Below are 44,370 nucleotides of genomic sequence, written 5' to 3'. Positions count from 1 at the left end.
CTGTCGGTCAAAGCTCATGCCCGGCGCTATCAGCCGTCCCTCGGCGTACAATGCGCCGGTGGCGGAGGCAAAGGCGGCAGCGCTTTTCCCACCGATACTACCCGCCAAGGCTTTGCCGGTTTGATAACGCTGACTGATTTGGCTTAGCCGGTGTTGTTGCTGGCTCAACCGGCCCAGAGCGTCCCGCTGTCGGTTGAGTGAACGGGTGACCGTCTCGGCATTGTCTCGCAGGCGTTTTTGCTCCGACGACAGCCGACTGGTAGTTATGCCCGCGCCGCTCAGTTCGGTACGCTGGGCTTTCACCGACTGGCGCAGGCTGCGATATTTTTCTTCCAAGGCCGCGACGTTGCGCCGGGCCTTGTCCATTTCCCGAATTTGTTTGCCGGTAGGGTTCTCCAGGGCATGGAACGCTTTTTCCAGCTGCGCGGTCTCTTGCCGGGCCTGCCGCAGCCCGGTCCCGGTGGCGGTGAGTTGCGCTTTGACCTTGCGGAACTTATCGATTTTCCCGGCCTGTTGGTCGAGAGTGCGCAAGGTTTTTTCAGTGATGCGAATATCGCCGGCCAACTGTCGGCTGGCGGTCTGTACGCCGCGAAAGGGCCGGGAGGCCCGGTCCACCGCTTTCAGTAAGACCTGCAGTTGGAGTTTATTATTCATCGGATTGTCCGCTGCGTTTGAGTGCCAGGGCGCGCCAGCCGATGAGCTCGGGCAGGCTCATGGGATAGAGTGCTGACGGCGGCCAGTGGAAAATCACCGCGATATCCGCCATCAGGTCATCCACCGTCAAACAAGCGGGGATGCCGTCTCGTCCGATATCGGCGACAAAAAACCAATGATTTTCCCCGCCAAGGCCACCATATCCGGCAGCTCCAGCAGCGTGCATTCATGGCGGGTCAACTGCGGGAAGGTGATGCGCGGTAGCACGGTGAGCAGGGCATCGACGTCGGAGTTGGCCAAATCCGCCAGACGCACGCCGCGCAAAGTACCCGCATTGGGTTTGATGATGGTGATATCGGTGATACACGTTTCGCCCCGTTGTACCGGCGAAGTCAGGGTGAGGGTGTTATCCATAATGATTTTTTCCTAGTTGAAGTGGAGTTTTATTTGTCTTGTAAGTATTCGGGGGGCCCAAAAATAACGGACTATAGGCCAATGGCGCGGCGATGTTCGGCCAGCCGATCCACGCCGTCGACAATTTCCACCAGATTGACCGTATCGATTTCAATCAGCACATTGCCCCCCACGGTGAGTTTGTAATAGGTGCATTGGGTGGAGACTTTGGTCTCGGTGTCCTCGCCCTGTTTGTACTCACCTGAGTCAATTTCCTTATGGCGACCGCGCAATGCCACCTCGACGGCGGTCACGTCGCCGGTATCGTCGCGCTGGAACGAGCCGACAAACCGTAGCGGCACCGCGTTCACTCCCGCCGAGCCCCATTGGCTTAGCACCCGCTCATCGATGCCGCCCATGGACCACTCCACCGACAGGGCGTCGTCATCCAGGCCCAAATCCACCGGCGCGACGCCGTTCATACCGCCGCCGCGATAATTCTCAAGCTTGCGGGTGAGCTTCGGCAAGGTCATGGAGGTAACCACACCCTGGTAGCTGGACCCATCGTTAAACAGGTTCAGCAGTTTTAATTTGCGAGGCAAAGCCATAAATTTCCCTTAAGTGTTCACGTTAGAGGTAAAGCTCATCAGGTAGCGGTCAGTGATACGCTGGCGGAAGGTCAAATCCTCCAGGGGCGGGACCGGGGTATAGTCGTAATCGATAAACAGCTTTCCGGCTTTCAGGGTGTTTTTGTCGTTGGCCGCATCGTCATACCAGCAGGTGCCGTCGATGATGTACCCGGCGGATTTCAACTCCCGGAACTTGGCGTTTACTCCTTCCATCAGGTCACGAACCAGCGTTGGCGTGACGGGTTTATCCATGGCCCACAGATGCGCCTCGGCCAGGGTATCCGCCAACACCTGGGCGGTGCGGGTGTAGTTTTCAAAGGCAAACAGCGGGTCGTTGCTACAGGTGCGGGAACCCCAGAACTTAAAGCCGTCCTTGCGAATCAGCGTTGTAACGCAGGCTTCATTGAGTAAATCGGCATCGGTGCCGGTAGTCTGTAGATCCCAATAGACATGACGTGAAACACCGATAACGCCGTTAACATCCACATTCGACAACGTCTTGTGCCAGCCGGTGTCGTTGTCGATTTTGGCGCGCATCCCCAGGGCATAGGCGGTGGCATAAGCGGTATCGCTGGTGGCGGTGACCGTATTCCACGCCAGGAAATCCGGCCATATCAGCATCAGCTCGCGCTGGCCGAAGTTGGCGCGGTATGTAATGGCTTCCGCCACCGTTTTGCAGTTCCAAGCGCTGATATAACCGAAGGCCCGCAGTTGCTGGCAAATGGACGCCAGGGCAGTGGCGACTTCCAGGTTATCCAGGCCAGGGACGCCGATGATGCGGGGTTTAACGCCGGTTTCAGACTGAGCGGCCAGCAAGGCGTTCAAACCGGTGTAACGCCCTTCGGCATCCACGCCGCCAATGATATTGGCTGTGGTTGTGGCCTCGTCTTTGCCTTCGGCCGTGCGAACCACGATAGTGACCGGTTTGGCCTGGGCGGCGATGGCGAGCAGTGAGGATTTGAGGGTGCCGGTGCTGCCCGCCTTGGCGGCAACGGTCAAGATATTGGTAATAAGCACCGGCGTGTTGAGCGGGAAGGTGGCGACATCAGCATCGTCTGCGGTACAGACCAGACCGACGACAGCGGTTGATGCGGTGGAAATGGTGCGTGCGCCGTCATTGATTTCAAGGACGCGAGCGCCGTGGTGGTAGTTAGCCATTACTGAATATCTTTGTTATAGAAAAGAAGGTCAATTATGTATGCCTGGACGACTTAACACATATGAGTTTTGATGTGTGAAAGAAGGTACAAGATAATATATCAAAAAAATTAAGGATAACTTTTTTATTATGCAGAAGAAAGGTGTATTTTAAAAATCCGTCTCTCAAAATAAGAAGAGTTTGGTGACAATATTTAAATTAAAAAATAATCATCATAGGCAGCATGAATTAACTCTTCTTATCAAGAAACTAACAAAACGTAACGTCTACATGCATATAATTTATGTGATGGTATTAGAGGTGCGTTTAGGTCTTTTGGAAATATTGTCTAGCCTGATGACTTGATGCCATCTTTATATACTCAAATTTTTTTAAGTGGCATTTTTCTGGAGATTAATTCCTGATCCATCTTTCTAAAAAATCGTCATTTTGAATGTTGTCTTTATTTTTATCATAGTCTTTAATTATTCCGCTTAAATTGGTTTCAGAAAAAATTGTGCTCAATGAGGCTAAGGCGCATGCAAATGTAAAAAAAATAAATAAAATTGTCAGTAGCAACACACCAGCTATCAATGGCGTATATTCAATGATGTTGTCTGTGATAATCAAATTTTTTATAAGCAGTATACTTTTTAGCGATTTTATTATCAGATATAACGATGCTATATAGAAAAACAAAGATGACATTATATTAGCAGTAGCCGTGAATGCTCTTTTTTTAACTGTCGAAAAGGATGGGGAATAAACACCTATCAGCTTTTTGTTAATAAGTTGCAAATGGAAAATGTCTATCCTTTTATTTGCTGAAACATATTTTCGTATCGCTTGCCGAGGCTTTGGATGACTTATTAATATCTTAATATCATCAATGGTTACGTGAGGACAACCATATCTTTTGATGAAAAGGTTTTCCGTAAGATAAGTTGATGGAGTCCTTTCTCTTAATTCTTTTATAAGGTCGATGTCGATTTGATCTTTGTCTTTTATAGTATTGTGTCGATAAATTAGAATAGCAATTATTTGTCCTATGCCGGTTATTACAGCTGTCCATAATTGTAGATTCATTAATTTTCATACTCCAAATATAGAATTTTTTAAGACTAAAATTTTCATATGATCATATTCATAGTCAACTATACCTTTGCCAATTCTGTTTCAAGCCGTTGACACGAAATATCAAAGTACTCCTGACTCATCTCGATCCCGATAAACCGATACCCCTGCCGCAGCGCAGCCACACCCGTTGACGCACTGCCCATAAACGGGTCGAGTATCAGACCGCCCGGCACCACCGGCTTTATCAGCTGCTCCATCAGCTCTACCGGCTTCCCGGTCATATGCAGCTTTTCCGACGGAATAACCCGCTTTGCAATCAGTCCCGGCCAGGGTCCGCCATGCCGGCATTTGGGTAGCATGCCGACGCTACCCCACACCACATACTCACATTGATGGCGAAAATAACCGGTATGCGGCGCGCGGCTGGAGGCGGTCTTGTCCCAGGGCACCAGACCGCGCCAGATATATCCTCCGGCCTGCAAAACATCCGTCAGGCTAGGCAACTGCCGCCAGTCAGAAAAGACCATGGCATAACCGCCGGGTTTCACCAGTCTGCGGGTTTGGCTCAACCACTGCGTCATCCAAAATGACCAGGAGCGTGCATCTCTGTTATCGCCAAAAAATTCATGATATTTAGCACTGTTGAGATATTTATCACCCGGTAATCGAGTCCGCGCGCTGTGATGCAGGCCGCCGCTGCTGTAAGGCGGGTCGGTGATAAGCGCATCCACCGGTTCATTTAACTCACGCAGGATATCAAGACTGTCGCCGCAGTAAAGCGTTGCCGGGCCGATGGTGTGTTGCTGAAAAGGCATGCTGACCTCAAAGAGTAGGGTATCAGCCAAGCATACGTAACGGGTGATAAGCCGTCTCGGGGGTTGCGCCGTGGCAGGTTCAGGACAACAGCGATGCAGCCCCAATAGACATTTTTATTTTCTCAATAAAACCAGACGGTTTCGCCGGTTCGGCTGTTTAAAGCTTAAGCAAGACTTCACAAACATCTGTTTATATCATAACCTGTAATTATATACAGTAATGTGAGATAACAACTATGGCCTTTCCCTCCCCCGCGCAGGATTATCTTGAAAAACGTACCAGCCTGGACGCTGCCTGTATCCGTCATCCGGCATCCACCTTCCTTATGCGCGTGTCACAAGGAGCACATCGGGTCGGCATTTTCCCGGATGCGCTGCTGGTCGTGGACAGGTCATTAGCACCCGTGGACGGCAGTATCATCGTGGCGGAAATAGGCTGCGAATTTGCATTACGCCGCGTGCGGTTATATCCGGTGCGCGGCCTGGAAAAGTTGGATGGCTCCAATCACATCACCCTCTATGCCGAGGGCGAAGAGGTTATGGGCGAAGAAACGATTTGCTGGGGCGTGGTGACCCATGCGGTGAATGATATGCGCACCGGGGAATTTGATGATAATCCGTGTTTGTTTTGACCGGAGAAATATGTCAGCCCGCCGACGTGAACGGGCTGTTTGAAATACAAGGCGGTTTAGGCCTTCAAAAAATTGGCCGAATGAAACCGCCGTGGCTATTTTAATGACGGTTTTAGTTTGCGACTGTTCCCGGCACCGCGGGCCAGATGACAGACGCCGCATTGGCGGTCTCTACCCGGCGCAGTAAAACGCTGTAGGTCTCCCATTGCGTCAGCAATGTTTTTTCCTCCGGGGTGGCAATGCCCAATTTCACCGCCCGCGCCAAGGTGGCAATATGCCGGTCCGCCTGTTCGGTGAGGTGCGTTTTTTCTTTTTCCGCGCTGGCTATCACGGCAGCCTTTTCTGCGTGGGTGTCGGTTTTCCAGCGCTTGCCGGTCCAGATATCATAATCGGTAGCGGGCGGCAATAAGGTAAACGACGGCGGCAGTTCACCCGGTTCGGTAATCAAATGAGCTTGGCGAGTTGCCGTAACATAGGCCGTCTTGCCGCGAAAATCCGGCTGGATTTCCCAGATATTGCCATTTTCAGCGCGCAAGATTGCGGCGTCATTTCCCGGTAATGTCGGCGCGTCTTGATATCCATGCTCCGGTAAGCCGATGCCGAGGGGCAAATACTCCATGGACGCCCGGCAATATTCGCGGGTTAAAGGATGTGCGCCATAGACGGTTATCCAGCCGGCCTGCTCGGCAAGCCCCTGGTCATTTAATACGGCTCGGGGGATGTTCAGTGAATAGTCGGCCATTATGCTGCCCTCGTGATGTAATTAAAGAAAGTAATGTCCGGGCCATCGGCACATAAAAACATGCTTTTATACTTAACGCCCGGGACCGCATCGGTAACCCAAACTGGGTCCTGTACTTCACTATCCGGAGCATTATTCGTTTCCTTGTCGTCGGAAATGCCGACGACCTCAACACTGTTATATTTTAAGGTGGCCATGACAGGTCCGGTAAAAACGCTACGTTGCGAACCCAATATTGCGTAGTCTTTGCCGGGGATACGATCACCGTACCACCCGCGAATAAACTGTCCCCGCAGGTCAGGTATTTTTCCCTCGGGGTAGGCTTTTGCCAGCGCCGGATAACGTCGTTTATCAAAAGAGGCGCCATTGCAATTTAACCAGCCGTCGGGAGGGACCGCCTGTGTCCAGGGCAGCGGTATTCCCGCCAGCTCATCAACAGCGATGGCGTTAACATCCTTGGCGCTCAAGGTGTCTTTTTGCGCCAACAAACCCAGGCCAAGATGGAGACGGGCCGCGACCGGGTCGCCCAGCATTTTCGCCAGGTTGTCGGCGATGCCAAGCGCCAGGTCGTTAACCTTTTTCAGCGCACAGGCCGTTGCCGCCACAGTGTCGCTGCCGGAATCTGTGTCATTGCTTAACTGAACCATGCCTTTTGTCGTCAGGCTGGCGTCGGGGTAATCAGGCGAATCGGCACGCTCTTGCAATTCCCTACGGAAAGCTTCGGACAGCCGCTTGAGCTCTTCCGAGACGAATTGACGCGAGGCCAGGACCACCGACGGGTCGATTTTCAGCATCACCGCCTGGGTATGGCTGACGATTAATATCATCCGCACTATCTGCGTGCGTCCGCTGCCTTCCTGAAGCCGGGGTTTATAGGTTTCAGGGCAGTTGGCGATGGCAATCAAATCGCCGTCGCTGTCATAGAGGCCGATTTCCCGTATCCAAAACCCGCCCTCATTTTCCGGGATGATTTGCTCGGTAATGATTTGGTTTGGGTTGTACGCATCCACTGAGAGTGAGTTCAGCGGCGCGCGGCGCTGCTCCTTTATCAGCATTGTCATAGCCGGGTCCGGGGTGGGAAGGCTCCCGCCACCGTCGCCCACCGCCAGATGGGTAAGTTCCAGCTTTGTCCCCAGGGCGGTGGCATTGGCGAGTTTTGCCGCCCCCTGGTGCGTTAATAGCGCGAAATATTTGATGGTCATAAAGATACTCGTAACGTGTCGATAAGATGCACCCCACCGCCGGTGACACACTGGCCGGCCACGGTAAGGGTGTCGGGGAAATAGGGATAGATGGTGAGCTCGTCGCCGTCATAACTCACCGCGCTTACCGAGATGATACCGGGCGTTTCCAAATGGACGGACAGGCCGGTCAGGTGGCGGCTTACCGGCTTGGCATCATTCACCAGACGTACCAGCTCGCCGTAAATCTCTCCGGTGATGCCGGTCTCCACCATGCCGACATCCAGGCGGAACGTGCCGGGGGCATCATTGGTCTGCCACCATTCCGTCACCTGAATAAGATAGCCGAGCGGCTCCACCACCCGCCGCAGTGCGCCGATGGTGCCTTTGTGTTTATGGATAAAAAAAGAGGCGCGCACCACGGCGCGTTTAGCTTCTTCGCTCCAGCTCTCGTCCCAGCGGTCCACGGAAAACGCCCAGGCCAGATAGGGCAGCAACGCCAGCGGGCAGGTGTCAGGATTCCACAATGTGCGAAGCGGCACGGCCAGTTCTCCAAGCCGCGCACACGCCTCGGCGGCCGCCACTTCAAGCTGACTGGAGCCCACCGGCAGCAGGCGGTTACGCATCGGCACCGCCCAGGGTTATCTGATAACCTTCGCAGTAAGCGGCCTGGGTTTTATCCAGCACCACATCTTCCTGAGGGAGCGATATTTCGACGCGCTCCACGCCTTCCACATGCAAGGCGGCATTGAGTGCCGACAGGCGGATATTGCGGCCCAAACGGCTCTTTTCGGTGATAAAGGCCGTTAAGCGTTTTTCCGCCGCGTCGCGTACCGGCCCCGCCTCCGGACCGGGGAAAAGATAAAGTTTGGCATCGATGCGATAAGGGATAATTTTCGCTGATTGCACCGTCACCCGGTCGGCCACCGGGCGGACGTCCTCATCATTGAGCGCCGTTTCAACAACCGCCAGTAGGTCGTTGGATGCTCTGCCATCGCCCTCCCGAGAAAGGATGGAAATCGTCACGCAGGCCGGTGACGGGCTGATAGCCGAGGCATCTGCCACCCGACCGTCAGCGCTGCGGGCGTGATATTCATACGCGCCGGTGGGCCCGGCCACGCTCAAACCCTCAAAGGCCTGCGGCGTACGCAGTCGCAAATCGGTATCGGACTCATAGAGCGCAGCCACCGGTGGCACCGCCAGCATATCGGCGGGCTGAACCAGCAGGCGGGAGACTTTAAAATTCGCCGCCATCTGGTCCAGGTCCGGTCCGTTGGCGTAAGCCACCATCACCGCCTGCGCAGCCTCGTTGATACGCTGGCGCAATATCAGCTCCCGATAGGCGTTCTCTTGCAGCAGCTTAACCATCGGCTCGGACTCCAGCGCCAGGGTGCGGGCGACGGCCTCTTGCTGCTCCGTCGGATAGAGGGAAATCAGCGTGGCCTTGCGCTCGGCTAACAGCACTTCGTAATCCAGAGCTTCGACTACCTGGGGTGCGGGTAACTGGCTGAGATCAATGGACGGCATGGTCAGTTCACCGGAATGGATAAAGAAATATCAGCCTGGGGACTGACCGTGTTACCGGACAGCTCTACCACCATGTTGCCGTTATAGGTTGTGGCAAAGGTAATGCCGGACAGGGCGATACGCGGCTCCCATCGCAAAATGGCGCTGTAACACACCGCCATGATTTGCAGGCGCAGGGCGTCGTTTTGCGGCTGGTCTATCAGCTCGGATAACAGCGAACCATAGGCCCGGCGCATGGGCCGAGAGCCGATGGGGGTAATCAGGATATCGGCCACGCTTTGGCGGATATGGTCGATATCCGTAAGCGCGCGCCCGTTGTCGCGGTTCATGCCGAGATAGGTGGCGTTGTTCATAGCGGACCGCCCGTCGGCCCGTGCACGCCCAGATGGGTATGGTTATGCACCACCACACCGTTGGAGGAGAGATTGCCGCCGCTGTGGGTCAAGTTGCCGGTGATGGTGCCGCCTTGCTGGATGTCGATGGTTTGGGCGGTGAGCTTTTGGGTGCAGATTACCTCGGGCGTGTCCAGGGTGATACGGGTCGAGGCGGTGCAGGTGATCTGCGGTGCGGTGACCGTTACACTTTCAGCGGCACTAATACTCGCGGTTTTGATGCCGATAACAGATAACGCACCGGTAAGCGGTTCGTATTCGATCACCGCGCCATCCGGGAAGGCTATATGGATTGCATCTGCGGAGGCGGAAGGCGCGGGGAATTCATCGGAAAAGACGCCGGGCAGCACAAAGGCAGTATCGAGTTCGCCGCCGAGGGATAGCACTAAAACTTGCTCACCGATGGAGGGTGCCCACCAAGTGCGGGTACGACCGGCGCGGGCGGTCAGCCAGGGGAGCCAGGTTGTTGTATTATCGCGAGTGCTTATCCGGCACAAGGAGTTGTCAAGATCAATAGAAGCGATGATGCCAAATTGAACGAGGTTATTTAATAGTCTCAAATTTATTATCTGATGTATGTCTATCCATAACTTTTATGATGGATTGATAACACGAAAGTTAACTAATTTTTTGATTTGTTGCGTGACTTACACATCAAAATCATGTTAATAATTACAAAACCATTTAAATTTTATGGTTTTAATGTTTTCTTCTATTGGATAGTAATAAATACCGTCGGAGAAGCATCAATGAAATTATTAGATTTAGAAAAAACAATACCTTACAAAAAAAGAACGATTAAAGATCTTGCTAATTATGTCAAGGCAAAATCTGGGAATAGTCCAAATTATAGCCTTTTTTTAGGTGCTGGAGCTTCCGTTACCTCGGGAATACAATCGGGAACTCAATTAGTAGATGAATGGCGTAAAGAGGTTTATGAATTACTTTCAGGTGATGCATCCTCTGACGAAAAAAAGGCAAAAGATTACCTTCGGGAAAACGAATCAACTTGGTACGATTCTTCAAATGAGTATTCATCGCTATTTGAAAAAGTTTTTGACCTCCCCTCACAAAGGCGCCGTTTTGTTGAACAGCAAGTTGATGGTAAATTGCCATCAATTGGATATTCATATTTAGTCAGCTTGTTTCAAAGCGGTTTTTTTGATACTGTATTTACAACAAACTTTGATGATTTAATCAATGAGGCTTTTTATCAGTTTTCTCGTGAGCGACCATCGCAATGGGCACATGATTCTTCTATAAGGGGACTGTCAGTAAATTCATCGAGACCAAAAATAATAAAATTACATGGTGATTATCTTTTTGATAGTATTAAAAGCACGTTAAATGAAACTGAATCCCTTGAAATAAATACAAAAGATAAATTAATCGAGTTTGCTAAAAAATACGGTTTAATTTTCATGGGGTACGCTGGGAATGATCGATCGATTATGACAGTTGTTGACCATTTACTTCGTCAAGAGGAATATTTAGTTAATGGGATCTATTGGTGCCTAAGGGATGAGGATGAAATAAATTCTGATTTAATAAAGATTTTGCAAAAAGAAAGAGTGTATTATATTGAAATTCAAGGATTTGATCAGGCTCTCGCTGAGTTGCATTTTTATATAAAGGGAGAAGGTCTATCTCTGGATGCAAATTTCAAAACATCTAAAAGAGATATTATATTAAACAATTTTACACAAGATAGCTTTTCGTTGTCCACAAATAAATTCATTTCAGAGGATATAAGTAAATTAAGGAGTCATACTAATAAACTTGATATTTCAAATTTAATTAATGAATTATCTCAAGATAAATATATTGATGGTGAGACATTTACAGAAATTGATTTTAGAAATCTGTTGTCAATTGATAATTTAATAAAACATAATAAATATGATGATGCGGAACAAGAGGCTGAAAAAAATATTATCATTTGTGATAATGAAAATTTAAGGCGAACTTATATATCCAGACTTGTTTCAATTTATAAAATCAAAGAGCAATATGAGAAAGCATTAATTCAGGTCGATAAGCTTATCGAAATGGATGAATTTAGTCCGAGGAACCATCTTTTAAAATCGACACTTTTTATAAATACATCTGATAGATATGAATATATTTCATCCATATTGGAGAAGTTTAAATATAATTCATCTATAAGAAATGAGTTCGCGTCAGCTGGTCTAAGCTATATTGAATCAAAACATCCACCGAAAGAACCGCCCATCAATAAAATTTTAACAGAATTGGATATAAGTCTTACAATAGATCCTAGTTTGGATAATCGAGCTTGGCATATTAAAGAACGAGCGTTGAGAAAAAGAAATTTACTTGTAATTAATGATAAAGAATATAAGGAATCTATGGAAGTGATGCTTGAAAAAATGGCATCAATAAATCCTCATGATGAAGATTACTTAGCATTGAGAATAAATTTCATAAAGTTTGAAAAGACTCTTCAAAAAACAATGGAGATCATTACTGAATTGAATAATATTTATTTGTTATCTTCTTCATACAAAAAAACAACTATACTTCATCTTTTGCTAGACATACACTCTAGTATGAGTAATTTAAAATTAAAAGATGAAAATATCAAAGCCAATATGGCATTATTTGAAAGATATTCTAAAGAGTTTTCTCTTGAAAATGATGCCACTTTGCTTATTTTTAGTGCAGAGCACTTTTTAAGTTTCGATCATGATCTCAAACAAGCAAAACAGTATGCCGTAAAATCCCTTGATGCGAAAAATTTTGAAGAATGCGCATCTAAGATTTTAGAAATATTAATGTTTGACACCATTGATGAAATTAATTGCGAAAAGCTTCTTGAAAAAACTAAAGATGCCATTTCTGAAAAAACTTGGCTAATGCTTAAATGGAAATATTTGGTAGAGCTAGGACGATACGAAGATAGCTATATTATTTTAGATAAGGCACTTTCCCTTGGTATTGAATATCAAGATTATCTTGTTAACTTAACTTATGCCTATCTCCGGGAGGGTGCCTATCAAAAAGTCATAAATTTACTAAATATTAACCGGAATGATTATGAAGATATTCACTCAAAAAATATTTTGATCATAAATAAGGAGTTGGCAAATAAATCATTAAACAATAAGATAAATAAAACAGCATTAATGAATGCAATAGGTATTGATAATAAGTCAGCTGTAAGTGTATGTGCTCATATCATTTTAAATGAAGAAATTCCAGCGCGAAGATTAATTGATGACATCATAAATAATGATTATTCTTTTTATTATACTTTTAAACAATGGCCTGCAATTCCAAACTCATACTTATCAAAATATGAGAATAATTATGTTGGCAAGTTGGCGGAGTCAGCTTAACTAAATTCAATGTAGTTTACTAAATTGTTTAAAATTTGTAGATAAATTTTATTTTTGGTAACAAGATTGAATCCTATTAAAGGCCGTTCTTCATTTTTTATATGAATGTCATGAAGTAATGGCCTTTCCCTCAACCCATAGTGATGCGCCCGCGCTATCCGCTGCACCCTATCGGTAAACTCCACTACCGCGCTATCACTATCACCCCTCGCCTTCATATACCGATGAGTCCGCAGCTTACAAAACATTTCCCTCTTAACACGCCCTTTCTTCTTCCTGAGCGGCTGCGCCTTGCGCGGAACATAGGGCGTACCGTCCGGGGCCTGCTGGCGTTTGATACGCTGCTGCTGACTGGCGCGCATCTTCTTAGCGATGGTCACCGCCAATTTCTTGCGGGCCTGAGGGCTAAGTGCTGCAATCAGCCCTTCCAGGCGTTGGTCAAAATGCTCTAATTCATTCATGCCAGCGGCTCACCAGTTCTTTATGGAGATAAAGCGCCCTTGGTCGGGTAACTTCTTCCGGCATCGCTGGCTCCGGAACATGCTCAATATGCAGCACTCCGTTCTCCTCTTTCACAATCACCCGCTCGGTAAGCTGTAAATCAATACTGATATCACTGAGCGTGTCGCTAAGCACATCCACCTTAAATGTAAACCCGGTGTTCCGTTTATGCTCGGTCGCCATCATGTCCGGCTGATTTTCCCGCAGCCATGCCAGCACCGGCATCATAATCAAATCCGCGTCCCCGGCATAATCGGTGATCACCACATTAAGCTGGTATTGGTATTCAAACGACAGCGACGGCGCTAGGGTGGAGACAATGCGGCCATGGTCGATAAACAGATGCAGATTATCGGGATTGTTTTGCAGCAGCGGCAGGCTGTTCGTTAAAGCCTGCCGTAGCTGTTTAGGTTTCAGCATCCTGTCGCTCCTGACACTGTTTGATGGCGTCCACCTGTAAACCGCAGGCGAGTAAGGTGGCTTCCAGACGGCGGATATCGGCACTTAAATCACCGTTACTGTTCGGCTGGCTCGCCGGTATCGGGCAGCTTGTCACTCTCGGACAGCCAGCGTAAGTAATCTGCGGCGCTGGCAAAGGTGGGGCGTTGGTGCAACCGGCTGACAGCATCAGGCAAAGCGCTGTTGGCCCATTGACGTAATGACTGATTCTCACTGAGTAATCCCTGGATCCGTTGTTCATGGCGTTGTACTGATTGACCGGCTTCGATGAGTGATCGTCGCAGGTCAAGTTCGGCGCGCTGGAGTTGCCGCCGTTCGTCTTGCAGTAGGGTGATGGCTTTGTCGCGGCAATCGATATCCGCTGCCAATGTCGTGACAGCACAGCGTTGTTGGGCCAGTTCGTTTCGTAATAGTCCGTGCTGCCAATATTGCGCAACGAATAAACCTGCCGCTGCCAGTAATAGGGTGAAAAGCACACGCATATCAACCGGCCCCGCTCAGGCATAAGGCCATTTCCGCCTGACGGCGGCGCTCAAGTCCTGGAGAATATACACCGCCAACGTATACCCATCGGGGCAGTTGATGGCAGGCTTCAGGCCATTGCTGTTGATTGATAAAAAACGCCAGGGTAGAGCAGCATGCGGCACGGATACCGACGTTAAAGGCAAAGGCCACCACGGCATCATAGACCGTCTGCGACATCCGGCTGACCGCCATGCAGCGGGCGATACCCTGCTCAATACGCCTCACATCTGTTATCAAGTTCACCGCCGCCTGTCGTTCGGTGATGGTGCAGTCCGGGGTTACCCCTTCGGTATGGCCGATACCGTCGGTCCACAGCCCGGCGGTGCAACGATAGGGAACGAGACGACACCCTTCAAACTCCGCGATTAACCGTAACCCAGCGGGGGACGTTTTTAACGGCTGGCTTTGTAATAGCAGTGCGGCCAGCGCCAAAACGGTAGCCGCGACGCAGTGCTTAACGGTGGTGTTCTTCATACACTCCCCGGCAAAGTCCATGGCGCGCCAGCAAAAGATAACTTTTGCGCCGGTAGTGCCAGTTCACCAAAAAGGTGCCCAGACCGAGAGCCGTGCCGACCAGCAACGCTTTGTCCTCCGGTGACAGGCCACCAAACCAGGCCAATAGCAAAGCAATGCTGTAGGCCATGGCCGTCGTGATTTTTTCCATGTATTAATCCCATAACTGATAGCTTTCACGTACTGCTGCAGCGGCGATGTCAGGCAACTCCACCGGGGTGCCGGTGGGTAAAATAACACCCAGGTCCGCCAGTCCGGGGTTGGCGGCTAATACCTGCTCCACCATGGACTGCGTGCGCCCGTAGTAGCGCCAGCACAGGGCATCCACCGTATCGCCTTGCAGTGCAGTGATTTTCATTACAGCAGCCCGATAATGCAGTGGGGTTTGCCGGCCACGTTGCTGATATTGACCCGTGCGTCGCGCCACAGCTCATCAATGCGGCTTTCCACGTCCTCGGCTTTTTTGCCGCCGCTGGCGCTGGCGTCATAGCCGCGATAACGTTCCGCCAGGGAGGCGGCAGTCAGGGCGGTAATGGCGCGCAAGTAGCAAGACACTTTGACGCTTTCACTGTCAATACGGTCGGCGGGGACATCGGCCAGGGTGCTGAACCTGGCGGCAATCTGCTCCCGCCGGTAGTCCCACAGTTCGCTGTTCACCTCGGCAATGGCATTCTTAATCGCATGCCGCAGGCGCAGCGGGGTAATGGTGCCTTCGTAGCGCAGGATGGTTCGCAGCATTAACGGATCCACTGCGGGCCAAAAAAACGTATTGTCGATAAGCGGCTCGGCCTCACTGTCCGGGCGCGGCGCGGGTATCACCAAAGACGACATCATGTCCTCCAAAAAGGGGGCGGTGAACGACAGGCTTTGCACAGTCCCCGAGGGCTAGGCATAGCTCAACCCTCGGGGAAAGTAGTCCGCCGCCTGTCGTGCCGCCCGGCGCGGGGCGCGTTCGTCAGGGCGACCGGTCAGCGGCTTTTTGGCGCAATTGCCGCTCCAGTCGCTCAATATCTTTAATCACGCCGCAGCGGCTATGCAGCTGCAACGCCCGTTTTAAATGCTCCAGCGCAGGCCCGTTTTCACCTTGTTCCCGCAATACATAACCGGTGATTTTATGCAGCTTGGCCCGGACCTGATCCGGCATGTCTTCCAGCGCGGTCAGCTCCAGGACGTCTAACAAATGATCCCCATTCACCGGCTGTCGAGCCGTATAAGCTCGCATGGCGGCTTCGGCCACATCCTCGGCCAGCAAGTAGGGCGTGGGCCGGGTAAAACTCTCCGGCGTGGCGAGCTTATGGCGCAGCGCATAGCGGGCGATATTCAGCGCGCCGAATAGGTCCCCCGCATCCAGTCGCCAAATCATGACGGTCATCAAAACCGCATCCTGCGCGCCACGCCCTTCGGCCAGGACACCGGCTACCCAGGGGGCATAGTCGGGCAAGAGCTGGCGTTTGAGTTCGGCTTTACGCTCCTGGGAGCGCACCTGCTTAAGCTTGCGTTTGTCTTCGTTGAGCTTGAGCAGCATCAGTTCGTAGCCGGTGGCATGGCGCAGCGGGTTGCCGCCGTGCTGGGAGGCATCCACCGCAGACTGGCGCAAGACATGTCGGCGGGCCGGGCTCAACATGATTTACTCCCGGTTCCGGTGTGTCGAGGCGCGTGCGGCCATAACTGCTTCCACTGCCGCCGAGGCCAGGGCTTTATAGTCCACCGGTTGCGGTTCAGCGGGTTGAGGTTCCGCGTCTTGTTTGACTTCGGGTTCGAGCATCCGGATATTTTCAATCAGCCCGCCACAGCCGTAATCCTCAATCACAAAATCCTCGTTAATGGACTCGTAATTTTCGATACGGTCGCGCTTGGCCACCTCATCAATCAAACGGCGATGGGTACCTTCCTGCCAATAAATGGAGAGATTATCCAGGCGGGTTATCATCAGCGCGTTAGGCGGGAAGTAGGGCACCCGCACGGCGGGCAGGTTGCCGATGCGCTTTTGGCTGATAATCAGGTCGGCGGCCAGGGTTTCAGAATTGGGCTGCGCCTGATTCACCAGGGGGAAGTATTTATCCGCCAGCAGTTGGCGACCGCAGATAACCACCAGTTCCGGATCTTCCTGGTGCCAGGGGGCGATGAGGTGAGTCGTGGCATCCATCACCAGGGCGTCGAGGTTGGCATAATGGCCGCCTTCGCCCACCGGGATATGGTCACAAATCACCGTGCCGTCTTCGGCGGTGACGTTGTCCATCACGCGGGCCGGGGCGTTCTCACGGTATTTTTGCAGCCAACCGACGGCGATATCCTGCAACAGCGGATTGGCAGTGCGGTTCGAGGTGCTTGCACGTTTCACGCCGTTAAAGCCCACCATGATGCGGTCCAAGGCTTGGCGCTTAATGATGCCGTCCCGCAGCCGGGCCTGAAAATCCTGGTAACGCGCCCACAGGTCCAGGGTATTGTAGCGGATATGAAAGTCGTAGTTCACCTGCTGGCAAAAATAGCCTTCGCTGTCCAGCACGGCAAAATCCGCCGTTTCACGCTCTTTTCCGCCGGCGGTGTCGGTGGTGCTGGCGATGGAGCCGGAGATGCCGATGCCGATTTTTTCACCCTTCATCTCGGCCACAGGTACGATATTAATCCGGCTCAAAAATTCCGAAGATTCCTGGGTGCGGTTCATCAGTGTTTGCGTTACCGAGGGCTCGACGCTGAATTTTTTATTCAGGTCGGCGCGGCCGATGCCGTTCAGCTCGGCAAGGCGGGTGAGGAACGCATTAAATTCAAAACGGGTCTGGGTACGCATGGGGTTCCCTAAATATCAATATGAAAGGCTTTAGCAGTCGGTCATAACTTTCTCAGGCGCGCCACTGCCGCCGGTTGCTAGGGGGCGTAGTCGCTGGTAGCAATTATCGGTTTCACTCAGTTGGGTGGAGAGGGCATCAAACGCCTGCCGGTCGGCGGCCACGCCCAGCTCAAGCCGGTACAGCCGGTCGGTCAGTGCTTCATCCAAGGATTGAATTTTTTGTGCCTGCGCAGTCGTGGTTTGGTGCAAATGCTCGGCGATGGCCTCCACCGCCTCGAAAATATCGCCAAGACGTGCGTCGTCAACGGCCTGTTTGCCGGTCAGCAGGGCTTTAACGCGGTTAAACAGTGATGCGCCCGGCTCGGGAATTTCTTCAAATTCCAGGGCCACCTCTACTGCCGCTGAAAACAGATTACCCGGCGCGGATTTGCGCGCGGCCAGCGGGTTATGTTGGGCGTGGGCGCTAAAGGTCAGCATTTCAGTGCCGAGACTGGCCGGGTCGTCGGTGATGGCCAGCCCAACCAGATAAGCCTTGCCGCTGTTGGCAAAATTGGGCTGCACTTCCATCGAGGTATAAATCTTCTGGCGAGTCTTATTCAACTGCACCAAGTCATCGGTGGGGGAGATTTTGGCGAACAGTGCCCATTTGCCGTTAAGCACTGAATCGTCGGCAATCTGCTCGGCCTTCAGTGCCAGCACGTCACCGTAACGACGAAATGCGCCGTCGGGCAAGATGCCTTTCAGGTGCTCCAGGTTGACGCGACAGCCATAGACGCGAGTATCAAAGGTGGCGGCCATATGCTGGATATCATCGGCGTTAATGCGCCGACCGTCGCAGGTGTCGCCCTCGACGCCGATACGAAAAAACTTAGAGACTCTTTTTGTCATGAAAAACGGCTCTTAGAGGTAAATAGTTCGGGGCTGAGTGTGCGCAGAATCGGTAAAAGTCTCAATAAATCAGCGTCGTAGCAAAGGCGGCACAACAGACGGCGCGAGCCATTATGCGACTCTGTCGCGTAGGCTTTGCGCCATGGAGCCTTTACTTCAACCTATCATCAGCGACCCGCGCCGACAGGCGGCACTGCTTTACTGGCAGGGCTTCTCCGTGCGCCAGATTGCTGAAACCTTGGGGCTGAAAGTGCCAACGGTGCAGAGCTGGAAACAGCGCGATAAATGGGAAGCTGTCGCGCCGATTTCCCGTATCGAGACCAGCCTTGAAGCGCGCCTTATCCAACTCATCATGAAAGGGCAAAAAGAGGGCTGCGATTACAAGGAAATTGATCTGCTAGGCCGACAGATTGAGCGGCTGGCGCGGGTGAATCGTTATGCACAGACCGGCAATGAAGCGGACCTCAACCCCAACGTGCGCAACCGGAACAAGGGTGAACGAAAACCGGTGGCGAAAAACGTGTTTAGCGATGAGGCGGTGGAAAAGCTGGAAAGCGAGTTTCACAACACGGCTTTTCGCTATCAAAAAGAGTGGTACCGAGCCGGGCTGCAACACCGCATCAGAAATATTCTCAAATCCCGCCAAATCGGGGCCACGTTTTATTTTGCCCATGAAGCGTTGCTCGATGCGCTGACCACCGGGCGCAATCAAATCTTTCTCTCGGCCAGTAAGGCCCAGGCTCATGTTTTTAAAAGTTACATCATCGATTTTGCCCGCTTGGTGGATGTTGATTTAAAAGGCGACCCGATGGTGCTCGGCAACGGCGCGCGGCTGTTTTTTCTCGGCACCAATGTGCGTACCGCACAAAGCTATACCGGCAATCTGTACCTGGATGAATACTTCTGGATCCCCAAATTCCAGGAGTTGCGTAAAGTCGCCTCGGGCATGTCGCTGCATAAGAAATGGCGCACCACCTATTTTTCCACTCCGTCGAGTCTGGCGCACAGCGCGTACCCGTTTTGGTCCGGCGACCTGTTCAACAAGGGGCGCGCCAGTAAGGCCGACCATATCCATCTGGACCTGAGCCATAGCCATTTAGCCCGCGGTGCATTGTGTGCCGACGGCCAGTGGCGGCAGATTGTGACGGTGGAGGACGCGTTAACCGGCGGCTGCAACCTGTTTGACCTGGACCAACTCCGGCTTGAGTACAGCCCGTCGGAATATGAAAATCTGCTGATGTGCGGGTTTGTGGACGACCAGGCGTCGGTGTTCCCGTTCGCCGAGCTGCAAGGCTGCATGGTTGACAGCCTGGAAGAGTGGCAAGACTTCAACCCTTATGCCATCCGGCCCTTTGCTTATCGTCCGGTGTGGATTGGTTACGACCCGTCCCATACCGGCGACAGCGCGGGATGCGCGGTGATAGCGCCACCCCTGGTTCCCGGCGGCAAGTTCCGGGTGCTGGAGCGGCATCAATGGAAAGGCATGGACTTTGCCGCCCAGGCAAAATCCATCAAAGGGCTGACCGAACGCTATCAGGTGGACTACATCGGTATCGATGCCACAGCCATCGGGCAGGGGGTATTCCAACTGATGCAGCAGTTCTTCCCGGCGGCGCGGGAAATCCGCTACACACCGGAAATCAAAACCGCCATGGTGCTCAAAGCCAAAGACACCATCACCAGCGGTCGGCTCGAATATGACGCCGGTCATACCGATATCACCCAATCCTTCATGGCTATCCGCAAGACCATGACCGCCAGCGGTCACCGCTCGACCTATGAAGCCAGCCGCAGCGAAGAGGCCAGCCATGCCGATGTGGCCTGGGCGATTATGCATGCCTTGCTCAATGAACCGCTCACTGCCGCCAACGGCGGCCACAGCCCCAATATTCTGGAGTTCTTCTAATGAAAAAACGTAAAGCAAAATATGGCGCCGCACATTTAGTAAGGCGTAACGCAGCGCCGCAAAAAGCATCTTTACCCATGGGGGAGGCCAGTCCGCCACAGATGCTCACCTTCGGTGAACCGGTGCCGGTACTCGACCGGCGGGAAATGCTTGATTACATCGAATGCACCGGTAATGGCAAATGGTATGAGCCGCCGATAAGCTTTGACGGGCTGGCAAGAAGCCTGCGCGCAGCAGTCCACCATAGCTCACCAATATATGTAAAACGCAATATCCTTGCCTCGACGTTTATTCCGCATCCGCTGCTAAGCTCGCAGGAATTCAGCCGCTTTGTGCTCGACTATCTGGTGTTCGGCAATGCCTTCCTAGAACTGCGAAAAAATCAGCTCGGTCAACCACTACGTCTACAATGCTCGCCGGCCAAATACACCCGCCGGGGTGTTGAGCCGGATACGTACTGGTTTGTGCAGCCCGGAAAGGAGCCGCACCGCTTTGAGCCGGGCAGCGTTTTTCATCTGCTTGAGCCGGATGTTAACCAGGAGTTATACGGCCTGCCGGAGTACTTAAGCGCGCTGAATTCCGCATGGCTTAACGAGTCCGCCACGCTGTTTCGGCGCAAGTACTACCAGAATGGCGCGCATGCAGGTTATATCCTGTATATGACCGACGCGGCACAAAACAGCAGTGATATAGAGCAGATGCGCAAGGCGATGCGTGATACCAAGGGGCTGGGGAATTTTCGCAACCTGTTTATGTATGCGCCGAATGGCAAGAAAGATGGGATTCAGATTTTACCGCTGAGCGAGGTGGCGACCCGGGATGACTTTTTTAACATCAAGCGGTCGAGTCGGGATGATTTATTAAGTGCGCACCGAGTGCCGCCGCAGATGATGGGGATTATACCGGATAATGTCGGTGGGTTTGGGGATGTGGAGAAGGCGGCGGGAGTATTTGTCAGAAACGAATTGTCGCCATTACAAGAAAAATTTTGTTATTATAACTTTATATTCAATGAGTTGATAATAAAATTTAAGAATTATACATTGACTTAATCTTTTGTGATTCTCTAAATTTAAGTAGTAAAACATAAAGAAAATTGAACGTGATATGAATACGAAAAAATTTAAATCAAATTTTTTATGTGAATTTTAATAAACCCAGTTCGATATAACAAATGCAGTTTTTATCAGACGAGTAAAATGCTTGGTAAAATTTAAAATCATTTCTATGATAGACCGAGCATTTCTCTTTGATTATTTTAATAATGCGTAACTTGTCTTCTGGTTTGGTTTTAATGCCGAAAATTATACCTTTTAAGGAATTAAAATCATAACTGAAAGTTCGATTATCAGAATTTGGGAAATCACCGAATTGGTCGGATAAAATTATTCTATATTCTTTTTCATATTCCCAATCTTTGGATTTTTTGGTAATATCACGATAGAACTCTTTCCGGTAAACGGTTCTCCAATCTTCTATAGATTGATCCTTATCATCTGCACAAATACTACGTTTACCTTCATAGTTGTACCACTGTGAGTCGACTTTTTCTCTTGGGAATATTTTTAACATCCGGAAAAAATCGATTGTGCTAAAACCTGGTATATATTTTATAGGGTGGAATTGATAATCCTTATAATCATGACCGTGATTTGAAGAAATTTCAGATAAATTTGCATTTAAATTCAGGAAGTTATCATCTTTTATTCTTTTAGTTTCGAAAATTAAGCAAGCTCCTTTATGGTTATCTCCATAATGCCCCCATGCAGATGAGTTTTTGCAATCAGTCATGAAGCAAGCTGTGTACCAAGCTGGGAAAATAAGACTTTCAATTTTATTGATATATTTATCAGGAAATTCAATTAACAGGAAATTCTTGTTGAAATGTGAAGCGTTGATATTGCCGTTGTATCTATTAATTAACTCCAATTGCATTTGAGAATTCTTTCTTGCAAAATGGAAGGCATTAAGAGTTTTTCCACCATCATCATTGTCTTTTATTAGTTGCTCAAGTGAATTTATGTAATTATTATCTAATAAACATTTAATATTTTTTTCAGAATCACTGAATATTTGTTGCCTTGGGGGTATGAAGCAATGCAGTTCATATACAGAGAAAATGCACTCTAGTGCAAAAAAATGTGAGCTATTTAAATATATAGACAACTCTTCTCTTCTTATAGGAGTTGTGCGATTAGCAATTTGAATTATCAATTCCATAAGCCATTTGCTATCAAAAAATTTTTTTGAAATTTCTAAGCTTATACTACGAGATAGATCCGTTGGAAGATCACTTTCATCTTCAAGAAATCGTATTTCATCAATAAGTATTTTTTTTGTCTCTCCAAGAATTGCTCGCTTGTAACAGAACGTTTGGAGGCAAAAAATATAACGTTGAAAGAAATTTTTCCAAACTACAAAATCACCATTCCAAAAAATATCTCTATAACCCTCCATCGGATCGTTTAATTCCTCAGGTGCAGAGAAGTGAATGCTTTGACGCCGTAGCTCATCGTACTTATCAAGTAGATTATCTATACTGCGCAATCTAAAAAAATTTGTACTCATAAAATTAATGTTAGCTCCTGAGGATAAAGTAATAAGGTAAAAAAGTATTATAAAAATATTAATATACTCATTTCATAGAGTTGTCAAATTCATAGTTTTGCATGAGCCTCGCAGGCAAATTTTTAATTCGCAGATTCTTTACTCGGCTTGGTGGTAGCAACAAAATTTACTGGTGCTGTTATGGCTGTTATGGCTGTTATGGCTGTTATGGCTGTTAGAGTGCAGCAAAGATCGCTTTTGCACGCAATGCTACCCCCTCCACGCCTGCTCGCTTCCTTAAACACTTTTCAGGCACAGTGCAGGAGAGATCATACCCGCATCCCGATTGGCTCAAAAGCGAGAAATGAACCTCAACGCGAGCATGCGGATTGATGCACTATGCATGCAAACTGAAAATGACGATCGAAGCAAACTTTATACATAGGTAAAATATTCACCCAAAACTTAATTCAAATAGTGATCATTCTTGTATTTGGTTATTTTCAAGAATAAGTGTTTAGCTTAATAATGGATGATATTATTCAAATTAAAATTCTAAAACGGTCATTGCAATAGATATTGGAAATAAGTAATATGCATTGCGCATCAGCTCATCTGATGTCAGGACTATCAACCTGGTGTTTTCCTCTGCGACATAATAATTATGTATGTTATTATGTCGCGGCCTTTTTTACCTTGAATAAAATCAATGGTGGCTTAGGCGGGGCAGCACTTCGGTGCTGGCCGGTGAGGATCCGGTGTTGATAGACCCGTCTAAGCTACCGCCATACACTGATGGCGGCTGTTTTCTTTATAAAGGCTGCATCAGCTTTCACCGTTATCACCCTTCAACGGCTGATCACCGCTGCTATGCGCCTTATTCTCGTAAGGATGCGGCAATGATTAGATTATTTAAACCAGGACCTGCCAATATTGATGACGTGAGATGTCAATGCCTCGCATTGAGCTATGCTGCATATCATATTGAGGTTAAAGACGTTCGGGAGATGTTGCTTTTTACCTTGATGGAAAAACAATACCTACTTGATGAATTGGAAACGAAGAGCGCAATTGCATGCATTATTCCCTCATCAAATAAATATCCTTAAAATCTAATTATAAAAAATGATGATACTATGCAAAGATAATGGCTGAAATTAAAAGGAGCAGCCCGATCGCTGCTCCTTCAATGTGATAGGTATACTTTCAGTACGAAAAAATTAAAGGCTATCAAGGATCCTTTGCTGCGCGCCAATTGTCTCTTGGCGCTCTTTTAGTACCCTTCGTAAGCTTTCAATGTCCCCAGCCCTGATGAGGACCATGCCGCTTTCTTGAGAGTCCCAACGCTTAGCGCGCTCTTCAGATATAATGACATTACCCTTTCTGACTTTGTCAGGAATTGGGGAACCATCACTTGACGCTCGTGCGTTTTTTTTATGTTTTGTCATAGAACTCTCCCACGAGGTCTGTATTTTTGGAATTGATATGGTTTAAATCTTTCATACAATAAATTGTTAGTTCAGCTATGTCTAATTGTTTCATTAACAAGGTTCTATCACAAATTTTCTTGATTTCAAAGAAATTATTCCTGTTTATCAAAACTTCCGCTTCACTTGGTATAGATGAATAAGGTGAAATATACCTTCCATCATTATGCAATATTAATAATTTATAATTTTTCTTTTTGTAAAATTCGAAATCAAGATTACATGATGTGCTTACAAATCCTGGGCAAAAAATTATATCTCCGACTTGAGGCGGTTGTGGCAAGTGATCGAAATTTTGCCATCTGATTAGCAGCTTTGATTCGTCAACTGGAAGCTTTGATAGGGCTCGCTCAAGCTGTTGGACAATCTTAAGATGCGATTCATCTTCCCACTGGTTTGTACGCAAAGCATTATTGATTGTCAGTGATCTATCAGTGCTGTAATAATAGATAGCAATCTTATCATCTTCTGTTAATAAATGGTCATATGGCCCTTTGATATGGTCTGCAATGTCTGATAAATCTTCGTAAAGAAATCTTCCTAACGCTTCTTTCAACGCGATCACTCCGATATATACTTGCTTGCTATTTAATATAAAATGATTAAATTATAAATGGTCTTATTTAATTGTATTATTCCTTATCACTCTGAAGAAAAAGTTCATATAAGATAGCATTTCTCTGTGATTGAGGTAATCGTTGGGATGCTAAATCGCTTATAAGAGACAGTACAATTTTCATTTCTGAGCTCTCGCATTGGGTAGTTAATGCTAACTCTGCTACTAATTTGACTCTGTTTAGCGTTAAGCTTAAATTTTCTAACTCTTTCATTAGTTATCTCCATTTTACTAATGTGCATATTCTATAAATTGAATCTGTTAAATGAAACAGTAATTTTCGCAGGTGTATAAAAAACTTTAAAGTAATTGTATTATGTAATGTTAATAGCCCCATGTGTTTAGAGAATTATATTGAATTTGATTATTGTTAATTTTTACTTTTGCACCGCGTGCCAAAGCTTCTATTTCATAAAGAGCTAACGAGATACCCTTAATATTCAATTCGGTTTTAATCTTAACCATTCTCCGTTTGTCGTCATGGGTAAGCCTCGCCGATGGGGCCCGTAAAAAAATTGGTGGCGAGTGGGATGTTTTATTTTCTAGATGTTGTTTCTGTGCTTTCCTGACGTACCGGGCTAAACAAGCCACGATCTCGTCATCTTTCCAGTCGATAAAGATAGGTGGGCGCTCGTCTTCCAGGATATGAACAGTTCCTAAAAGAGTACCGGCGTCGTTAATCTTGAGCGTCTTTAGGGGCAACCCACAGTTATTGACAGGACTCCAAGGCGCGGCAGAGCCGCTTTCTAACGTCAACGGCGCCGGACCGGTGGATTTTTCAACAATGCGCCATTCTGTGGTCCGTGTTTTATAAACCCTTTCTGACCCGAGGTGTGGCGCATAAATGCCGACGACTTTCTGTGTCTCCTCGTCATATTCGTTTGGGTTCTCCCTGACGATAGTGGCCACCCGTACCGTCTGCAAATCCCTGGCGATGTTGGCACCCCCTTGCAGTTCTATGTACGCTGCAAAGTTTCCGGAATCGGCCGCGGCCCGGACAGCTTCCACCGCATCATCAAAATTATCGTTAAGTTGAGTTTTGCGTATGCGCCGGCACTCACGGTATGCGCCCATAGTCGGTAATCCGATAGGGCGGAACTGGGGTATTCGCCATGTGGATGCCCAGGCGCTAACAGCAGCGGCGGCGTCTTTCAGGGGCTTGCCGGTTTCATGGTCGATTTCTCTATCCAGGGCGTAACCGTCGATGTTTTTAGCTATGTATTTGGCAATATAACCGGTAGCACCGCCTCTATTAAGGTGCTTGCAGTCAAAGCGGTTCTTCGCCGCGCCACGCTCGGTACCGTCCTCACGCAGGGCATAGGCACGCATAATATCAATAACCTGCTGCCGATGCTGCTTTTGGGTGAAGAGCATCATGTGCCAGTGAGGGGTACCGTCATGATGAGGTTCAACCACCCGCATGCCGTACACTTTCAGCCCTTGGTCTTTAAAGGCAGTACGGATGTTGCCCCATAATTTCACCAGGTAACGCTGCCCGTCTTTCGGCGTGAAGGCGTGGTCATCCCATGCTCTGTTAAATAGGACCTTCTGGTTTTTGCCTTTACCAGTGATTCGATGCGGATGGTACTTTGAAGGTGTTGTAATAGTGATGAACATCCCAATGTCTTTTTTCTGACAGGCATATTTTTCGATACCGGCGATAGTATTCATCAACTCCATGCGCCGGATCTCGGGATTGGAGACACTGGACAGGAATTTTTCAATCAGGTCGAATCGTTCCCCTGTTTCTACGTTTTCAATCTCGCAGCGCTTGAGGTATTCCATATTGGCCTGACGCCGGGCGCGTACCTCCCTGATAGCCGATTTGCTGGCATAGGGGGAGGCATTACGATGCACTTGCCCCACAGCAATCAGCAGTGCCTCGCGCCAGCGGTCACGCTGGGCAATAAGCTGGCGTTTCCACCACTGGTCATTCACTAAACGGCATATGCTGGCAACCGCCCGTCGCATGGTTAGCGCACCGCTGCGATAAGAGCGCCAATGGACGGGGATGACATTAAGCGAACGGGCCATTCCGGCAATTTGCGCAAAAAAAACGACCTGAACCTTATCGGTAAAAAGAATGTCCTTATCACCGCCGTTTTGATTTATCTGCTCATCGCTTAACGCTTCGTAGGTTTCATTCAACTGGCTGGCGATATGCTCGGCAAACTGACCGACTTTCTTGTCACTCATATCCGGGAGAAGGCGATAATTATCAGCTTCCGATAAAAATCGGGATGAATAGGCCGTATTGATTCCAGAGCGGCGCGTGACGGCGTCCAAGCGCGGCAACAAGCGCTTAGCTACCGTCAGCATTAAATAACGATTGGCGCTTGGTAATCCCTGGTTTTTCAGCAGGTAATCGAAGCGTCCCTGGATGATATTTTTTATAAATCGGGGTAGCTGCTCGATGCGAAGCAAGATTCCTTGCCCCTGAAGGTATTCCGCACGGGTAAGGGATCTCTCTTGCAGGCCTATTGCTTGACGGGGCGCGTTCCAAGGGTAGGGACCAGGATTGAGACGCGGTGCCGCGTCCATAAACGGTGGGGGAGGTGAAGGGGCAACCCGGCCCCGGTTATAATCTTTCATCATCTCCCTCACAAAAATTACCCTCCGCACGTTTATCACAACGTCATCATTAAATCAGGCGAAAAGATCCACGCCTGATTTGTTATTAATAAATCAGCTTTTGAGCTATCAAGCAGTGTTAGCAATAACAGTAGAAATGGGTGCTTTTTAAATCTCCATGCGCTTGTGCTTGCCGCTGAAACTCCTCATAAACCAGCAGAGTAAGCGCCTTATAAGAGACATATTCGATGGCATAAAATCCGGCATAGAAAAAAGTCCCGGTATTTATATCGTCCCTGACACCTTGCGACCAGCCTTCCACATAGGCAGCGCCATAATAACGCTGACCATCGCGCCACATAATGTCTCCCGGATGGCTATTTCCTAAATAAGCGGTGCCGTAGCGGATGCGTTGCCGCCGGTATTCAGTGCCGGTAAGTACTCTGAAGTTATCCATCTGTTGGTATATTATTGAAGATTGCTCGGAGAGCATTTTCTCGTCTTCACTATTGTCCACAACATGCATTTTGATAATCAAATCTTTAAGCTTATAACGAACATATTCTCTATCAGTGATCAGGCTGATCTTAGCCATACGTAATTATCCTTTTACGCATTAAATCAAAAGTTATATTAGATGTTAGTTATGGGGTTTTTTAATTCATATTCACTGGGCTTAACGGCTGTGATAATCACCGGAGCATCATCGAACATCTGACATAGCTCTTCGAATGCGCAAAGCACTGTGAGGAAATAGGCCGGGCTTCTGCCTTGTGTCCAGTCGTAAGAATTTTCGAGCTCAATCGGCGTCTTGCTGGCGTGAAAATAAAGGGTTTTGCGTTCACTCAGACTCAACGCTTCTACCAACGCGAAGCGGTCAGGACCGCGGTATGCGTAATCATTAAAAGCACAGCGTATCTCGTCCAGTGCCATAACAATTTTTTCCCGATCGATAATGTCCATTTCAACAAGACCGAAAGTGCATTGCTGTTTTTTCAGACCCGCATGGAAGCAGACCGTTGCCCGGTAGCGTTCCGGTAACTTGTCATAAAAAGCACAGGTGGCTTGCCAGCGCTGGGTAGCGAAGTATTTACCGATAACATTGCGAATACCGTCTGGCAAAGTGCGGATATGGTAGGATTTGAATAAAAATCGATTGTTCATAACTTATCCTTAAGCTATTGATTGAATTAATGTCTTGTTGAGGGGAAGTTCGTTTTAGAATCCTTAAAACAATGTTGTCTGAGCGCATTGGCATAAGACATCGCGCCATGCCCTGTCTCGCAGGTTAGATAAACGTCGGTATTACTCGTCTCATTCAAATGAGCATTTTTGACAATGAACTTCATCGCGCGTCCCGGAAGCATAACGGCTTTGGCTGAAATCCTCATTGCCCGGTCCGGCAGGTAAATATGTTCTAAGGAGTTGCTAATATCGTTAGGCGTAATGATGCCTAACTGCGCGAGCATGCCGTCCAAGAGGGTGCAATCACCTGATTCATGGGTGAGATGGATAAGCTCAGCAGCGGTTAGTCGTTCGAGTCTGCCTGGATCCAACTTTTCGCTGAGAGATTTGAGATCCAATCCGCAATTTTCCGCAAGGCGTTGAGTGTCGTTAGTTTGAGCAAAATGCTGAAGCGCCGCATCCCATAAGGGATATTTGCCCGTTCCTTTTTTAAACATATGGGTCTCCTTTTAACAAATCAAAACGATTTCACTGCGCCGCTCAGGCGCGCATCAAACCCAGACTCATGGAGAGCGCGTAGGGTCTGCTCTACCATGTTGATCTCAACTTTGGCTTTAACTTTGATCCTGCCGGTTTTCGAATTGAGGGCGTCGGCCTTGTGTTTGATGGTAAGGCGGCCATCGCTCACCATCAGCAGCACGGTTGACTTGGCATGGCCTGTCAAACGGCAATATTCTTCAATTGGAAGATATGGCGCCGGTACGACAAGGTTTATTGAGATTATTGGCTTCATAAGGCATTATTCCTTTCGACGATGAAGAGCAATTAAGCTAGACTAGCTCAAACGAGATGTTGTGGCGAATTTACCACCTCGTTTGAGTGAGGTCAAATGGAAGATTTCAAATGAGACGATTTGATCCAAACGGTGGCGGTAGGGAAGCGATAGAGCGGGCGATACAAGCGTATGGCCTTAAAAAAAGGGCGGAGTTATCACACCTTACCGGCATTAGCAATAGCACTCTGGGCACTTGGTGGAACCGCGATTTTTACCCGGCGATACTGTTGATTGGCTGTGCACTTGATACCGGCGTTTCATTACACTGGCTGGCTCATGGTGATGGCCCTATGTATGAGGATGCTAAGGGAGAAGTGATCTCGCTTAAATATAGCCTGCTTAATAAAGGTAAACTTGAAGATAAGGGTTATCTTGTAATCGATAAGAAATTTTTTGATGAAGGGATCCAGCAACCGCGCATCGTCGGACAGGATGCAACCAAATACATCCTGGATGATGCATTTGAGACGGTGCTGGATGGGAAGTGGCTTGTTGAGATAGAAGGTCAGGTCAGTATCAGGAATTTAGAGCTGATCCCCGTCGGAAAGGTCCGCGTCAGCGGCAGTGAAATCAAAGAGCCGTTTGAATGCGCCTTATCGGATATCTCAGTTTTAGCCCATGTGGAGAGTATTTTACAAAAAGCGTAGGAAAGGTATGACAATCAGGAAATTAAGCACAGGGAAATGGATTTGTGAGTGTTACCCGAATGGCCGTACGGGAAAGAGGATCAGAAAACAGTTTGCCACCAAAGGTGAAACGCTGGCATTTGAGCGTTTCATCATGGAGGAGGTGGATGTCAAACCCTGGTTGGGCGAAAAAAGAGATAACCGCACGCTTTCTGATTTAGTGGAAATATGGGCCGGTGCTTATGGCGTGTCGCTGAATGGCTACCAGAACCGGTTGAAGGTATTAATGAATCTGTGCCGCGACCTTGGCGATCCCAAGGCGGTAGATTTTGATGCCAAGGCGTTTTCCCGCTATAGAGAAAAACGTCTCAAAGGGGAAATCCTGCGCGGCACGAGAAAGAAGGGCGTATCACCCAGGACATTAAATATTGAACTGGCCTACCTGCGTGCGGTATTCAATGAGCTTATGCGCTGTGGAGAATGGAAAAAGGACAATCCATTAAAAAATATCAGGCTGTACAGCACCACCGAGCAGGAGATGTCTTTCTTGACCAAGCCGCAAGTTGAAGAACTACTCAATGCCTGCGCTCGAAGCACTGTCCCCGAATTAAGCCTTGTGGTGAAGATATGTCTGGCTACCGGCGCCCGCTGGTCAGAAGCAGAAAAATTGACCCGTTCGCAGGTTATTCCTCACAAGGTTACTTTCACGAAAACAAAAGGCAAACGCAATCGCAGCGTGCCCATACGCGAAGAACTATATAACCAATTACCACAAAAAAGTGGTCGCTTATTCCCGTCATGCTATGCGGCGTTTCGTTCAGCCTTGAAACGCACAAGCATAAAACTACCGGCACGGCAAAGCTCCCATGTGCTACGGCATACGTTTGCCAGCTTTTTTATGATGAATGGTGGAAATATCCTTGTATTGCAGAGGGTTTTAGGGCATACCGATATCAAGATGACGATGCGGTATTCGCATTTTTCACCAGAACATTTAGAAGATGCGATACGATATAATCCATTGATGTCAGTATGAAAGGATGATATGAAGTGTTCATTAAATCTAAGAAGAGCCCTAAAGATTTAAATATAATTACTAGTAAAGAATATGAAAGTAATAATACAAACATAGCTAAAATTGATATGCCAAGTATTTTGTTATTTGATCCTTCTCTGGATGTTGAGATTAAGTTGGCCTCGATGGGTTTGAATTTTACTACCGCAAGTTTAGGCTCATGTGTAACCCTTCCAGTACTACTCGAACATCAATATCAAGAAGTTTTGTATGAGCCGTGTGTTCCACCTAATTTGCATGAAAATGATGTTTTTATATTCGATTTGACCAGCAACAAGACAGTGGAATTTGAAAATAAAGAACGGACCGATAAGGATATTGTGGTAATTTGCGAACATCCTAAAAGTACCTATAACCCGAAACCATTCGCATTAGACCTTATTGCAAAAGAGTTTGAAAGTATATTCAAAAATGAGAAGATTGTAATTGTCTTTTTAGGGTCATTTACCAGTGAAGTTTATAAGATGAGGTATTATACAGGTACTAAAGAGCGAGTCGATCAGATAGGACCATTGGATAATATAAGCGTTTTAAAGAAAATGCCATCGAGTCTCCGGCGCTTCGGAAAAAAAATGAAATTAACTAATGATGAGACGTTTATAGATCAATTACTTCAAAAGCATGTTTCAAATGGTGCGTATTATAACGTATTTCAACATCCAATGCAGTATAGTAATATTGGTGAATTTGAGAAAGCTTCATATTTTATTCCATTGCTTTTGAATTCTAACGATGAGATCGTTTCGTTTGTGTTGCTAGCAGGCAATAGTACCTTGTATTTCTTTCCAGATATTACTAATAAAAGTGATTTTTTAGAGGAACTACTCGATGTCTATTTACCTAGCGTTAGCCCTAAGATCTTCCCGTATTCAGGGCAATTTAAATGGTTAGAAAATGATGACTATTTCCTTCCAAATGAAAAAAAGTTATTGGAACAAAAAAATGAACTTAAAAATAGATTTGTTCTTGAAAATAAAAAAATAGATGAGAAGATTAATACCAATCATGAAAATTTTAAGTTTCTTCATGAGATGATCTTTGAAACGGGTGATAATCTAGTTAGTGCAGTATCAAAGTTTTTGAATTGGCTTGGCTATGTTGATATTATAGATGTTGATAACACAAACAATGAATTACTTGAAGAAGATTTACAAATTGAGACTGATAAAGGATTATTAATCATTGAAGTGAAAGGGGTTGGTGGAACTTCAACGGATAATGATTGTGCTCAAATCAGTAAAATCATGCATAGAAGGTGTAAAGAAAGAAACAAATTTGATGTAGACGCTTTATATATTGTAAATCATCAGCGTTATATCCCGCCAAAGACAAGAATTAATCCTCCTTTTACTACAACTCAAATCAGAGATGCAGAACTTGCCGAAAGAGGATTGCTTACAACATACGAACTATTTAAATCATTTTTTTTAATAGAAGCCGGCATATTAAATAAAAAAAACGTAATTGAGCAATTGCATGAAATTGGTCTCGTTGATCTGACCGCTAATTCGTTTTTATCGCTTGGGAAACCATCAAAATTATTTAAAGAAGGTATGGTGGCTATAATTGATGACATAAATGGCATCAGAGTAGAAAAAGGTATGGAAATAGTAATACGAGACGGAGATGTTTATCAAAAAGCAATTCTAGAAGACATTCAAATAAATAATAAATCCGTAAGTTTTGCAGAACAGGGGGAAGTTGGTTTATTATTGAATCAAAAAATTAAAAAATCCACAAACCTACTTGTTAAAAAAATGGCATGATTTCGGTGATAATAATTTCGAGTTTGACTTATGGCGATCAAATGGCGATAAATCATCATTTAAAAGCTTCATATGGTGGTTTATCGTTTCTAAAGTAAAGATATATTGTGTAATGTGTTGATTTTAAGTTATTTTTATCAAAAACTCTTAATCAATTGGTCGCAGGTTCGAACCCTGCACGACCCACCAACAATAACAACTGCTTGAACCACCTTCTTTAATCCTTTTTCCTGCTTGTTCCTTATTTGTGCTGTTGTATGAAGTATCTCATGAATTTGCTTCGCATGCTCAGATAAATGAATCGGCGATAAATGTGTATATCTTGTCCCTATTTCGGCCAATTTTCATCCATCCAATTCTTACCATGCAGATAATTAAATACCGGATTTAATTAACCAACTAACTCAAGTCGTTTCTAATCATGAAAACGTAGGTTTTCTATTCCTACCCGTCGCAAAACAGACTGCCAAGCTTTATTACTGTCAACTCTTGTTTTTCTTACTGTCGAAGCTGTATTACCATCGGCTTTTATATACGACGTTTGATGAAAAAATATCCAACGACGATGTTCATATCCTGCCGGGTTGACCAATTTCTCCTACATTGCCAAATCTGTCATATACCAGTTAATAATTTGCGCTCAAGGTACCGCTGGCGATCTTTTCGACGCGCAGTTGATTTTATCCGTGCCTACAGGTATCCAAGCCTTTTTGCACACGCGCCGGTGGACTGATAAATAAAGAGTTTGTCCCTGCTTTTGCCGCGCTGGAGTTTTACCGGCAATAACCGGATTCGAAGGTAACGACAAGTTGAGGGATGGGGGTCAAACGCGGCATGGTTATGCTGGAGGAACACAAATACCTTTTATTATGGAGAAGGCGTGCTCTTAAGCGTATTTGACCTAAACCCCCACTGCTAATTGCTGCACCTGTGCTATTTAATGCGATTGTTTTGGCCTGCCTGCGCTGATATTTATTTACCTAATCAGTGACACAAAAAATCGACGCTTTCCGACCTGTTTAAAGCCACAGGACCGATCGGCGAGACGCCAGGGGAATTCAAATGGCGCAATGTCAGAGACCAGGATAAGACACTTATCGGCCTCAAACACCGTTTGTCAGTTTGCCCGGCAGCACTATCAAGAAAGTCAAACAAGAGGCGAAGGACGACAGAAAATGAATCAAGATAACTTTCGATTTGCCGCAAATCTGACGCCCTCTCTCGCTGCTCGTTGGTTTAAACTCCTAACCGACACCATGGATGAATTCGGTATAGACACGGGATTGCGTCAGGCTGCATTCATAGCGCAAATCGGAACGGAATCAGCCGGATTTACCACCTTGTCCGAGTCATTTAATTACTCCGTTGTCGGATTAACGATCTTTGGCGACAGGTTAACCGCCGCGCAACGCGAACAGCTTGGCCGAAAAACCGGGGAGTTGGCGTTATCGCCTCAACGGCAGATGGCAATAGCAAACATCGTTTACGGTGGCCGCTACGGTAACCAGCTTGACGGAGATGGCTGGCGATATCGGGGCCGCGGACTGAAGCAGGTCACCTTCCATGACAACTACCTCGCTTGCGGTCAAAAGCTCGGCCTGGACCTGATTGCCAACCCTGATTCTCTCCTTGAAGACGCAAACGTTGCTCGTTCCGCCGGGTGGTTCTGGGATGCCAATGGCTGCAATGCATTCGCAGACGCTAAAGATATGCTGGGGCTGACGAAGCGCATCAACGGCGGAACAAACGGTTTCAACGATCGGCAGGCCCGGTATCAAGTCTCCTGCAAGGTGCTGCTCTGATGCCAATCCTTGACGTGTTCAACAGCGCCGGCGACGAACGGCCTTCATTAAGCAAATGGATGAAGGGTCTTGGCTTCATTACGGTGACCGGCGTTATTATCTGGCAAGCGTACAGAGGTACGCTTACCGACACCATGCTCATTGCCTATTTTGCCGCTGTCATTGCAAACGACCAAATAGGCAAACGGCAAAGCATCCACCATGACCTCGAAAATAAGCGGATTAGCACGGTCAGCAATGAAATGACATCGCAAACCCCAGGCGGGAACCATAACGGAAATATTTCTCATCCTTAAAACATACCTGGCGGCGGCTTTGGATTTTACTGGTACTGCCGGGCTTGGTGGTAAAGAACACGTCACAGTCGTGGGCGGCTCTTTTCGTCACCTCTATAATGGGGGGCGTTATCACAAGGTCTAATCAAAATTAGCCCTTGTGATGATGGATTACAGTAGACGGTTGATTCTGCCGAGCGCGATAGTCGCGGCAACTTTTACTTCTTTTACCATGTCGTTAGATAGGAGCAAAAAGCGTTCAATAATCTCAGGCTCGGGATCGGCTGATTCTGCCAACGCTTGAATGGCCGCAATTTTCACTTCCCTGACATTATCATTCGTTAATGCTAGTAATCTTTTTTTGACCTCTGGCAACATATCAACTCTCCTGTGTGTTAATTTTTAATATCAGCCTTTATCTTTCTTTTGACGAAGCATTAGGAATAAACAAAGGCAAAACCGGACTAGGGGTAGCTCAAAAAAATTCCTCGCCGACTATGCCAAAACGAACATCTTCCCAAAGCCATGGTGGGGGTCCAAAGGAATCAACTGCGCTACTGGACGCCGGTACATTAAGCTTCCTGAAAAAATAAAACTGCGCACTACTGCGCAAAAGTAAGTGCGTACTGCGCAGGTGGCGAAATGTGCAGAAAAGTCAGATAGAAAAGGGCGGTTTGACCTTCCGATTTTCTACCGAAGTATGGCGAAGATATAAGTCTATGTAATAAGGTTTTATCGCAGCTCTTTTGGATCAAGATCAGCTCATTGAATAATTATCAATCCCCGGATTATTTATAACATCTTGACTTTTCTAAACATAAGATATTCATATAGGTTTTCCTTGGCCCTAGTTTTGTCAGTTGACTGCTTTTTTCAGCGAGGATGAGCGGCGGTTCAAAAAAATAGATTTTTCCCAAGGCTCTATGAAGTATTTTCATTTCAGAACATATCTGCATGTGCTAAAAAAAGTATAAATATTGCCTGAATTGGTTAATGATTCTGAATCTAATAATGAATATTATATTTTCTGCTGATTTATCTTTAAAAATATCCTTATAGTATTTTTTCTTATAATCTGCGCAATGCGGGAAAAATTATAGAAATTGTTAAGGAAAACTATTCATAATTTCTTGATTAAAATCATATTATTATGATTTATTTTCATGATTTGTAATCAGGAATATCCTAATTTAGATATAGGTCATACAAGTTTAATAGTACCGCCGCTATTATGGATCACAGGATCCCTTTCGGACAATCATGCACACATATGACTAACCACAGCGGTCGTATCATTTATGACCAATCTTTACCCTCTGAAGGTGTAACCTCCAAAGTTGAGCGCTGGCGTTCCGGTGTGAATGCTGCCTTACTGCAGTCTGATTTTACACGTACTGAAGCGGAGACGTTTACCTGGAGCGTTGAAGCGCACCATTTTGATGTTTTTATTTGCGGGCATATTAGATCGAGCGAGCAAAAGTTGATTAATCTGCCATATAAATATGATAATTTAAATGATCATTTTATCATGATGATTATGATTGATGGCGGAATTGAAGGATTAGCCGGCCGGTTGGCTATACAGCTTGAGCCCGGTGATATTATCATATTAGATTTGCTCCAACCTATTAAACTGGGTTTTAAAACAGGGCATAAATCAAGTTTTGTGGATGTTATTTATGTAGCGTTTCCGCGAGTATTATTATCTGATATAGATAACAGCTGTCAGTTGCATGGTAAAATTATTCGTCAAAAAGATTTCCTTAGCCGGCTAATCGCATCAAATCTCATCGCGCTAATGAACCACAGCGCTAATTTAAACAATAATGAAGTCAATAAAGTTGCCAGGCCCGTTATAGATTTTATTATAAGCGGCATTAGGGCATCCCACGCGCCGATCCAACCCATAATGATGGATGCGAGATTACATGTTATCACGAGGGTCTGTGATTTTATCCTGGAAAACCTGCGGCTGCCCGCACTCTCCTCAGAATTGATATGCCAGAAATTCGGCCTTTCCCGCTCCTCTTTGTATCGGCTCTTCGAACCCTTTGGCGGTATAATCGCACATATTCGCAAAAAAAGGATCGTGGCGGCGACTCGGATGCTGCTTAGTCCACATTACCGTCAGTGGAAAATAGCCGAAATTGCCTATTATTGGCAGTTTGAACCCGCGACCTTCAACCGTCTTTTCCTGACAACCTACGGCATGACGCCTAATCAAGCCAGAAAGGAACACCATGAACTTTGGGCCTTGGAAAATATGAATGAGTCGCAGGTGATCTGGCTGCGTTCCCTGTAATACATTGGATGATTTTTTTGTTCCATAAAAATGCATGCCTTTATGGATAATAGGTGAGCGCGTATTGTTTGCAGGGCAAAGAGAGCTTATTCCTGTCGTTTTTTTAACCTGATAAACAGCACTCGCCCCTCGGTAGCGGAAAGCGCCATATTAAAAACTTATGCTAAAAAAAATTAGGGTGCGGCGGTGGAGGCGCAGGAGCAATTGATTAAGCTTGTGCAGGTACATCCCCCCACATTTTGTGGACTGCCTTGTGGCACCGGCGCGGAAGTATGCCGAGGTTCGACACAGCCTGTAAGTAAAGAACTCGATAAGGCTAGACAGACGACAAATAGTATCCTGTTCATAGGCCACTCCTGGTGTTTTTTTGATTATAGGTGATTTTGTCTACAAGCAGTATTGATGATATCATTTAAATGATAGGAAAAAGAGATATTTAGCGTGATAATAATTTAATCTAGACCATACCAGCGCTGCCAGAACAGGATGAGCAGCCAGGCGGCGATGGACCAGCAAAGTACGGCGCTTATCAGTGCATAAGGTAACCTTAATGACCCGATAAGAAAGTACAGGGAAACAAGATATACCAGATAAGGAATAACCGCCCATATGCCAAATAAGATTGTGGTTCTTAGTGCATCCAGACCACGTTCGGTGCCAACGATATAATGGGCAATCAGGGCGAATGTGGGGAAGAGGGGAAGCAGGCCTGCCAGATAATAGTTTCGTGTTTTCGACAACAAAGCGATTAATAGTACAACAAGGGCGCCGGTTAACGCCTTGAGCAGCAGGTTCATTATCATTAGCCTATGGGCATATCCTGGCGGACAATGTAACACAGTTAATGTTTGGCTGGACACCCACATCGGGCATACCGTGGCTTGCGGAAAAATTGTCAAGACCACGGCATCCTTGCCGGCAGCGCTACTGTCGGTATGCGTATTTGATCTGCTTTATGGTGTTGTTGAATACCTCGGCTTGTGCTGGATCTTCAAGCTCCGCAATGTACTTTTCCATTTTGATGATAACCTTGCCAGCATCAGCCTGGCCCATCGCTTTCAATATTAATGTCAGCATGGCTTTCAGGCAATTCACTTCCTGTGCCAATGTGTTTGCGTCATTGTCGGTTAAAAACTCAACGTTACCCATAGAGTCGCCTCGTTGCGTTGTTGCCGTTACGAATGTGTCGTCGTTACGGATGTGTTGTCGGTACGGATATGGCGCGAAATTTCCGGCCACCCTTCCTTGATTTCAGCGGCGATTATAGCAGAATTTGTTTGGGAAATTTAACAAAACCGAACTCGCTTGTCAGCAAAGCGGCGGCTCTTTCAAAAAATTTGCGAAGATCTCTTATTCGCATGATGGAAGAGGGGACATGGGGAACGGGGCAAATTAACTGCCGGAGAGATTATTTCATGGGTAGATTAAAAGTAATAACTAATTAAAATGGGTTATTAATTTAATCGATAGCGAACGGCAAAATCTATAATAAACCTCAGAGTTTTATTCTACTAATAACCCATTGTATTAATTATGTATTTTCTATTAATATTTTGTTTTCCATCAGGAAAAATTATTTTAGGAATTTAAAACAGGCATAGGTACGGGTAGGGCGGTCTTACAGTAAAGTGAACCGGTCAACTGTTTTTAACGAAATTCCCTTGCGGTGAGATAACCTATCTGTCTAAAATGAAGGATAGCAGATGGCGATGCTAAATTTTATAGTACAAGTGGATAATCTTTACTCATTATTTACTTAAAAAGTAGTAATATTAAGTCTTAAATATTTGATTCGCTTTACGTCACTCCCTCATTTTGGAGATTTTATCTTTGATAAGCGTTTTTCTCGTTGATGACCACGAATTGGTGCGTGCAGGAATACGACGCATTCTTGAAGATATCAAAGGCTTTAAAGTCGTTGGCGAAGCTCAGTGCGGAGAAGACGCGGTGAAATGGTGCCGGACGAACTGTGTGAATGTTGTGTTAATGGATATGAACATGCCCGGCATTGGTGGGCTTGAAGCAACTCGAAAAATTATACGCTTTTCTCCAGACATCAAAGTCATTATGCTGACCATTCACACGGAGAATCCACTACCTGCCAAAGTCATGCAGGCTGGAGCTGCGGGTTACCTGAGCAAGGCCGCGGCACCCCAGGAGGTGATCTGTGCAATACGTTCCGTTAATGCGGGCAAGCGCTACATTGCTTCGGACATAGCACAGCAGATGGCACTCAGTCAGCTTGAGCCCCAGACTGAGACGCCTTTCGAATGTCTTTCGGAGCGTGAATTGCAGATCATGCTGATGATCACCAAGGGCCAGAAGGTAAATGAAATTTCCGAACAGCTCAATTTGAGTCCCAAGACGGTCAACAGTTACCGTTACCGGATGTTCAGTAAACTTAACATCGGAGGTGATGTTGAGTTAACGCACCTGGCGATTCGTCACGGGCTGTTCAACGCGGAGACATTGTTAAGTAGTGACTGACAGCTTCAACTCAAAAGAATTCCTCAAAACCGTCACCAGTCAGCCCGGCGTCTACCGTATGTATGATGCTGCGGGGACTGTCATCTATGTCGGCAAAGCAAAGGACCTGAAAAAACGTCTGACGAGTTATTTTCGCCTTCAGGTTGGCAGCCGTAAAACCGAAGCCCTGGTTAAAAACATTGCTCAAATAGATGTCACCATTACCCATACCGAGACGGAAGCTTTGCTGCTGGAGCACAACTATATAAAGTTGTACCAGCCCCGTTACAATGTCCTGCTGCGGGACGATAAGTCCTATCCGCTGATTTTTCTCAGTAGCGACACTCATCCGCGGCTGGGTTTCCATCGCGGCGCCAAACACGCCAAAGGTGAATATTTTGGTCCGTTCCCCAACGGTTATGCCGTCAGGGAAACACTGGCATTGCTGCAAAAGCTTTTCCCCATTCGCCAGTGTGAGGATAGTGTTTATCGCAACCGTTCCCGTCCCTGCTTGCAATATCAGATTGGTCGCTGCCTCGGGCCATGTGTCAAAGGGCTGGTGAGCGACGAGGAGTATCAGCAGCAGGTGGAATATGTGCGTTTGTTCCTCTCGGGCAAAGATCAACAGGTCCTGAATCAACTGGTGGAACGGATGGAGCTTTCGAGCCGGGCATTAAACTTTGAAGACGCTGCCCGCGCCCGCGACCAGATCCAAGCGGTTCGGCGGGTAACCGAAAAGCAGTTCGTTACCGGGGATCATGAGGATCTGGACGTTATCGGCGTGTCGTTTGAGGCGGGTATGGCCTGTGTGCATGTGCTATTCATCCGGCAGGGCAAAGTATTGGGCAGCCGCAGTTATTTCCCTAAAGTGCCGTTGGGTACCGAGCTGTCTGAAGTGGTTCAGACATTCGTCGGCCAGTTCTATTTACAGGGTAGCCAGATGAGGACCTTGCCTGGCGAAATTCTGCTGGATTTTTCACTACCGGAGAGTGAATTGTTAGCCGAATCCCTGAGCTCCCTGGCGGGACGTAAAATCCATATCCAGTCGCATCCGCGAGGTGACCGCGCCCGGTATCTGAAACTGGCTCGGACCAATGCTTCCACCGCTCTGGTCACTAAACTTTCCCAGCAGTCCACCATTCATCAGCGGCTGAAGGCCCTGGCGGAACTCTTGGGAGTGGAAGCCATTAACCGGATGGAATGTTTTGATATCAGCCATACCATGGGTGAACAGACCATCGCCTCTTGTGTGGTGTTTGACTCCAACGGGCCGGTGCGCGCTGAATACCGGCGCTTTAATATTGAAGGCATCACGCCTGGTGACGATTACGCCGCCATGTCCCAGGTCTTGCGCCGGCGATACGGCAAGGCACTCGAGGAGAGTAAGATTCCGGATGTGGTGATCATCGATGGCGGCAAAGGCCAATTGGGCATGGCCATTGATGTTTTCAACGAACTTGACGTTCCCTGGGATAAATCCCGCGTTATATTACTTGGCGTGGCCAAAGGAGCAGACCGGAAAGCGGGTCTGGAGACGTTGTTTTTGAAACCTCATGGCGAAGGGATTTCCCTGTCCTCCGATTCCCCCGCCCTGCATGTGATCCAGCATATCCGTGATGATTCGCATAATCACGCCATCACAGGCCATCGCAACAAACGTGCAAAAGTGAAAAATACCAGCGCTCTGGAATTAATTGAGGGTGTCGGCCCCAAACGTCGTCAAACCCTGTTAAAATACATGGGCGGTTTACAGCCTTTAAGGAACGCCAGTCTCGAGGAGATTGCTAAGGTGCCCGGTATTTCGAATGCATTAGCAGAAAAAATATTTAATGCATTGAAACACTAACGGCAATGTAGCAACATACTCGTTAATTCCACTCCAGCCAGACAGTTACCTATAGTGCTATGCAATTGAATATACCGACTTGGCTTACATTGTTACGTGTCGTAATGATACCGTTTTTCGTACTGGCGTTTTATCTGCCCTTTTATTGGGCACCGCTGGCATGCGCGCTAATCTTTATTTTGGCGGCGGTAACCGATTGGTTTGATGGTTTCCTTGCCCGGCGCTGGAAGCAGACTACCCGTTTCGGCGCGTTTCTGGATCCGGTGGCGGATAAGGTCATGGTAGCCATCGCCCTGGTGCTTGTGGCCGAACATTTCCATTCGTGGTTAATAACCTTGCCGGCCGCCACCATGATCGCCCGGGAAATTATCATTTCCGCGCTGCGAGAATGGATGGCAGAAATCGGTAAGCGCAGCAGCGTGGCGGTTTCCTGGATCGGTAAAGTCAAAACCACTGCCCAGATGCTGGCATTGGTGGCCCTTTTGTGGCGTCCGGATCAGTGGATAGCGGGTATAGGCATTGCAGCATTGTACGTTGCGGCAGTATTGACATTTTGGTCAATGTTCCAGTATTTGAACGCCGCCCGCCATGATTTGTTTGAACACTGATCTAAGCGCCGTAAAAATCAACAAACGAGCTTCGCGGCGCGATAATTCTGTTGACTCGTAACGTCAGGTCAGTAGAATGCAACGCATCGAAAGCAACGACCGATTGCTTAAAGATAATAGTAAAAACAGCAAGTTTGATTGCTGGTTTGTCAAGTGGTTTCATCGATGCGGGAATAGCTCAGTGGTAGAGCACAACCTTGCCAAGGTTGGGGTCGCGAGTTCGAGCCTCGTTTCCCGCTCCAGATGTACAACGAAGCCTTGATCTAAGGCAGTAAAGGCGCGTTGGCAGAGTGGCCATGCAGCGGATTGCAAATCCGCCTACCTCGGTTCGACTCCGGGACGCGCCTCCAAGTATTGAATTTCCCGACGCCCGGGTGGTGGAATCGGTAGACACAAGGGATTTAAAATCCCTCGGCTTTATGGCTGTACGGGTTCAAGTCCCGTCCCGGGTACCACACAGAATTCGTAATAAAAACAAAGCAGTATGAGTAACATTGATGCCGTCGAGAGACGGTTTTTTTATGCCCGCAATTTCTCAAAATCCCCGAAATGACTACAAAATGACTACAAAGTGTCTACGCCTATTTTTTATACAGCAAAAACAGAAAAAAACTGGCCTGAAATGGCCTGAAAAGTTGCGAGGGCGTGCGCAATTTGATTTTAAAAAAACCTGCTTTCGCAGGCTGTTTTTAAGCAGTGATAAGGTTCTTATTTTTGGTCGTGGGGTGGGGAATGGCAGGATCAGTTATACCTGGAGTCATAATTGAACGTGTGAATGATTCCATAGTTACAAATGTATGGCCGCAATTAATGTTCGTGCATTGGTGATAACGTTCCTTGGTACTCTCGCTGAGGTAACGACTGGATCGGGTGTGGGCTACCCGTCGGCAAATAGGGCAGTGCATCATAAATACCTCCTGGAGAGTGGCTAATGTTCTGTGGATTTTATCATTAAGTTCAAAATTGTGAATTGTATTTCAATTATTTACCCCGATTTCCATAGCCCCTTCATGCATACCTGACAAAGAAACTTCCATATTTACCGACGTCGTGTAGCCTCTATCGCTCAGTTGATGAATGACCTTGGTTAGAATCCATGGCTGCTGGTCGATGACTGACTTAAATCCTCTTACCCGCACCGGCGTTTCTGGGTAAAGATCAGCACGTCCCAGGGCAAGACAAAGAGAGAATTCAGCCACACCTCGTTGCAGCTTATTCCACTTTGCCTGGGCTGCACGTACGGCAGCGGCCTTATTGGCATAGACGGTATAAATGGCGTAAACATTTTCATCGTCTCCCGCCAGATATTCTCCCGTTCTGGCCTCTGGCGTTTTCGACGAATTTGGTTTGTTCACTTTACTCTTTGGATGTTGCAGAGCCCGTAGATGGGGTTGTTTTTTAACACGCGTCACTTTAACTTTTGGGGCTTTGGATCTTTGGTCTGCAGCCACGTTGCGGTCACGCCGGTATAGGCTTCCCGATCAGAAATGGAAAAACTATGCCGGTCCCCATCACGACGCTGTATTAATATTTGCGGTATGGGTTTTCCGGACGCAGTCTTACCATAACCCGGCAGAATTAACATAAGTCGTCCGGCCTTTATCGCCGCCACAGCGCCATTCATCTCGGCAAGGCGGGTAATAAACGCCGCGTCGCTTTCCTGCGTCTGGTCTATATGTGGGATAGGGATCGCCGCCAGTGCGTCTGACACCACAGGCTCCAAATTATTTCTGGCGGCGATTTGGTTGATAATCTCGCCAAGGGTGGTTTCGTGATAAGAGATCTCGCGGCTTGAATTCAGCGAACCGCGAAAATCCGCGCTGCGACCGCGGATAGTCAAAATATCGGGCGCCCCGCGGTGCTCTATTTCATCCACAGTAAAACTGTCTTTGCCGATCAGCGCTTCACCTTGCCAACCTAAAAACACCTTTATTATCGCGCCGCGTCCCGGTAGCTGTATTTGACCGTCAGCGTCGTCCAGCTCAATATCCAGTTGGTCCGCTTCAAGCCCGCGATTATCGGTAAGCGTCAGCGATAACAACCGGGGCCGCAAATTGGCAGTTATGTCCTTTTCATCTACTGTCAGCCGAAAATCAGGGGCCAGCGTATGATCGGCTGAATAGGCGGGGGCAGTGGATGATACTGTGTTGCCAGTTAAGACAGGGGAGGGGTTTATCATGAAAATATTCCGCCCATGCTGGTTTTAACTTTATCCGCCAACGTTCCGGCCCGCTTCATTAACGA

General features: G+C 47.4%; 49 protein-coding genes, 3 tRNA genes and 3 pseudogenes. 17 read left to right on the top strand and 38 right to left on the bottom strand.

Features of this window, described 5'->3' with window-relative positions:
* The 7 genes and pseudogenes from HB631_RS25195 to HB631_RS25165 all read right to left on the bottom strand — a co-directional run.
* Positions 1-654: pseudogene (locus HB631_RS25195) on the bottom strand (phage tail tape measure protein); the annotation flags it as partial.
* Positions 647-766, bottom strand: coding sequence for a GpE family phage tail protein (locus HB631_RS27195; RefSeq protein WP_255557287.1), 120 nt, complete (start codon positions 764-766; stop codon positions 647-649). The pseudogene HB631_RS25195 and the gene HB631_RS27195, both read right to left, overlap by 8 nt.
* A gap of 14 nt (positions 767-780) precedes the next feature.
* Positions 781-1,068, bottom strand: coding sequence for a phage tail assembly protein (locus HB631_RS25185; RefSeq protein ID WP_213993926.1), 288 nt, complete (start codon positions 1,066-1,068; stop codon positions 781-783).
* A 71-nt stretch (positions 1,069-1,139) separates the two neighbouring features.
* Positions 1,140-1,655, bottom strand: coding sequence for a phage major tail tube protein (locus HB631_RS25180; protein ID WP_213993925.1), 516 nt, complete (start codon positions 1,653-1,655; stop codon positions 1,140-1,142).
* Positions 1,656-1,664: 9 nt separating this feature from the next.
* Positions 1,665-2,834: a phage tail sheath protein gene (locus tag HB631_RS25175; protein WP_213993924.1), complete on the bottom strand. Its 1,170-nt coding sequence runs from the start codon at positions 2,832-2,834 to the stop codon at positions 1,665-1,667.
* A gap of 394 nt (positions 2,835-3,228) precedes the next feature.
* Positions 3,229-3,900, bottom strand: coding sequence for a hypothetical protein (locus HB631_RS25170; RefSeq protein ID WP_213993923.1), 672 nt, complete (start codon positions 3,898-3,900; stop codon positions 3,229-3,231).
* Positions 3,901-3,968: 68 nt separating this feature from the next.
* Positions 3,969-4,706, bottom strand: a complete 738-nt coding sequence (locus HB631_RS25165) for a site-specific DNA-methyltransferase (protein ID WP_213993922.1) — start codon at positions 4,704-4,706, stop codon at positions 3,969-3,971.
* Between the two features lie 236 nt (positions 4,707-4,942).
* Between HB631_RS25165 and HB631_RS25160 the strand changes: the two genes are divergently transcribed.
* Entirely contained in the window at positions 4,943-5,338 is a 396-nt protein-coding gene (locus HB631_RS25160) for a S24 family peptidase (protein WP_213993921.1), read from the top strand.
* 112 nt (positions 5,339-5,450) lie between these two features.
* Here HB631_RS25160 and HB631_RS25155 read toward each other — a convergent pair whose 3' ends face one another.
* Genes HB631_RS25155 through HB631_RS25130 form a run of 6 tightly spaced genes read right to left on the bottom strand, consistent with a single transcriptional unit; the run spans position 5,451 to position 9,740 of the window.
* Positions 5,451-6,080, bottom strand: a complete 630-nt coding sequence (locus HB631_RS25155; protein WP_213993920.1) for a tail fiber assembly protein — start codon at positions 6,078-6,080, stop codon at positions 5,451-5,453.
* The gene (locus HB631_RS25150; RefSeq protein WP_213993919.1) at positions 6,080-7,282 is read right to left on the bottom strand and encodes a phage tail protein; all 1,203 of its coding nucleotides are present in this window, start codon (positions 7,280-7,282) and stop codon (positions 6,080-6,082) included. The genes HB631_RS25155 and HB631_RS25150 overlap by 1 nt, the downstream gene beginning before the upstream one ends.
* Entirely contained in the window at positions 7,279-7,887 is a 609-nt protein-coding gene (locus HB631_RS25145; protein ID WP_213993918.1) for a phage tail protein I, read from the bottom strand. Before HB631_RS25145 ends, HB631_RS25150 begins: the two co-directional genes overlap by 4 nt.
* Positions 7,880-8,788, bottom strand: a complete 909-nt coding sequence (locus HB631_RS25140) for a baseplate assembly protein (protein ID WP_213993917.1) — start codon at positions 8,786-8,788, stop codon at positions 7,880-7,882. The genes HB631_RS25145 and HB631_RS25140 overlap by 8 nt, the downstream gene beginning before the upstream one ends.
* Positions 8,789-8,790: 2 nt before the next feature.
* On the bottom strand, positions 8,791-9,141 hold the full coding sequence (locus HB631_RS25135; protein WP_213993916.1) for a GPW/gp25 family protein: 351 nt from the start codon (positions 9,139-9,141) through the stop codon (positions 8,791-8,793).
* Complete coding sequence (locus HB631_RS25130; protein ID WP_218627118.1) at positions 9,138-9,740, bottom strand: phage baseplate assembly protein V; 603 nt, start codon at positions 9,738-9,740, stop codon at positions 9,138-9,140. Before HB631_RS25130 ends, HB631_RS25135 begins: the two co-directional genes overlap by 4 nt.
* A 189-nt stretch (positions 9,741-9,929) precedes the next feature.
* Here HB631_RS25130 and HB631_RS25125 point away from each other — a divergent pair, with 189 nt between their 5' ends.
* The gene (locus HB631_RS25125) at positions 9,930-12,539 is read left to right on the top strand and encodes an SIR2 family protein (RefSeq protein ID WP_213993915.1); all 2,610 of its coding nucleotides are present in this window, start codon (positions 9,930-9,932) and stop codon (positions 12,537-12,539) included.
* On the opposite strand, the gene HB631_RS25120 is transcribed toward HB631_RS25125, so the two are convergent.
* The 11 genes and pseudogenes from HB631_RS25120 to HB631_RS25075 form a co-directional block, all read right to left on the bottom strand.
* Positions 12,536-13,000 (bottom strand): phage virion morphogenesis protein, encoded by a 465-nt coding sequence (locus HB631_RS25120; protein WP_213993914.1) that lies wholly within the window; start codon positions 12,998-13,000, stop codon positions 12,536-12,538. The two genes, HB631_RS25125 and HB631_RS25120, sit on opposite strands and share 4 nt — an antisense overlap.
* Positions 12,993-13,460: a phage tail protein gene (locus HB631_RS25115; protein WP_213993913.1), complete on the bottom strand. Its 468-nt coding sequence runs from the start codon at positions 13,458-13,460 to the stop codon at positions 12,993-12,995. The genes HB631_RS25120 and HB631_RS25115 overlap by 8 nt, the downstream gene beginning before the upstream one ends.
* The gene (gene lysC, locus HB631_RS25110) at positions 13,447-13,668 is read right to left on the bottom strand and encodes an Rz1-like lysis system protein LysC (RefSeq protein ID WP_255557285.1); all 222 of its coding nucleotides are present in this window, start codon (positions 13,666-13,668) and stop codon (positions 13,447-13,449) included. Before lysC ends, HB631_RS25115 begins: the two co-directional genes overlap by 14 nt.
* Positions 13,634-13,981 (bottom strand): annotated as a pseudogene (locus tag HB631_RS27190) (LysB family phage lysis regulatory protein); the annotation flags it as partial. The gene lysC and the pseudogene HB631_RS27190, both read right to left, overlap by 35 nt.
* 1 nt (position 13,982) lies before the next feature.
* Complete coding sequence (locus HB631_RS25105) at positions 13,983-14,498, bottom strand: lysozyme (protein ID WP_213993911.1); 516 nt, start codon at positions 14,496-14,498, stop codon at positions 13,983-13,985.
* Positions 14,479-14,688 carry an HP1 family phage holin gene (locus HB631_RS25100; RefSeq protein ID WP_213993910.1) on the bottom strand — a complete coding sequence of 70 codons (210 nt, stop codon included), beginning with the start codon at positions 14,686-14,688 and terminating at the stop codon, positions 14,479-14,481. Before HB631_RS25100 ends, HB631_RS25105 begins: the two co-directional genes overlap by 20 nt.
* 3 nt (positions 14,689-14,691) lie before the next feature.
* A complete protein-coding gene (locus HB631_RS25095) occupies positions 14,692-14,895 on the bottom strand; it encodes a tail protein X (RefSeq protein WP_213993909.1) in 204 nt (67 codons plus the stop codon).
* Entirely contained in the window at positions 14,895-15,368 is a 474-nt protein-coding gene (locus tag HB631_RS25090; protein WP_213993930.1) for a head completion/stabilization protein, read from the bottom strand. The genes HB631_RS25095 and HB631_RS25090 overlap by 1 nt, the downstream gene beginning before the upstream one ends.
* Positions 15,369-15,492: 124 nt before the next feature.
* On the bottom strand, positions 15,493-16,161 hold the full coding sequence (locus HB631_RS25085; protein ID WP_213993908.1) for a terminase endonuclease subunit: 669 nt from the start codon (positions 16,159-16,161) through the stop codon (positions 15,493-15,495).
* A gap of 3 nt (positions 16,162-16,164) precedes the next feature.
* Complete coding sequence (locus HB631_RS25080; RefSeq protein WP_213993907.1) at positions 16,165-17,325, bottom strand: phage major capsid protein, P2 family; 1,161 nt, start codon at positions 17,323-17,325, stop codon at positions 16,165-16,167.
* Between the two features lie 30 nt (positions 17,326-17,355).
* Positions 17,356-18,213, bottom strand: coding sequence for a GPO family capsid scaffolding protein (locus HB631_RS25075; protein WP_213993906.1), 858 nt, complete (start codon positions 18,211-18,213; stop codon positions 17,356-17,358).
* 142 nt (positions 18,214-18,355) lie between these two features.
* On the opposite strand from HB631_RS25075, the gene HB631_RS25070 reads away from it, so the two are divergent.
* Positions 18,356-20,119, top strand: a complete 1,764-nt coding sequence (locus HB631_RS25070; protein ID WP_213993905.1) for a terminase ATPase subunit family protein — start codon at positions 18,356-18,358, stop codon at positions 20,117-20,119.
* A complete protein-coding gene (locus HB631_RS25065; protein WP_213993904.1) occupies positions 20,119-21,171 on the top strand; it encodes a phage portal protein in 1,053 nt (350 codons plus the stop codon). Before HB631_RS25070 ends, HB631_RS25065 begins: the two co-directional genes overlap by 1 nt.
* Positions 21,172-21,256: 85 nt before the next feature.
* On the opposite strand, the gene HB631_RS25060 is transcribed toward HB631_RS25065, so the two are convergent.
* Positions 21,257-22,687 (bottom strand): DUF2971 domain-containing protein, encoded by a 1,431-nt coding sequence (locus HB631_RS25060; protein WP_213993903.1) that lies wholly within the window; start codon positions 22,685-22,687, stop codon positions 21,257-21,259.
* A gap of 716 nt (positions 22,688-23,403) precedes the next feature.
* On the opposite strand from HB631_RS25060, the gene HB631_RS25055 reads away from it, so the two are divergent.
* The gene (locus HB631_RS25055) at positions 23,404-23,775 is read left to right on the top strand and encodes a hypothetical protein (protein ID WP_213993902.1); all 372 of its coding nucleotides are present in this window, start codon (positions 23,404-23,406) and stop codon (positions 23,773-23,775) included.
* 111 nt (positions 23,776-23,886) lie between these two features.
* Here the strand turns inward: HB631_RS25055 and HB631_RS25050 are convergent, their stop codons facing one another.
* The 8 genes from HB631_RS25050 to HB631_RS25015 form a co-directional block, all read right to left on the bottom strand.
* A complete protein-coding gene (locus HB631_RS25050) occupies positions 23,887-24,114 on the bottom strand; it encodes a hypothetical protein (RefSeq protein WP_213993901.1) in 228 nt (75 codons plus the stop codon).
* Positions 24,101-24,709, bottom strand: a complete 609-nt coding sequence (locus tag HB631_RS25045) for an ADP-ribosyltransferase (protein ID WP_213993900.1) — start codon at positions 24,707-24,709, stop codon at positions 24,101-24,103. Before HB631_RS25045 ends, HB631_RS25050 begins: the two co-directional genes overlap by 14 nt.
* Positions 24,710-24,785: 76 nt before the next feature.
* A complete protein-coding gene (locus HB631_RS25040) occupies positions 24,786-24,983 on the bottom strand; it encodes a hypothetical protein (RefSeq protein WP_213993899.1) in 198 nt (65 codons plus the stop codon).
* 110 nt (positions 24,984-25,093) lie between these two features.
* On the bottom strand, positions 25,094-27,361 hold the full coding sequence (locus tag HB631_RS25035; protein ID WP_213993929.1) for a replication endonuclease: 2,268 nt from the start codon (positions 27,359-27,361) through the stop codon (positions 25,094-25,096).
* 118 nt (positions 27,362-27,479) lie between these two features.
* Positions 27,480-27,935: a hypothetical protein gene (locus HB631_RS25030; protein WP_213993898.1), complete on the bottom strand. Its 456-nt coding sequence runs from the start codon at positions 27,933-27,935 to the stop codon at positions 27,480-27,482.
* 38 nt (positions 27,936-27,973) lie between these two features.
* Entirely contained in the window at positions 27,974-28,504 is a 531-nt protein-coding gene (locus HB631_RS25025; protein ID WP_213993897.1) for a replication protein B, read from the bottom strand.
* A gap of 26 nt (positions 28,505-28,530) precedes the next feature.
* A complete protein-coding gene (locus HB631_RS25020; protein ID WP_213993896.1) occupies positions 28,531-29,022 on the bottom strand; it encodes a phage regulatory CII family protein in 492 nt (163 codons plus the stop codon).
* A 20-nt stretch (positions 29,023-29,042) separates the two neighbouring features.
* Complete coding sequence (locus HB631_RS25015) at positions 29,043-29,318, bottom strand: regulator (RefSeq protein ID WP_218627117.1); 276 nt, start codon at positions 29,316-29,318, stop codon at positions 29,043-29,045.
* A 110-nt stretch (positions 29,319-29,428) separates the two neighbouring features.
* Between HB631_RS25015 and HB631_RS25010 the strand changes: the two genes are divergently transcribed.
* The 5 genes from HB631_RS25010 (at position 29,429) to HB631_RS24990 (ending at position 34,925) form a co-directional block, all read left to right on the top strand.
* Positions 29,429-30,007 carry a phage repressor protein CI gene (locus HB631_RS25010; protein WP_213993895.1) on the top strand — a complete coding sequence of 193 codons (579 nt, stop codon included), beginning with the start codon at positions 29,429-29,431 and terminating at the stop codon, positions 30,005-30,007.
* 7 nt (positions 30,008-30,014) lie between these two features.
* On the top strand, positions 30,015-31,022 hold the full coding sequence (locus HB631_RS25005; protein WP_213993894.1) for a tyrosine-type recombinase/integrase: 1,008 nt from the start codon (positions 30,015-30,017) through the stop codon (positions 31,020-31,022).
* 14 nt (positions 31,023-31,036) lie between these two features.
* Positions 31,037-32,827 carry a hypothetical protein gene (locus tag HB631_RS25000; protein ID WP_213993893.1) on the top strand — a complete coding sequence of 597 codons (1,791 nt, stop codon included), beginning with the start codon at positions 31,037-31,039 and terminating at the stop codon, positions 32,825-32,827.
* Positions 32,828-34,002: 1,175 nt separating this feature from the next.
* Positions 34,003-34,629, top strand: a complete 627-nt coding sequence (locus tag HB631_RS24995; RefSeq protein WP_213993892.1) for a glycoside hydrolase family 19 protein — start codon at positions 34,003-34,005, stop codon at positions 34,627-34,629.
* Entirely contained in the window at positions 34,629-34,925 is a 297-nt protein-coding gene (locus HB631_RS24990) for a hypothetical protein (RefSeq protein ID WP_213993891.1), read from the top strand. Before HB631_RS24995 ends, HB631_RS24990 begins: the two co-directional genes overlap by 1 nt.
* A gap of 150 nt (positions 34,926-35,075) precedes the next feature.
* Here the strand turns inward: HB631_RS24990 and HB631_RS24985 are convergent, their stop codons facing one another.
* A complete protein-coding gene (locus HB631_RS24985; protein WP_213993890.1) occupies positions 35,076-35,282 on the bottom strand; it encodes a hypothetical protein in 207 nt (68 codons plus the stop codon).
* An 892-nt stretch (positions 35,283-36,174) separates the two neighbouring features.
* Between HB631_RS24985 and HB631_RS24980 the strand changes: the two genes are divergently transcribed.
* Positions 36,175-37,206: an AraC family transcriptional regulator gene (locus HB631_RS24980; RefSeq protein WP_213993889.1), complete on the top strand. Its 1,032-nt coding sequence runs from the start codon at positions 36,175-36,177 to the stop codon at positions 37,204-37,206.
* 452 nt (positions 37,207-37,658) lie between these two features.
* Here the strand turns inward: HB631_RS24980 and HB631_RS24975 are convergent, their stop codons facing one another.
* Entirely contained in the window at positions 37,659-38,003 is a 345-nt protein-coding gene (locus tag HB631_RS24975; protein WP_213993888.1) for a GlpM family protein, read from the bottom strand.
* Positions 38,004-38,130: 127 nt separating this feature from the next.
* Positions 38,131-38,355: a DUF2594 family protein gene (locus tag HB631_RS24970; RefSeq protein ID WP_213993887.1), complete on the bottom strand. Its 225-nt coding sequence runs from the start codon at positions 38,353-38,355 to the stop codon at positions 38,131-38,133.
* A 681-nt stretch (positions 38,356-39,036) separates the two neighbouring features.
* Here HB631_RS24970 and uvrY point away from each other — a divergent pair.
* The 6 genes from uvrY to HB631_RS24940 all read left to right on the top strand — a co-directional run bounded on the left by uvrY (position 39,037) and on the right by HB631_RS24940 (position 42,581).
* Positions 39,037-39,693, top strand: a complete 657-nt coding sequence (gene uvrY / locus HB631_RS24965) for a UvrY/SirA/GacA family response regulator transcription factor (RefSeq protein WP_213993886.1) — start codon at positions 39,037-39,039, stop codon at positions 39,691-39,693.
* Complete coding sequence (gene uvrC / locus HB631_RS24960) at positions 39,686-41,518, top strand: excinuclease ABC subunit UvrC (RefSeq protein ID WP_213993885.1); 1,833 nt, start codon at positions 39,686-39,688, stop codon at positions 41,516-41,518. Before uvrY ends, uvrC begins: the two co-directional genes overlap by 8 nt.
* Positions 41,519-41,577: 59 nt before the next feature.
* Positions 41,578-42,126: a CDP-diacylglycerol--glycerol-3-phosphate 3-phosphatidyltransferase gene (gene pgsA, locus HB631_RS24955; RefSeq protein ID WP_213993884.1), complete on the top strand. Its 549-nt coding sequence runs from the start codon at positions 41,578-41,580 to the stop codon at positions 42,124-42,126.
* Between the two features lie 167 nt (positions 42,127-42,293).
* Positions 42,294-42,368: transfer RNA gene (locus HB631_RS24950), tRNA-Gly, on the top strand.
* A 34-nt stretch (positions 42,369-42,402) separates the two neighbouring features.
* A tRNA-Cys gene (locus HB631_RS24945) sits at positions 42,403-42,476 on the top strand.
* An 18-nt stretch (positions 42,477-42,494) separates the two neighbouring features.
* A tRNA-Leu gene (locus HB631_RS24940) sits at positions 42,495-42,581 on the top strand.
* A gap of 234 nt (positions 42,582-42,815) precedes the next feature.
* Here the strand turns inward: HB631_RS24940 and HB631_RS24935 are convergent.
* Both HB631_RS24935 and HB631_RS24930 read right to left on the bottom strand, forming a co-directional pair.
* A complete protein-coding gene (locus HB631_RS24935; RefSeq protein ID WP_213993883.1) occupies positions 42,816-43,034 on the bottom strand; it encodes an ogr/Delta-like zinc finger family protein in 219 nt (72 codons plus the stop codon).
* A gap of 69 nt (positions 43,035-43,103) precedes the next feature.
* Positions 43,104-44,305 (bottom strand): annotated as a pseudogene (locus HB631_RS24930) (phage late control D family protein).
* Between the last annotated feature and the right edge of the window lie 65 nt (positions 44,306-44,370).

Source organism: Sodalis sp. dw_96 (genome assembly GCF_018449575.1).
GTDB lineage: Bacteria > Pseudomonadota > Gammaproteobacteria > Enterobacterales > Enterobacteriaceae > Acerihabitans.
This window is presented reverse-complemented; position numbering and strand designations above follow the sequence as displayed.

What these genes read in the sequence shown, in the direction of transcription:
- HB631_RS27195 (WP_255557287.1), bottom strand. Translation starts at nt 766, where the DNA reads ATGGCGGATATCGCGGTGATTTTCCACTGGCCGCCGTCAGCACTCTAT.
- HB631_RS25185 (WP_213993926.1), bottom strand. Translation starts at nt 1,068, where the DNA reads ATGGATAACACCCTCACCCTGACTTCGCCGGTACAACGGGGCGAAACG.
- HB631_RS25180 (WP_213993925.1), bottom strand. Translation starts at nt 1,655, where the DNA reads ATGGCTTTGCCTCGCAAATTAAAACTGCTGAACCTGTTTAACGATGGG.
- HB631_RS25175 (WP_213993924.1), bottom strand. Translation starts at nt 2,834, where the DNA reads ATGGCTAACTACCACCACGGCGCTCGCGTCCTTGAAATCAATGACGGC.
- HB631_RS25170 (WP_213993923.1), bottom strand. Translation starts at nt 3,900, where the DNA reads ATGAATCTACAATTATGGACAGCTGTAATAACCGGCATAGGACAAATA.
- HB631_RS25165 (WP_213993922.1), bottom strand. Translation starts at nt 4,706, where the DNA reads ATGCCTTTTCAGCAACACACCATCGGCCCGGCAACGCTTTACTGCGGC.
- HB631_RS25160 (WP_213993921.1), top strand. Translation starts at nt 4,943, where the DNA reads ATGGCCTTTCCCTCCCCCGCGCAGGATTATCTTGAAAAACGTACCAGC.
- HB631_RS25155 (WP_213993920.1), bottom strand. Translation starts at nt 6,080, where the DNA reads ATGGCCGACTATTCACTGAACATCCCCCGAGCCGTATTAAATGACCAG.
- HB631_RS25150 (WP_213993919.1), bottom strand. Translation starts at nt 7,282, where the DNA reads ATGACCATCAAATATTTCGCGCTATTAACGCACCAGGGGGCGGCAAAA.
- HB631_RS25145 (WP_213993918.1), bottom strand. Translation starts at nt 7,887, where the DNA reads ATGCGTAACCGCCTGCTGCCGGTGGGCTCCAGTCAGCTTGAAGTGGCG.
- HB631_RS25140 (WP_213993917.1), bottom strand. Translation starts at nt 8,788, where the DNA reads ATGCCGTCCATTGATCTCAGCCAGTTACCCGCACCCCAGGTAGTCGAA.
- HB631_RS25135 (WP_213993916.1), bottom strand. Translation starts at nt 9,141, where the DNA reads ATGAACAACGCCACCTATCTCGGCATGAACCGCGACAACGGGCGCGCG.
- HB631_RS25125 (WP_213993915.1), top strand. Translation starts at nt 9,930, where the DNA reads ATGAAATTATTAGATTTAGAAAAAACAATACCTTACAAAAAAAGAACG.
- HB631_RS25120 (WP_213993914.1), bottom strand. Translation starts at nt 13,000, where the DNA reads ATGAATGAATTAGAGCATTTTGACCAACGCCTGGAAGGGCTGATTGCA.
- HB631_RS25115 (WP_213993913.1), bottom strand. Translation starts at nt 13,460, where the DNA reads ATGCTGAAACCTAAACAGCTACGGCAGGCTTTAACGAACAGCCTGCCG.
- lysC (WP_255557285.1), bottom strand. Translation starts at nt 13,668, where the DNA reads ATGCTGTCAGCCGGTTGCACCAACGCCCCACCTTTGCCAGCGCCGCAG.
- HB631_RS25105 (WP_213993911.1), bottom strand. Translation starts at nt 14,498, where the DNA reads ATGAAGAACACCACCGTTAAGCACTGCGTCGCGGCTACCGTTTTGGCG.
- HB631_RS25100 (WP_213993910.1), bottom strand. Translation starts at nt 14,688, where the DNA reads ATGGAAAAAATCACGACGGCCATGGCCTACAGCATTGCTTTGCTATTG.
- HB631_RS25095 (WP_213993909.1), bottom strand. Translation starts at nt 14,895, where the DNA reads ATGAAAATCACTGCACTGCAAGGCGATACGGTGGATGCCCTGTGCTGG.
- HB631_RS25090 (WP_213993930.1), bottom strand. Translation starts at nt 15,368, where the DNA reads ATGTCGTCTTTGGTGATACCCGCGCCGCGCCCGGACAGTGAGGCCGAG.
- HB631_RS25085 (WP_213993908.1), bottom strand. Translation starts at nt 16,161, where the DNA reads ATGTTGAGCCCGGCCCGCCGACATGTCTTGCGCCAGTCTGCGGTGGAT.
- HB631_RS25080 (WP_213993907.1), bottom strand. Translation starts at nt 17,325, where the DNA reads ATGCGTACCCAGACCCGTTTTGAATTTAATGCGTTCCTCACCCGCCTT.
- HB631_RS25075 (WP_213993906.1), bottom strand. Translation starts at nt 18,213, where the DNA reads ATGACAAAAAGAGTCTCTAAGTTTTTTCGTATCGGCGTCGAGGGCGAC.
- HB631_RS25070 (WP_213993905.1), top strand. Translation starts at nt 18,356, where the DNA reads ATGGAGCCTTTACTTCAACCTATCATCAGCGACCCGCGCCGACAGGCG.
- HB631_RS25065 (WP_213993904.1), top strand. Translation starts at nt 20,119, where the DNA reads ATGAAAAAACGTAAAGCAAAATATGGCGCCGCACATTTAGTAAGGCGT.
- HB631_RS25060 (WP_213993903.1), bottom strand. Translation starts at nt 22,687, where the DNA reads ATGAGTACAAATTTTTTTAGATTGCGCAGTATAGATAATCTACTTGAT.
- HB631_RS25050 (WP_213993901.1), bottom strand. Translation starts at nt 24,114, where the DNA reads ATGACAAAACATAAAAAAAACGCACGAGCGTCAAGTGATGGTTCCCCA.
- HB631_RS25040 (WP_213993899.1), bottom strand. Translation starts at nt 24,983, where the DNA reads ATGAAAGAGTTAGAAAATTTAAGCTTAACGCTAAACAGAGTCAAATTA.
- HB631_RS25035 (WP_213993929.1), bottom strand. Translation starts at nt 27,361, where the DNA reads ATGAAAGATTATAACCGGGGCCGGGTTGCCCCTTCACCTCCCCCACCG.
- HB631_RS25030 (WP_213993898.1), bottom strand. Translation starts at nt 27,935, where the DNA reads ATGGCTAAGATCAGCCTGATCACTGATAGAGAATATGTTCGTTATAAG.
- HB631_RS25025 (WP_213993897.1), bottom strand. Translation starts at nt 28,504, where the DNA reads ATGAACAATCGATTTTTATTCAAATCCTACCATATCCGCACTTTGCCA.
- HB631_RS25020 (WP_213993896.1), bottom strand. Translation starts at nt 29,022, where the DNA reads ATGTTTAAAAAAGGAACGGGCAAATATCCCTTATGGGATGCGGCGCTT.
- HB631_RS25015 (WP_218627117.1), bottom strand. Translation starts at nt 29,318, where the DNA reads ATGAAGCCAATAATCTCAATAAACCTTGTCGTACCGGCGCCATATCTT.
- HB631_RS25010 (WP_213993895.1), top strand. Translation starts at nt 29,429, where the DNA reads ATGAGACGATTTGATCCAAACGGTGGCGGTAGGGAAGCGATAGAGCGG.
- HB631_RS25005 (WP_213993894.1), top strand. Translation starts at nt 30,015, where the DNA reads ATGACAATCAGGAAATTAAGCACAGGGAAATGGATTTGTGAGTGTTAC.
- HB631_RS24995 (WP_213993892.1), top strand. Translation starts at nt 34,003, where the DNA reads ATGAATCAAGATAACTTTCGATTTGCCGCAAATCTGACGCCCTCTCTC.
- HB631_RS24990 (WP_213993891.1), top strand. Translation starts at nt 34,629, where the DNA reads ATGCCAATCCTTGACGTGTTCAACAGCGCCGGCGACGAACGGCCTTCA.
- HB631_RS24985 (WP_213993890.1), bottom strand. Translation starts at nt 35,282, where the DNA reads ATGTTGCCAGAGGTCAAAAAAAGATTACTAGCATTAACGAATGATAAT.
- HB631_RS24980 (WP_213993889.1), top strand. Translation starts at nt 36,175, where the DNA reads ATGACTAACCACAGCGGTCGTATCATTTATGACCAATCTTTACCCTCT.
- HB631_RS24975 (WP_213993888.1), bottom strand. Translation starts at nt 38,003, where the DNA reads ATGAACCTGCTGCTCAAGGCGTTAACCGGCGCCCTTGTTGTACTATTA.
- HB631_RS24970 (WP_213993887.1), bottom strand. Translation starts at nt 38,355, where the DNA reads ATGGGTAACGTTGAGTTTTTAACCGACAATGACGCAAACACATTGGCA.
- pgsA (WP_213993884.1), top strand. Translation starts at nt 41,578, where the DNA reads ATGCAATTGAATATACCGACTTGGCTTACATTGTTACGTGTCGTAATG.
- HB631_RS24935 (WP_213993883.1), bottom strand. Translation starts at nt 43,034, where the DNA reads ATGATGCACTGCCCTATTTGCCGACGGGTAGCCCACACCCGATCCAGT.